Consider the following 51,219-nt stretch of genomic DNA (forward strand, 5'->3'; position numbering starts at 1 on the left):
GGAGGGAGGTGACGGGCATGGATGCCCGTCAAGCGCTGAGGCCCCATGGATGGGGCCTGCAGCGCGTACTCCCGGGAGCAAGCCCGTAGCGAGGGGACCCCGAAGCGAAGCGTAGGGGCCGGATGACGGGAGCGCAGCGTTTTTTGGTTACTTTTTGTCGCGTCTGACAAAAAGTGACTCGCCGTAAGGGCGAAAAGGTGAGTAAGCGTCGCCATCGCAAATGGACTTTTCGCTTTATCAAAACCGGCGCTTAAGCTTCTGAGCTTCTGAGCTTCTGAGCTTCTGAGCTTCTGAGCTTCTGAGCTTCTGAGCCGTGGGCACTCACATCGAGTAAACATTCATTCGCGCAGGTGGCGCTTAGTCACCTTTCCGCCCTTACGGCGGGTCACTTTTTGTCAAACGCGACAAAAAGTAACCAAAAAACGCTGGCTCCCGTCATCCGGCCCCTGCGCTGCGCTCCGGGGTTCCCTCGCTACGGGCTTGCTCCCGGGAGTACGCGCTGCAGGCCCCATCCATGGGGCCTCAGCGCTTGACGGGCATCCATGCCCGTCACCTCCCTCCGCAAGCCCTTCGCTCGGCCTCCTGAAGTCGCAATTTGCGTCGCCTGAACTACCGCGCGCTTTGAAGCAAAAGCAACGGCAAGAGCCAGAGCCAGAGCAAGAGCAACCAACAGCGGCAGCCAGGTTACTGCTGCGAGGCGATGGCCTTTTCAATAGCTGCCCGGAACTCCGGATCATCCGGTTTGGTCAGGCTGGAGAAGTTACCGATCACCTTGCCCTTGCGATCAACAACATACTTGTAGAAATTCCACTTCGGCGCACTGCTCTGGCTAGCCAGCTCGGCAAACAACGGTATCGCATCCTTGCCCCGCACCGCCTGCGTCTTGGTCATGGTGAAAGTAACACCATAATTGGCATAGCAGACCTTGGCCGTCTTCTCGCTATCGGCGTCTTCCTGCTTGAAGTCATTGGACGGCACACCCAGCATTTCCAGGCCCTGCTCGTGATACTCCTTGTAGGTCGCCTCCAGCCCCTCGAACTGTGGCGCAAAACCGCAATAGCTGGCGGTGTTCACCACCACCAGCGGCTTGCCGGCAAACCGCTCGCACAGTTCGACCTGCCCCTTGCCGCGCAACTCCGGCAAACTGCCCTGCAACAACGCAGGGCAGTCGGCAGCCCAGCTCGATGCGCTGGCAAGCAAGGCCAGCACCGGCACCGTCAACCAATGTGCACGCATGTCAGTTTTCTCCCGCATGACAATCCTTGAGCTTGCAGGGTAGCGCCTAACAAACACTCATGCCCAGTTGCATCAACGCCATACCGCCTTGGTGCCACCCCCACCACACCAGCGCCAGCAGCAACAGCGCGGCAACCGCCAGCAGGCCGCGGGCCAAATAGCGGTTCATGCGGCTTGGGCCTGCAGGCGGGCAACCGGGCGCTCGCGCACCGGCCAGTTGAGGGCCGCGGCCAGCAGGCTGAGCAGGATGGAAATCTGCCAGACCAGGTCGTAGCTGCCAGTGCGGTCATACACCACACCGCCCAGCCAGCCCCCCAGAAACGCACCCAACTGATGGAACAGGAATACGATCCCACCCAGCATCGACAGATTGCGCACGCCAAACACAGTGGCAACGGTGCCATTGGTCAACGGCACCGTGGACAACCACAACAGGCCCATCGCGATGCCGAACAGGTAGGCACTGAACTGGCTCACCGGCGCCCACAGGAACAACACGATGACCACCGCCCGCAGCAGGTACAGCGCGGTCAGCAGGCGCGGCTTGGACATGCGCCCGCCCAGCCAACCCGCGGTGAAGGTACCGACGATGTTGAACAGCCCCACCAGCGCCAACACCGTAGTACCAGTGGTCGCGGCCAGGTGCTGGTCGACCAGGTAGGCCGGCAGGTGCACACCGATGAACACGACCTGAAAACCACAGACAAAGAAGCCCAGCGCCAGTAGCCAGAAACCGGAGTGCGAGCACGCCTCGCGCAACGCCTGGCCGAGTGTTTGTTCGGCGCCATGGCTGGGTAACGGGCGGTCGCGCAGCATACCCACGAAAGGCACGATGAACGCCACCATCACCCCCAGTACCAGCAACGCTGTCGACCAGCCCAGCCACTGGATCAGGCCAAGGGTGCCTGGCAACATGGCGAACTGGCCGAACGAACCGGCAGCACTGGCGATGCCCATGGCCATGCTGCGCTTCTCGGCAGGCACCGCCCGGCCGACCACACCAAGAATGACCGAGAACGAAGTGCCGGACAGGCCGATGCCAATCAGCAAGCCCGCGCTCAGCGACAGCGACCAGGCCGAGTCGGCCATGCCCATCAGAATCAAGCCGACGGCGTAAAGAATACCCCCGATGATCACCACCCGCGCCGCCCCCAGGCGGTCGGCCAAAGCGCCAGCGAACGGTTGCGCAAGCCCCCAGATCAGGTTCTGCAAGGCGATGGCGAAGGCAAACACCTCACGGCCCCAACCAAAATCAGCGCTCATGGGCGCCAGGAACAGGCCGAAACCGTGCCGCACACCCAGGGACAGCGCCAGGATCAACGCCGCCCCTACCAATACCCACCCGCTGGTTCGCCACACCGAAGTCATTGTCGTTATCTCCAGCACATCGCAAGGTTTTTACGGGTATATACCCGCTTATAGTCGTATAAATTCAGGCCAATTGGCCCAACAAGCGCACCAGTTCATCGCGCGGCCCTACCCCCAGCCGCTCCACCAATTCCGCTTGCGCCTGTTCCCAGGCAGGGTAAGCCGCCTGTAGCAGTTGCGTACCTGACTCGGTCAACAGCACAACGCGGTTGCGCTGGTCATCACCATCGGCCAACGCCACCAGCCCTTCGGCCTCAAGTACCCGCAGGTTGCGGCCCAGAGTACTGCGCTCCAGGCCCATGGCCTCGGCCAGGGTGGTGATGCTGGGGCGGTCGAGCCGCTGCAGGTGCCGAAGCAAGGAAAACTGCGCAACATTCACCCCGAAGCCGGCAAGGGCCTCGTCGTAATGCCGGCTCACCCCACGGGCGGCTCGACGTAGATGGGTACAGATACATTCACTGGTCAGCATGGATACGTGTATATACCCGCACCGTAAGTGTTGCAACAAATTTCACGGGTGATGGGGCGCTTCAATCGGGGCTCAAGCGTCGACGGATCGGTTCGAATTCCAATGTGGCCTTGCGTGCCAGCGGGTCGGGGGCGCCTTGCTCGCTAGCCTGCCAGTAGCGCCACGGCACCTTGGCCGAACCCAGTTCGTAATCCATGCCGTCCCAGTTGTCTTCGCGAAAGCTGTAAAACGCCCAGTGCAACAGGTTGCGCTCCATCACCCTGAGCACGTCCTCCAGGTACTGGCGGCAGCCCGGCAACCGGCGCATGCAGCCAAACTCACCCACTACCAGGCGTGAGCGCGGCACGTTCATGGCATCAGCCCACTCCAGCGGTTGCTGCAGATACTGCCCTACGCGTAGTCCATCCCACTGCTGCGTTTGCCCGGCGAAGGGCGCGGGGCCGGGATAGGCGATGGGTTGCTTGCGCGACATGTTGGGCGCGCTAGTCACCAGATAGGGCTCGTACATATGCACGCTGTACAGCACCCGCGGATCGTTCAAGGGTGCAGGCCAGTATCCAAAGGCATCCGCAGCTGCGAACCAGCCAGCATCGACCATGATAGGCGTGTCGGCATCCTGCTCACGAATGGCCGCTATCAGTTGCCGATACAGCGCAGGCAGATCACGCGCACCGCCCTGTTCGCGCGCATACCACTGCTGCATCTGCCCAAGGTCGGCATGCTCGGCCAGGTCGCTCTGTTTTTCCGGCGCCGGCTCATTGATCAGGTTGTAGGCAGCAATGGCCGGGTGCCCTTTCAGTTCACGCGCCATGTCCCGCCAGAAGCCCGCAGCCTGCAACCAATAGCGCTTGTCCTGCCACAAACGGTCATCGAACTGGCCCTGATTGTTTTGCGACCAGCGCATGCCCGGGAGCGAAAGTGGCGCAATGACCACCTTGAGCCCGGCCTGATGGGCACGGTCGAGGGTAACGCGCAGCGTGGCCAGGTCGGCATCGGGCAGGCCGTCATAGGCATCGGCGTTGCCGAGAAGGAAATCACGGTCCGCCGGTTGCCATTTGTCGTAGGAAAGCCGCACCCAGGTCGCACCATAGCCGCTCAAGGCATCGAAATAGGCTTGGTCAGGCGGCAACCGGTTGAAGCTGTTGCCGCCGTGACGAGGGGTGTCCCAGAAAGCCATGAGATCGGCAGCTGTGGCGCCGGCCCCGATGACCATCAGCAAGGCAGTGAGGATGAATTGACGCATAATCAGAAACTCGCCGCTTATTAGCGAAGCCAACGAGCATAGGCCAGCTGAAAGGTATCGGCTGATCATGATTGATTTCAGGAAATTGCTGGCGATGCCTGGCACCGGCGTTGCCGGTGTTCGCGGCTAAAGCCGCTCCTACAGGTATTCGGTAAGCTCTGCGATCGCGCAAGTTTCAAACCCCCAATGCCAACCCCAGCACCACGGCCAGTTCCAGCAGTTCCAGCAATGCGCCAGCCGTATCCCCGGTAGTCCCGCCCAGGCGCCGGCACATCAGCTGCCGCAACCAGGCAAACACCACCAGCGCCAGCAACACCACCCACCCGCCCAGTAACAGGCAGAGCAGCGCACAGGCTGACAACACCCACCCGGCTGCTCGCCGAGGCAGATGCTCGGCCAGCGCCTGGCCCAGGCCACCTGGCCGCACATAAGGGGTGCAGAGAAACAAGCCCAGCATCGCTGCCCGCCCGATCAGCGGTGCCAACAGCCACTGCGCCCCAATGCCCCGTTCAACCAGCACCCACAAGGCACAGAATTTCAACAGCAGCACCAGCACCAGGGTCACCACGGCAATCGGCCCGCTGCGAGGGTCCTTCATGATGCTCAAGGTGCGCTCACGGTCGCCGAAACCTCCCAGCCAGGCATCCGCACTGTCCGCCAGCCCATCCAGGTGCAAGGCGCCGCTGAGCAGCACCCACAGCGTCAGCAGTAACGCCGCCTGCAATGCTGCGGGCGTACCTTGCAGCAGGTGGCTGGCCAGCCACAACAGCAGGCCGAACAGCAGCCCGACCAGCGGGTAGTACAGCAGCGAACGCCCCACCTCACGCGGTGCCGGCATACCCGGCAGGCTCACCGGCAGGCTGCTTAGAAACTGTAAGGCAATCCAGAACGGCAACATCTCAGTGCTCCTCGATCAGCTGCCCGTCGTCACCCGCCACCAGCCGCATCAATGCGCCGTGCCCGACTTCGACCTGCAGCAGTTGTTCCCTGGGCAAGCCACGAGCGCGGGCCAGCAAAAGCCGCATCACGCCGCCGTGGGTGACCAACAGCACGTGTTTGCCGGCATGCTGCAGGCGCAAACGTTCGACAGCCGCCAGCACCCGATCGGCGAACACTTCGACCGGCTCGCCATTGGGGGGCGTGAAGGCGTAAGGGTCCGCCCAGAAGAGCCCTAGGGCGTCCGCCTGGTCCTCCATGATCTGGGCAGCGCTACGGCCCTCCCAATCGCCAAAATGCAACTCCTGCAAGGCGGGCTCACGCTGTACCGGCAGCTTCAACCGTGCCCCCAGCTCATCGGCAAACCGCCCACAGCGCTGCAGCGGCGAGCTGACCAGCACCTGCCACGGGCCGGCCTCGGCCACGGCACTGCGCATTTGTGCCCAGCCCTTGTCGGTCAGGGCATCGTCCAGGCTGCCACGCAGGCCGCCCTGCTCCGTTTCCCCATGGCGCAGCAGGTCGAGGATCATTCCGGGCGGTCCGCCACTGCAGCCTCGGCAAAGGTCGCCATCTGCCCATGCAGCGCACAGGCCAAGCGCAACAGTGGCACCGCCAGGGCAGCACCACTGCCCTCGCCCAGGCGCAAGCCCAAGGCCAGCAACGGCTCGGCCTGCAGCGCAGCGAGCAAGGCCTTGTGCCCTGGCTCGGCACCTTGATGGGCGAACAGCAGCCAGGCCCGGCACTGCGGGTTAAGGCGTACCGCCACCAGCGCGGCAACGCTACAGATGAAGCCATCGACCAGTACCGCGACGCCCGCCTGTGCGCAACCGATATAGGCACCCGCCAACGCCGCAATTTCGAAACCGCCCACACAGCCCAAGGCCTGCAACGGTTGCTCGGCACTCAGACCATGCAGGCGTAGCGCCTGCTCGATGACCTCCGCCTTGTGCCGCACCCCGGCGTTGTCCAGGCCGGTGCCCGGCCCGCTCAGTTCTGCCGCCGGGCAACCCAGCAGGACGCTGGCCAAGGCAGCGGCGGCCGTGGTGTTGCCAATGCCCATCTCACCACCGATGAACAACTGCGCGCCTTGCTCTGCTGCACGCAAGGCGCTGTCGCGGCCGGCCTGCAAGGCAGCTTGAAGCTGGTGCTCGGTCAGCGCTGGCTGGCGGGCAAAGTTGGCGGTGCCAGCGCCCAGGCGCAGATGACGCACGCCAGGCAGCTCCAGTTGCAGGTCGATGGTGCCAAGGTCGACCACTTCCAGGCTGGCCTGCAGCTGCCGCGCCAGCACGCTGATCGCAGCACCGCCGCCGACGAAGTTGCGCAGCATCTGTCCGGTAACGGCCTGCGGGTAGGCCGAAATGCCTTCTTCGACCACGCCATGGTCACCGGCAAAAAGGGTGATCGCGGTGTTATCGAGGGCGGGGCGCTCTTGCCCCTGCATGCCGGCCAGCTGAATGGCCAGGCCTTCCAGCTGGCCCAGCGAGCCGGCTGGTTTGGTCAGTTGCTGCTGACGGGCGCGGGCCAGGGCCATGGCGGCGTTGTCGAGGGGTTGGCAGGGGGTTTGCCACCAGGGTTGGGTCATGGTCGATGGGCCTTTTTGGGGTTGAGAAAGGGTGGGTTGGGGGTGGGAGATGTTGGGTTGAGAGGTGTTCGCCGGGAGGTGTTCAGCGCCTGCGAGATCGAGCGCCGCCCGCGCGGCGCTTCGCGGCACAAGGCCGCTCCCACATTTGTTTCGGGCCAGTTATTCCTGTGGGATTCGCGCGCGAACGCCTTGGCGCATGGCTCGATATCGCGTCCTACAAACAAGGCGGTCGCGCGCGCCTGGCACAGGAGGGACTGGCCCGAAACAAATGTGGGAGCGGCCTTGTGCCGCGAAGCGCCGCGCGGGCGGCGCTCGATCTCACAGACACCCAAGAACTCAAGCCAAGCACCTCCCAGCCCACACACAATCTCCCCTCCACCCTCACAACCCCTCCCCTTTCAGCACCAACGGCAACCCCGCCACCGTCAACACCACCCGCTGACAGCGTTCAGCCATAGCCTGGTGCAACCACCCTGCCAGGTCGACGTAGCGCCGGGTCAACTCGCCCATCGGCACTACACCCAGACCCGTTTCGTTACTGACCAGAATCACCGTGCCCGGCAACTGCTCCAGGCAGTCCAGCAGGGCATCACGCTCGTGCGTCAAACGCTGCTCGTCTTCAAGCATCAGCAGGTTGGTCAACCACAGGGTCAGGCAATCCACCAACAGGCAGCGCCCTGGCGCCGCTTCGGCGCGTAACACCGATGCCAGCGTCAGGGGCTCTTCAATCAATCCCCACTCAGCCGGGCGACGCTGGCGATGCAGCAGCACGCGTTCATTCATTTCACCATCCAGCGGCTGGCTGGTTGCGATGTAGGTCACAGGTAAGCCGCTGGCACTGGCCAACTGCTCGGCCAGGCGGCTCTTGCCCGAGCGGGCGCCGCCGAGGATCAGGTTGCGCATGTCAGGCCACCCCGCACAGTTGGCGCAGAAGCGCGGTGTCGAGGTGTTTTTCCACCAGGTCAGCCAGGCGCTCGATGTCGCGTTCGCGCAGGGCCTCGTAATCAATCACCTGCACATCCTCCAGCCCAGCCCAGCGCAACAAGGCTGCGCACGACTGGCTACCTTCGAACAAGCCATGCAGGTAGGTGGCCAGCACCTGCCCGTCGGCACTGATGGCACCGTCGCAACGACCATCGGACAATTGCACGGCAGGCTGCTCCAGGGCCGGGCCAGTAGTGACCCCGGCATGGATCTCGTAACCGGTAACCGCCGATGCTTCAAGGCTCAGCGTCCCGGCAACGTTACGCAACTGCTTCTCGGCTTTCAGCACCGTGGCATAGTCGAGCAGGCCAAGCCCAGGGCTTGAGCCGGCGGCCCCTTCAAGACCCAGCGGGTCATGCACCTGGTGGCCGAGCATCTGCAGGCCGCCGCAAATGCCGATCAGCTTGCCGCCATAGCGCAGGTGCCGCTCGATGGCCTTGTCCCAGCCACGCTCACGCAGCTGTGCCAGATCGCCGCGCACGCTCTTGGAGCCCGGCAGGATAATCAGGTCGGCAGCCGGAATCGGCTGGCCGGGGCCGATGAACTGCAGGTCCACCTGCGGGTGCAGGCGCAGCGGGTCGAAGTCGGTGTGGTTGCTGATGCGTGGCAGCACCGGCACGATCACCTTGAGCACCCGCTCATGCTTGGCGCCCTGGCGCACATCGATGCCGTCTTCGGCTTCCAGGTGCAGGTCGGTGACATACGGCAGTACGCCGAGCACCGGTTTGCCGGTGCGCGCCTCCAGCCAGTCCAGCCCCGGTTGCAGCAGCGCAATGTCGCCGCGGAAGCGGTTGATGACAAAACCTTTGACCCGCGCCTGCTCACTGGCCGACAGCAACTCCAGCGTGCCCACCAGATGGGCGAACACGCCGCCTCGGTTGATATCGGCGACCAGGATCACCGGGCAGTCGACCGCCTCGGCGAACCCCATGTTGGCAATGTCGCCGGCACGCAGGTTGATCTCCGCAGGCGACCCGGCCCCCTCGACCATCACCACCGGCCAGGCAGCGCTCAGGCGCTGGTGCGAAGCCAGCACCGCCTGCATGGCGATGGCCTTGTAGTCGTGGTAGGCCACCGCGTTCATGCTGGTGACGGCGCGGCCATGGATGATCACCTGGGCGCCGGTGTCGCTGTTGGGCTTGAGCAGCACCGGGTTCATGTCGGTGTGCGGCGCCAGCCGGCAGGCCTGGGCCTGTACCGCCTGAGCACGGCCGATTTCACCGCCATCGGCCGTTACCGCGCTGTTCAGCGCCATGTTCTGCGGCTTGAAAGGCACCACGCCGACGCCCTGGCGCAACAGCCAGCGGCACAACGCAGTCACCAGCGTGCTCTTGCCGGCGTCGGAGGTGGTGCCTTGCACCATGAGGGTGGTCATGCCGTTTCCTTTTGATAGTCCGCCAAGGCCAGCGCCAGGCGCTGTTCGTCCGCTTCGCAAGCCGGCAGCCCCAGACGCACCGCTGCCGGGTGTTCGAACAAGCGAACCAGGATGCCGCGCCGGGCGAGAAAGTCATGCAGCTGGGCGGCGCGCCCGTTGCGCACGTACTGGAACAGGTCACAGCCACCACTGGGCGCAAGGCCAGCGCCGCGCAGCACTGCCGCGAGCCGCTGGCTGGCGGCGGCGCAGCGCTCGGTTTGCACGGATTGGGTGGCTTGATCCGCCAGGCTGGCCTGCGCCAGTACCCGGGTCGGGCCGTTCACCGTCCACGGGCCAAGCAACTCGGCCAGGCGCAGCAGCAGGCTGTGCTCGGCAACAACGAAGCCCAGGCGCACCCCGGCCAGGCCGAAGAACTTGCCGAACGAGCGCAGTACGATCAACCCCGGGCGCTCGGCGTAATCCACCACACTGTGTGCCGGGGTGTTGTCCATGAACGCTTCATCGACCAGCAGCCAGCCACCGCGGGCAGCCAGGCGTGCATGCCAGGCCAGCAGGCGCTCACGCGGCACGCGGCGACCGGTGGGGTTGTTGGGGTTGACCAGCACCAGCACATCAAGGTTGTCGAGCGTCGCCTCGACCTGCGCTTCATCCAGCTCCACCAACTGATGCCCTGCCCGTTGCCAGGCATAAGGGTGCTCGGCATAGCACGGGGCCAGCACCCCTACCCGGCCGGCTGCGCGCAACAGCGGCAAAGCCTGGATCGCGGCTTGGGAACCGGCCACTGGCAACAGTTGCCTGGCGCCATAATAGGTGCGGGCAGCGTCTTCAAGACCGTCTTCAGTCTCCGGCAGGCGCGCCCAGGCGTCCACGGGGATCGGCGGGATCGGGAATGACCAGGGCGCGATGCCGCTGGACAGGTCGAGCCACTGCTCACGAGCGATACCATATTGCCGCACCGCGCGTAGCAGGCGACCCCCGTGTTCAAGCATTGAGATAGGCCCCCAGGCAAATCACCAGCAGCCACAGCCAGACGCCGCGCTGCACCAGCCCCCAGCCGCCCTCGATCGCATCGGCATCAGCCACCGGCCCCTCCCCCAGGCGCGGCCGCTCATGCAACTCGCCGTGGTACACCGCAGGGCCGCCAAGTTCAACGCCCAGCGCGCCAGCGCCGGCAGCCATCACTGGCCCGGCATTTGGGCTGTCCCACAGCGGGCCCTGCTTGCGCCAGCAGGCCAGCGCCAGGCGAGTCTTGCCCAGCAGCGCATAAGTCAGCGCCACCAGCCTTGCGGGAATATAGTTGAGCACGTCGTCGATGCGTGCCGCGCACCAGCCGAAGCGCTCGAAACGTTCGTTGCGGTAACCCCACATGGCATCCAGGGTATTGCTCAGGCGGTAGAGCACCACGCCAGGCGCACCGGCCACCGCGAACCAGAACAGCGCGGCAAACACCGCATCGCTGCCGTTCTCCAGCACCGACTCGGTGGCCGCGCGGGCCACAGCCGGCTCGTCCAGCTCGCGGGTTTCGCGGCTGACCAGAAAGGCGACCCGGCGTCGCGCTTCTTCCAGGTCGCCTTGGCGCAAGGCATTGGCCACCGGCAGCACATGCTCGCCCAGGCTACGCAGCCCCACCGCACAGTACAGCGCCAGCACATCCACCAGCCAGCCGATATATGGCAGCCAAGACAGCACCAGCGCCACCAGGGTCAGCGGCACCACCGCCAGAAACCACGCGCTCACGCCGTGGCTGCGCCAACCGCGGCCGCCGGCATTCAGGCGGCGCTCGAGGTTACCGGCCATGTTGCCGAAGGCCACCAGCGGATGGCGGCGCTGCGGCTCACCCAGCAACGCGTCCAGCGCCACCCCGGCCACAGTCAGCAAGGCCACACTCATTGACGCTCTCCCCATTGGTTCTCAAAGAGCATTTCGCTCAAGGGCCGCGCTTCGGCCCAGTTTTCCTGTACCAGCATCGGCACCGGGTAGAACTCGGTGACCGGCCCCAGGCACAGTACCGCCACCGGCTTGGCGCCGGCGGGCATGCCCAGCAGCGCCGCCAGTTGCAGCGGATCGAACAGCGACACCCAGCCCATGCCCAGCCCTTCGCCGCGCGCTGCCAGCCACAGGTTCTGGATGGCACAGGCCAGCGAGGCCAGGTCCATTTCCGGCAGGGTGCGGCGGCCGAAGATGTGCGGCTCGCGGTTGTCCATCAACGCCGCCACCAGCAGCTCGGCACAGTCGTTGATGCCTTCCACCTTCAGTTTCATGAAGGCATCGGAACGCTCACCCAACGCGTCGGCGGTGCGCACCCGCTCCGCCTCCACCAGCGCCTGAATGCGCGTGCGCAGGTCGCGCTGGGTGATGCGGATGAAACGCCAGGGCTGCATCAGCCCCACACTGGGCGCCTGGTGCGCGGCAGCCAGCAAGCGGCCCAACAGCGCCGGCGCCACGTGGCCACCAGCGAAATGGCGCATGTCGCGGCGCTCGCCGATGGCCCGGTAGATTGCGGCGCGTTCGGCGTCGCTGAAAGCGTGTTCGCTCATGGTCGCAACAGCGCCGCCGCCGCATCCGGGTTGGAGGGGAAGTAGAAATGCACGTAAGAGGCCGTCAGCCGCCCCAGCCGGTACACGGCTTCATTGCCGCGTCCGCCGTTGGGGCTCAGGCCGCGGGCGATCGGCTCCAGCGCGGTGCTGGTCAGCGAATGGTGGTAGGTATGCCCGCGCAGGGTGCCTTCCGGTAACTCCACCGCCTGCAGGGCCAAAGCCGCCAGGCGCTTCTGCATGGTTGCCTCGCCCGCCAGCAGGCCCAGCAGTTCCGCGCGCTCGCCGGCCACATCGGTCAGGGCATCGAGCAGGTACAACATACCGCCGCATTCGGCCAGCAACGGCTTACCCTGTGCGTGGTGGGCACGGATCGCTTCGCACATCGGTGCGTTGGCAGCCAGCGCGTGATGGTGCAGCTCGGGGTAGCCGCCCGGCAGGTACAGGCTGTCTACTGCAGGCAGCACGCGGTCGTGCAACGGCGAGAAGAATTCCAGCTGGGCACCGAGGTTGCGCAGCAACTCGAGGTTGGCGCCATAGGTAAAGGCGAACGCCTCGTCCCGCGCCACGCCGATACGCACACCCGCCAACGAGGCGGCGCAGGCTTGCGGCACGGGTTCGGCAAAGCTTACCGGTGGCGGCAACGCCGCGTCGCAACTGGCGCCCAGCGCCTCGGCGGCAGCGTCCAGGCGGGCATCCAGGTCATTCAGTTCGCTGGCCTGGACCAGGCCCAGGTGACGGCTGGGCAGTTCGATACCGCGTTCGCGGGACAAACCGCCATACCAGCGCAGGCCTTCGGTCAGGCTGCCTTCCAGCAGTTGCGCGTGGCGCAGGCTGCCCACCCGGTTGGCCAGCACACCGGCAAATGGCAGGTCGGCCTGGTAACGCGCCAGGCCCAGGGCCAGTGCGCCAAAGGTCTGGGCCATGGCCGTGCCGTCGATCACCGCCAGCACCGGCACACCGAAGTGGCGCGCCAGGTCGGCGCTGGAGGGGGTGCCATCGAACAACCCCATCACGCCTTCGATCAGAATCAGGTCGGCCTCGCCAGCCGCTTCCCATAACAGCCGCCGGCTTTCCTCGGCGCCGATCATCCACAGGTCCAGCTGGTACACCGGCGCGCCGCTGGCCCGCTCGAGAATCATGGGGTCAAGAAAGTCCGGCCCACACTTGAACACCCGCACCTTGCGCCCGAGGTTGCGGTGCAGGCGAGCCAGTGCGGCAGTGACGGTGGTCTTGCCCTGGCCCGAAGCGGGTGCCGCAATCAGCACGGCGGGGCAATGGCGCGCCTGGCTCACAGTTCGACGCCCTTCTGTGCGCGGATGCCGGCCTGGAAGGCATGCTTGAGCATGCCCATCTCGGTCACGGTGTCGGCCAGTTCGATCATTTCAGGCTTGGCAGCGCGGCCGGTGACAATCACATGCTGCTTTGGCGGGCGGGCCTGGATGTCGGACAGCACCTGGTCAAGCTCGAGATAGCCGTGCTTGAGGGCGATGTTCAGTTCATCCAGCACCACAAATTGCACGCTTGGGTCCTGCAGCAACTGGCGCGATACCGCCCAGGCCGCTTCAGCGGCGGCGATGTCGCGCTGGCGGTCCTGGGTTTCCCAGGTAAAACCCTCGCCCATCACGTGGTAGCGCACCTGCTCGGGGAAGCGGCGGAAGAACAGCTCTTCTCCGGTGCTGTTGCGGCCTTTGATGAACTGCACCACACCGCACTGCATGCCATGGCCCAGGGCGCGCGCGAGCATGCCGAAGGCCGAGCTGCTCTTGCCCTTGCCATTACCGGTCAGCACCAGCAGCAGGCCGCACTCGTTGGGTGCATTGGCAATACGTTCGTCGATGATCGCCTTCTTGCGCTGCATGCGCGCCAGGTGGCGTTCGTCGCGATCTGTGGGTTCGCTCATCAGGGTTCTCCGCAGGCTGACACCACGGCAAGGCGCGGCGGCAGGGAATAGACAGGCAGACGGAGAACGCGCAGGGGCCATGGCAAGGCGCCATGGTGCACCGCGCATCACCCTCCGTGATGCCGTTGGCAGATATCAGGCCGGTCTCCGGGCTTGTGAGCGGGCCTTGGCCCTGGCCTGCGCGCCTTCCCGGGTGCTTGCACCCAGTGGCCCTGCGCGGCCGCGACTCACTTACCGTTGCGGGGGCAGCGCCGGAATCGCGCCATGCTGGCGCCCACCGGCTTCCCAGTTTCACCCTGCCCAGTCGGGGCTGGCAGGGCACCTGAAACACGCGCGAAGGTTAGAGGGTTGTACCCGGAGCGTCAATCGAAGCAGCCCCTCGTTGAATGGCCAAATCGCCAGGCTGTGCCACACTGATATCACATAGCCACTACTCGCGACTGTATGCCAACACAAACACAACAGGAGAGCTCAGCATGCGAGGCCTGATCATCAACAACGCCAACCTGCAGTTCCTCAGCCCGGCGCTGGAGCGCTGGGTCGATTGCATCGATCGCTTCAACCAGTTTGCCGGCGATGCCGAAGCCCCCTACTGGCACGGTGCCGCCGCCAATGCCGGGCTGCTGGCAGCAGCAGCCTGGCAGGCTGAACTGGCAGCCCTGCAGCAGTTTGCCGGCAAGAAGCAGCGCGACGAAGGTGAGCATGAAGGGCGTTGCGACCTGTCGATCAGCAGTGCTGACGAGGTGCTGTACCTCAGCGTCAGCCAGCGTTGGCCAAAGGTCGCCAAGCTGGACATGGCGACCGCCCTGCAAGAAACCGCGGCGCGGGCACGCCAGGTGGCCTACCCCAGCCAGTTGAAGGCCGGGGCGCTGTTCGTCAGCCCGTGGAAGGCTGGCCAGCATGCCAGCCCCGAAGAGCTGCAGGACCTGGTCGATGACCTGCAGAAGCACAGCGCCTGTGCCATCGCCTGGTATTTCCCGTATGCCTACCGCAAGTTGCATAACGACATGGGGCAGTATTTTCCGGGGGTTGCGTTGTTGCTCAAGCAGGCTTGAGTCATCGCCGGCATCAGGGGGCTTTTGATCTGGCTTTTGATCTGGCTTTTGATCTGGCTTTTGATCTGGCTTTTGATCTGGCTTTTGATCTTGATCTTGATCTTGATCTTGATCTTCGCGACTTCAGGAGGCCGAACGCAGGCCTTGCGGAGGGAGGTGACGGGCATGGATGCCCGTCAAGCGCTGAGGCCCCAGGGATGGGGCCTGCAGCGCGTACTCCCGGGAGCAAGGCCGGAGTGAGGGGACCCCGGAGCGCAGCGCAGGGGCCGGATGACGGGAGCGCAGCGTTTTTTGGTTACTTTTTGTCGCGTCTGACAAAAAGTGACTCGCCGTAAGGGCGAAAAGGTGAGTGAGCGTCGCCATCGTAAATGGAGTTTTCGCTTTATCAAAACCGGCGCTTAAGCTTCTGAGCTTCTAAGGCGTGGGCATTCACATTGAGTAGACATTCATTCGCGCAGGTGGCGCTTAGTCACCTTTCCGCCCTTACGGCGGGTCACTTTTTGTCAAACGCGACAAAAAGTAACCAAAAAACGCTGGCTCCCGTCATCCGGCCCCTGCGCTTCGCTCCGGGGTCCCCTCGCTACGGGCTTGCTCCCGGGAGTACGCGCTGCAGGCCCCATCCATGGGGCCTCAGCGCTTGACGGGCATCCATGCCCGTCACCTCCCTCCGCAAGCCCTTCGCTCGGCCTACTGAAGTCGCAATTTGTGTCGCCTGGACTATCGCGCACTTAGAAGCAAAAGCAAAAGCAACGACAACGACAACGACAACGACAACGACAACGACAACGACAATGTTCGATGTGCCACTCAGCCCCTTGGCATTACATAAGTCTGCTGGCCTGCGTTCATGATGCAAAGAAGCGCTCAGCCAGCCCTGGCGTACGGAACTGCGCCCGATAAGCAGCTTCGTCGAACGGCAGACCAGTACGCAGGTCATACACCGGCCCAGCGGCAGGCTTACCGGTTTGCCCAAGTGTCACCTTGATAAAGCGATAATGTTCTCCGGATACCTGCTCCAGCCCCTCGATACGGAAATAATTGCCCGGCAAGAACAGCGTCTCACCCTCTTTCCAGTAAATGGAGAACGCGCTGATCGGCGTTGCTCCTCGATAACGCCCAGCCGCCAATTCGAACACCACCGAGCTGTCATCGAACAACCCGGGTAAGCCGCCCGGCGCTTGAGAAAAAGGCAGGCAGGCAAATTCGGCGACTTTGTAGGGGTTCTCGGTAAATGAAGTCAGGTCGGTGTTGACCAGCACATCACCAACTCGCAAATGGCCGCTTCGGTAGTACTCGCCACTGGTACCACGCGATCCATGGCCACCCCGGTACAACGTGGCTTCGTTACTTTTGGGCAAAAGCTCCAGGCTATCGGCCAGGTCGTCGATGTAGCTGTCTTCGTCGCCGTACTGATAGCGCCCGACACGAAATACATCGTTCACCGTCGACTCGTTACTGGTGTACCACTCGATCAGTGAGTTGAAGTACTCATCGCCATAGCGATAGGAATAGTAAGGCCGGCCGCCGACCTTCACACAATCTAGCCCTCGCCCATCCACATCCGGCACTTGCCCGCTCACCAACTCTGCAATCGGCCACTTTTCCAGCAACGCCTTCTGGCGCTCAAGGGCTTGCTCGGCCAACCGGGTACTTTGCACGTCATCGATAGAGGTGTACGTGTCCCAAAATGGCGTGGCATTGTTGGGCATACCTTCCAGCGGGGCACCACCCAGCAAGCGTGGAGGCGCCAACAGCTCCCATTCACCGGCTGCATTCAGCCGCACTGGCTGCAGTTCACCAAAGGCAAAGGGGTTGTCTGCCGGAACCACCAGCCACACGCCCAGTTCGTGGCTATAGCGCACTCGGTAGACAAGGCCATTGAGGCTGATCCAGCAGCTGCCATCCGGGTTGACCCGAATACCGCGCAAGCGCCCGCTCTGTGCGATCTCGCCTGGGTGCAGCGCATTGCTTTCCTGCCCCTCGACGGCCAGGGTGGGCGTTTGTACTGGATGCCAATCCTCGAGATTGGCGCGCGCCTCGTGAGGCGGTGCCTCATACGCCAACGACGCAAAACTGGTCGAAAAGGCGACGTCTACCATGTTCAACCCTGCAAATATGCTCTCGATCATGGCAGTGCGCAGCGCGGCCCTGCGCTCCTGTTCCGTGTTGGCATGCAGAGCTTCATCCACATCGAGTGCCACCTTGTCGATGGTCGCGCCAAGCAACATCAAGGATATCGGCCAGCCCAGCGGCGCAAGGCCACCAAACACATTCAGGAATGCCGACAGGTAGCCACTGTACATGGCCTTGCGCAACCTTGCGTTATCCTGCAGCAATTGCCCATTGCGGCGCATTTCTGCAATGGCCTGGTCGGCCAGCCAGAAAAACAGATCACCGTTGAGAGCGCGCTTGAACAATGACAGGGCGACCACTGTGGCCTGGTCTGAGCGGCTGTCGGCAATACCTTGCAGATGCACCCTGAGCAACTGGTTGATCGAGCGGTCGCGGGGATTGCTGTGCGCGCCAACGACAAATGCCTCCAAATTGCTTGGCACCTGCAGCTGCGCCCGCACCCAGCTGGCCATGGCCAGCTCCGAATCAAAGCCCCTTAAAACTTCTTCGGCCCACGGCATGTAGGCCAACACCCGACCATCCTGTGCATGCAGGCTGAACAGGCTGCCCCTGTCACCTTCGACGAATACATAACGATTGATCGTCAACGGGCTGTTGCCAGCTTGCTGCAACTGCTCAAGTGTCGGCACTTGACCTTCGGCCAGGTTTGCGCAAACCAACGGGTACAAGCGCTGCCAATCAAGCCTGGTTATGCGGCCCTCACGCCAAGCCGTTGCCCCCTGCCCCAGCAGGTTGACCTTGGCCAACGCACAAAAGTGCTTGCCATTGCCCTGCCAGAAGCGCTCGACGTGTTCGCGGTAAAGCGTGGCAAAGTCCAGTGCCCATAGGTCCTTCTGAACCTGGCTGCCCAGCATCCGAACTTCGTTGCGTTCATCAAAGGCCATGCCATGTGGCCCTTGCAGATAGAAGCCACCGCGCTGGTCTAGCTCATCGCTGGCGTCCTGGAAATACAAGTCGAACCGCTCCAGTACCAGCTCCGTCAGTACCATCGACTTCTGCGGCGGCCCGCTGTGCTCCCAGCCGGTGAAGGTTCTAGGGCTGGTACTTGAGGTGTTGAACTGGTGCCACCAGACAAACCGCGGGTCCATGGCTTTGCCAGTGTGCTTGCGCACGATCTGCGCGGCATGCTGAGTCGCCAGCGCATAAAGGTCAGGGTAATCACTCAGGATATGGTCGACCAGGCCAACCAGCGGGCGGCCGGCATCCACCGCCTGCAATCCGCGAAGCACTTTTTCTTTGATGGGGTTCATGCGCCACTCCAGGCCATGGCAATCGGGCGCGCATGCTGGCGCAGCCCGGTGATTCAGGAGTGGTAGATGTATGCCACCGGCAGTGGCGATGACAAAAAGGCGCAGCAGCGATGCTGAAAACTACTGTTGCCGGGGCCGCCTCAGCTTAGGGGTTCTGCGCCAGGTGCCCTTGCGGAATCACCCGTTTGGCCTGCAGGTAGGCCTTGGCCCAGTAGCTGTTGGACAGGTAATCCAGGCGCACCGTACCGCCAGTGGAAGGCGCATGCACGAACCGCCCCTCCCCGACATAGATGCCGGCATGGCTGACCTGCGAACCGCCACTGGTGGCGAAGAACACCAGATCGCCGGACTGCAACGAGCTGGCATCCACCGTCGGCGCGCGCATGACGATCATCTCCCGCGTCGAGCGCGGCAGGCTGATACCCGCGGCGTCACGGTACACGTACTTGATCAGGCCGCTGCAATCAAAGCCGGAATCCGGGGTGTTGCCACCCCAGCGGTATGGGGTACCCACCAGACCAATGGCGCGAATCAATACGTCATCGGCTATCGGCGAAGGGCTAGGCTGGCTGTAGGTAACCTGCGGCTGTACCACAGGGGCCGGCGCAGGCGCACGGCTGGAGCAGGCAGCCAGCAAGGCTGCCAGGGAGAGAAATGCGAAGCGCGCCATCTTTACCATGGCCAGAACATCCTGTCTTAGACCGCTGCGCCGCAGCCGAAAAGAGTTGAGAATTTAGATTAGACGCTTTCTGTAAATGCGCACGGCGGCGAACTTTTTTTCAAAGCATCGCCGCCGCGCAGGGTACAGCATTTGGCCATCAGTTGCGCGCGATGTTGGTCGGCGCCATGGCCAAGGCTCGCTTGGCTTCGATGAAGGTCTTGCTCCAGTAGCGGTCACCGAGGCTGTCGATGCGCACGCCACCGCTGCGGCGGCTGCTGGAGTGGATGAACTGGTTGTCACCCAGGTAGATGCCGGCATGGCTGACGCGGCCGCGACCGTTGGTGCTGAAGAACAGCAGATCGCCTGGCTTGAGTTTGTTGCGCGCCACTTTCGGGGCATCGACGTTGATCATTTCACGCGTGGAGCGCGGCAGGGTTACGCCAGCCTCTTCGCGGAACAGGTAGCCGATGAAACCACTGCAGTCGAAGCCGGACTTTTCCGAGGTGCCGCCGAAGCGGTAGCGGGTGCCGATCAACGACATGCCACGCTCTAGAATGCTGTCAGCCAGAACCGGCAGCTGATAAGGCTTGCTGCTGGAGAAGGACTGCAGGTCATCTTCGGTGGCGAGCTCTTCCGGTTCGCCGAATACCGACGAGGACGAGGCTTTGGCCTTGATAGCCGACTGTGCGGCGATGGGGGTGTGAGCCTGGGGCTGCTGCTCTGATTGAGAAGCCGGGCCATGGGCCGCGCAGCCAAAAAGCAGGGTCACGAGTGCGAGTGGCACGAGGGGTGCGAAGCGCTTCAGCATGGGCACGACCGTGTCTGTAATCCTTTAGAAGGGGGAAACTATGCCCTCTATCATGGCCATTTGCAAATTTTATTGAAAAAGATGTGACTTTTTTGTTTTGCCGCTCTGGCCCAAGGTTTTCAGGGGGTTACCAGCCAAGCGTTTCCTTCAGGAAAGGAATGGTGAGCTTGCGTTGTGCCTGCAGCGATGCTTGGTCGAGGCGCTCGAGCAGGTCGAACAGCGCACTCATGCTGCGCGCACCGCGGGTGAGGATGAAGTGGCCGACTTCGTCGGTGAGGTGCAGGCCGCGACGTGAAGCTCGCAATTGCAGGGCACGCAGCTTGTCTTCGTCGGACAGGCCGCGCATCTGGAACACCAGGGCCAGCGTCAGCCGCGACTTCAGGTCCGGCAGCTTTATCGGCAGTTCGCGCGGCGATGCCGAGGCTGCCAGCAACAGGCGTCGGCCGCTGTCACGCAGGCGGTTGAACAGGTGGAACATGGCCTCTTCCCAGTCGGCCTTGCCGGCGATCACGTGCAGATCGTCGATGCAGACCAGTTCGTACTGGGCCAGGTAGTCGAGCAGCTCTGTGCCCCGATCGAGCAGTTGCGCCAGGGGCAGGTAGACCGCGGGCTCGCCGCGTTGCTGGAAGCGGTGGGTGGCAGCCTGCAGCAGGTGACTACGGCCAACACCCTGCTTGCCCCACAGGTAGATAAGGCTCTCGGTCCAGCCGGCGTCGGCTTCGCATAGCCGCTCGACGTAGCCCAATGCCGCAGCATTGGCGCCCGGATAGTAGTTGATGAAGGTGGCGTCATCGCGCAGGCGCACACCCAGGGGCAACTGGATCGGTGGTTTCATGCTCGCGGGCGGTCGACAGGACCGCAGGGGGCCTTTGCTGAACAATGTGCAAAGTCTATACCCGCAACGCGGGACGCACAATCTCGGCAGCAGATAGCACAAGCAAAATCAACAAGTTGCACGCTAGACGCCTGCAATGCGCACCCTTGTAGGAGCGGCCTTGCGTCGCGATGGGCTGCACAGCAGCCCCGACAATTTGTGCTGGGGCTACAATTCTGGGGCTGCTGCGCAGCCCATCGCGACGCAAGGCCGCTCCTACAAGGGACGCAGCGCAGCCCTGGGGCTCACAACTCCGGGTCAACATCCCCGGCATACATGTCCGACTCTTTGTACACGTCATGCACATGCCGCAGCAGCACCATGATCACCGCCGCCACCGGCAACGCCAGCAGCACCCCGGTAAAGCCGAACAGCTCACCACCGGCCAGGATGGCGAAGATCACCGCAACCGGGTGCAGGCCGATGCGGTCACCGACCAGCAGCGGCGTCAGCACCATGCCTTCCAGCGCCTGCCCGACCATGAACACCGCAACAATGCCCAGCATCGGGTACAGCTCGCCGCCGAACTGGAACAGCCCGGCCACCAGCGCGGCGCCGATGCCGATGATGAAGCCCATGTACGGCACGATGGCCGCCAGGCCGGCAATCATGCCGATCAACAGGCCCAGTTCCAGCCCTACCAGCATCAGCCCCACCGAATAGATGATGCCCAGGGCAACCATCACCAGCAGTTGCCCGCGCACGAATGCCCCCAGCACTTCATGGCATTCGCCTGCCAGGCCCACCACCTGGGGTTCATACTGGCGAGGCAGCAGGCTGCGCAGCTTGGCCATCATCAGGTCCCAGTCGCGTAGCAGATAGAACCCTACAACCGGGATCAGCACCATGTTCGCCACCCAGGCAATCAATGCCAGGCTCGAGGCGGTGGCTTGCGACAGCACCACGCCGACAATGTCGGTGGTCTGCCCCATGTGCTCGCTGATGGCTGCCTTTATCTTGTCGAATTTCCAGAAGCCATCGGCCAAACCCAGCCGATGCTGCACCCACGGCAGCGCCACATGCTGCAGCCAGTCGAGCATCTGCGGCGCCAGCTCGTACAACCGCACCAGCTGCTTGGCCAGCATTGGCACCAGTACCAGCAACAGGGCCATGAACAGCAGGGTGAACAGGCCGAACACCACCACTACACCCCAGGTCCGCGACAACCCCCGATCCTCCAGCCAGTCAACCAGCGGGTCGGCCAGATACGCCAGGAGAATACCGATCAGAAAAGGCGTGAGAATGTTGTGCAAGCTATACAACAGCACGGCTACGAGCAGTGCAGCGCCCAGCCAGATCCAGCGACGCATGTCAGTCAATGTCAGTGCTCCTTACCAACGGAATCGCAGGCCGTCGAATGGCCTGGGGGCGGGTTGCTGCTGGGCCGCTTGCTCCTGGCCGGTAGTGGTTGCGGGCGTAGCAGGCGCTGCGGCCGTTTGCTCAACCGGCAGCTCCTGTAGCTTGGCTAGGCCAAGCTGGGCACGCAGCTGTTCCCGGTTGGCGGTTACGGCGTAAGTCAGGGTAGTACCTTCGGCCATTTGCAGGCGTGGCCCATAGGGCTCCAGCACCCGCGCCAGCTCGGCGTAACGCTGCAGGTTCATCCCCTGCACTTGTACCTGCAACTGGCTGCTGGCGCCCGGGCGTGTGACATAGCGCGGTGCCAGGCGGCTACTGACCGCCAGCATCACCGCATCGGCCAGCGCTGCCGGGTCGGCGCCCTCGGCAGTGCCCTGCTCACGCTGGTCACCCAGCCACAGCTGCCATTTGCCCTGCCATTTGCCATCGCCTTCCTGGGCATGCACCGCCAGCAACGCATCGGCACCATAACGCTTGGCGGCCTCACGCAGCGGCGCCGGGTCAGCGCTTTCGATCTGCTTGGCATCGGCCACCAGTTGCTCCTGCAAGTCCGCCAGCGGCAAGCGCAGTGGCAAGCCACGGTGTTGGGCGGCACGCCGCAAGGGTTGCGCGCTGGCCTGGCCATCACCGACCAGGCTGCTACCTTCGAAGCTGTCGTTCAGCCACCATCCGAGAATGGAGGGGCGGTTGCTGCCCCACAGTGCCAGGCCAGCCTTGCGCAGGGCCCGCTCGGTGCTGCCGGGGTCGAACTCGACCACTACCGATTCTGGCGGGCCGGCTTCGCTGCCTACCTGGTTGATGATTTGCTGCGGGTCTTTGCGCAGTTCGGCCAGCGCCGGGCTTTGCGCCGCCTTGGGGTCGCCGGTCAGGCGCAGCACCAGGGTGTCCAGGGCTTTGCCGGTAGCGGCGGTACGGGCTTCGGCGCCCTGGCCGCTGACCGGCTCGCGCACCTGATAAAGGCCAGCGACATTTTCAGCCATGGCAGTGGCCGAAATCAGCGCCAGGCAACCGGCTGCCAGAAGTTTGAACAAACGCATGGAGGGTTCCTGTCCGTTTACCGCAATGCCTATACCTTATACACGGGGGCGCAAGGTCACCAGTCGCGGGCGGTGAAAGATTGGTTGCGGGAGATACGGGTGGGGTCTGCCAGGCCGCATACCTCTCCGGGCGGGCAGCCACAACTATTTACCCATTTTCATGCCCTGCCCGTCGGCCTGAGGATGGCCGCTGCCCGGCAACCCTGATAAAATCGCGCGCCTTCACAGACCACTGACGTTTCAGGCAGCCGCCGCTTATCCGCCGGCCTTGGCCGTCATGGTCGTTTTTAAGAATCCCTCCCTCCTAAAGGCCTGGATCAATGAGCAAGCAACCCTCCCTGAGCTACAAGGACGCCGGTGTAGACATCGACGCCGGCGAAGCACTGGTCGAACGCATCAAGGGCGTGGCAAAACGCACCGCACGCCCTGAAGTCATGGGTGGCCTGGGCGGCTTCGGCGCCCTCTGCGAGATCCCGGCCGGCTACAAGCAGCCAGTACTGGTCTCCGGTACCGACGGCGTCGGCACCAAGCTGCGCTTGGCGCTGAACCTGAACAAGCACGACAGCATCGGCCAGGACCTGGTCGCCATGTGCGTCAACGACCTGGTCGTCTGCGGTGCCGAGCCGCTGTTCTTCCTCGACTACTACGCCACCGGCAAACTGAACGTTGACGTGGCCGCCACGGTGGTCACCGGTATCGGTGCCGGTTGCGAACTGGCCGGCTGCTCGCTGGTCGGTGGTGAAACCGCCGAAATGCCTGGCATGTACGAAGGCGAAGACTACGACCTGGCCGGTTTCTGCGTCGGCGTGGTGGAAAAGGCTGAAATCATCGATGGCTCCAAGGTTGCCACCGGCGACGCGCTGATCGCCCTGCCGTCCTCGGGCCCGCACTCCAACGGCTACTCGCTGATCCGCAAGATCCTCGAGGTGTCGGCTACCGACATCGAGAACACCCAACTGGACGGCAAGCCGCTGACCGACCTGCTGATGGCGCCAACCCGCATCTACGTCAAGCCGCTGCTGCAGCTGATCAAGAACACCGGCGCAGTCAAGGCCATGGCCCACATCACCGGTGGCGGCCTGCTGGACAACATCCCGCGCGTACTGCCGAAAAACGCCCAGGCCGTGGTTGACGTGGCCAGCTGGCAGCGCCCGGTGGTATTCGACTTCCTGCAGGAAAAAGGCAACGTCGACGAGCACGAAATGCACCGCGTGCTGAACTGCGGCGTGGGCATGGTCATCTGCGTAGCCCAGGACCAGGTCGAAGCAGCCCTGAACGAACTGCGCGCCGCCGGTGAACAGCCATGGGTTATCGGCCACATCGCCGAAGCTGCCGAAGGCGCCGCCCAGGTCGAGCTGCAGAACCTCAAGGCACACTGATGCCGAGCGAGACCTGCAATGTAGTGGTACTGCTGTCGGGTTCCGGCAGCAACCTGCAAGCCCTGATCGACAGCTGCCAAGGCCCGGACAGCGCGGTGCGCATCCGTGCGGTGGTCTCCAACCGCGCCGATGCCTACGGCCTGCAACGCGCCGCAGCGGCCGGTATCGACAGCGCTGTGCTCGACCACACCCAGTTCGACGGCCGTGAAGCCTTCGATGCCGCGCTGATGGCGCGCATCGACGGCTTTGCCCCCGACCTGGTGGTGCTGGCCGGTTTCATGCGCATCCTCAGTGGCGACTTCGTGCGCCACTATCAGGGCCGCCTGCTTAACATCCACCCGTCGCTGCTGCCCAGGTACAAAGGCCTGCACACCCACCGCCGGGCCCTGGAAGCAGGCGACGCCGAACATGGCTGCAGCGTACACTTCGTGACTGAGGAACTCGATGGCGGCCCACTGGTCGTACAGGCTGTAGTACCGGTGGCGTCTGATGACACCGTCGAAAGCCTGGCCCAGCGGGTTCACCAGCAGGAACACCAGATCTATCCCTTGGCCGTGCGCTGGTTCGCTGAAGGCCGCTTGCGTCTTGGCGACCAAGGTGCATTACTGGATGACCAACCCCTGCCGGCCAGCGGTCACTTGATCCGATCCTAGGAGAATTTATGCGTCGTGCCCTGCTCTTGGCTCTCGCCGTGCTCGCCCTGCCCCTCCAGGCAGCTGACCTGAAGCCCTTCTCGGCCAGCTACACCGCCGACTGGAAGCAGCTGCCCATGAGCGGTACTGCCGAGCGCAGCCTGGTCAAAAATGCCAACGGTACCTGGGACCTTAACTTCAAGGCCTCCATGATGATCGCCAGCCTGACCGAGCAAAGCACCCTGCGCCTGGAAAACGACACCCTGCTGCCGCTGAAGTACCACTTCGAACGCGGTGGCCTGGGCAAGGCGAAGAAAGTCGACCTGAACTTCGACTGGAACACCAAGAAGGTCACCGGCAGCGACCGTGGCGATGCTATCAACCTACCGCTTAACCGCGGTGTGCTGGACAAGTCGTCCTACCAGCTTGCCCTGCAGCACGATGTGGCGGCGGGCAAGAAGAGCATGACTTACCAGGTGGTCGACGGTGACGAGATCGATACCTACGACTTCCGTGTATTGGGTACCGAAAAAGTCACCACCAAGACTGGCCAGGTCGATGCAGTGAAGGTCGAGCGCGTGCGTGACCCAAGCCAGAGCAAGCGCATTACCGAGCTGTGGTTCGCCAAGAGCTGGGACTACCTGCTGGTGCAACTGCGCCAGGTAGAGACTGATGGCAAGGAGTATGTGATCGTGCTGCAGGATGGCACGGTCGATGGCAAGCCGGTGAAGGGCAACTGAGCCGGCGTTGTCAGCAACATTCGAAGCCCCGCCCAGTGCGGGGCTTTTTTCTGCCTGCCATATGCTAACGCGGTCTCTTGTAGGAGCGGCCTTGTGTCGCGATGGGGCGCGCAGCGGCCCCGGCAATTTTGAGGTTGGGCACAAATCCCGGGGCCGCTGCGCGCCCCATCGCGACACAAGGCCGCTCCTACACTGACCGCGTTCGGCCCTTTTATGAAACTTGTTTCATCCCCGTTTTATTTACTTAGCCAGCTAACAAACCCTATAAAGGAGGTGTGCGACACAGTGTCGCAGCCCCTGAAGAAGTGGAGTTTACCGATGACTGTCCAAGTAACCGAACGCGACGAATCGAGAATGTCCCACGAAGGCCTGGCCGCTGGCGTGCGGATCTGGGATGTGCACCAACAAGGTCAGCTTGTTGGTATGTTCCACAACGAGCACGAAGCGCACCAGTACCGCGTAGAACTGGAAGACCTGGAAAACCAGCGCGCCACGCAATAACCCAGCCTTTAATAAAAAACCCCGCCAAGGCGGGGTTTTGCGTGTTCACCACATGAGGTCATCGGGGATCTTGTAGGCCGCGTACGGATCGTCTTCGTCCGCTTCCTCCACATGGGTGTTAAGCAGCAGGATACGGTTCGGGTCGCGCTCCTGGATCTTCACCGCTGCTTCACGGGGGATAACCTCGTAACCGCCGGCATGCGCCACCACGGCCAGCGCGCCATTGCTCAGCTTGCTGCGCATCAGGGCGTTGACGGCAATGCGCTTGACCTTCTTGTCGTCGACGAAGTTGTAGTAGTCCTCGGTGGTCAGCTTGGGCAGGCGGGTGGCCTCGATCAACTGCTTGATCTGCGCGGCACGGGCCTTCTGCTCGGCCTTCTCCTGCTGCTGGCGGTTCAGCTCCTGGTCGCGCTTGACCTTTTCGGCCATGGCTTCCTTGGCAATGCGCTGCTGGCTGTCGTCGACTTCGACCTGGCCTTTGTGCTCCATGCGCTTCTGTTTCTTTTCAGCTTTGTTGGTCTGCGAGACCTGTTTCTGGTTGACCAGACCGGCTTTGAGCAATTGGTCGCGAAGGGAAAGGCTCATGAATGTTCACTCACTTATGCAACAGCTCAGCCGCAGCTGGGCAGGTTCTTTTCCTGACGTTTGGCTTCACCCCAAAGGGCATCCAGCTCGTCAAGGTTACAATCTTCAATGGGGCGACCGCTGTCGCGCAATGCCTGCTCGATAAAACGGAAACGTCGCTCGAACTTGCGGTTGGCGCGGCGCAGGGCGTGTTCCGGGTCCTGCTTGAGGTGGCGTGCCAGGTTGACGGCGGCAAACAGCAGGTCGCCGACTTCATCCTCAAGCGCATCGGCATCACCGTCGGCCATGGCCTGCAGCACTTCGTCCAGCTCTTCACGGACCTTGTCGAGCACCGGCAATGCCGCCGGCCAGTCGAAACCGACCGTGGCTGCGCGCTTTTGCAGTTTGGCTGCCCGCGACAGCGCCGGCAAGGTTGCCGGCACGTCGTCGAGCAGCGACAACTGTTCGGGCTGGCTTTTTTCCGCGCGCTCTTCGGCCTTGATTTCTTCCCAGCGCGACTTGACCTGGGCCTCGCTCAGGCTGGGGGTGTCCACCGGCGCATACAGCTCGCCAGTGGGGAACACATGCGGGTGGCGGCGGATGAGTTTGCGGGTGATGCTGTCGACCACACCATCAAACTCGAAACGCCCCTCCTCCTTGGCCAGCTGGCTGTAGTAGACCACCTGGAACAGCAAGTCGCCCAGCTCACCTTGCAGGTGCTCGAAATCACCGCGCTCGATGGTGTCGGCGACTTCGTAGGCCTCTTCGAGGGTGTGCGGGACGATGCTCGCGTAGTTCTGCTGCAGGTCCCACGGGCAGCCGTACTGCGGGTCGCGCAGGCGGGCCATGAGGTGCAGCAGGTCTTCGAGGGTGTAGGTCATTCAGGCAGGTCCTTCGATGGAGCCTTCTTCGCGGGCTCGCCCGCTCCCACAGGTACTGTACAGTTTTTGAATCCTGTATCCATCCTGTGGGAGCGGGCAAGTCGGGGCGCCGAACCGCCGCGAAGCAGGCGCCGCGGTCTCAAGGGGTACGATTACGCCGCGTCTCGATGATGTTCGGCAACTGCGAGATGCGCCCCAGCAGGCGCCCCAGCGCATCCAGGCCTGGAATCTCGATGGTCAGCGACATCAGCGCGGTGTTGTCTTCCTTGTTCGAGCGGGTGTTCACCGCCAGCACGTTGATCTTCTCGTTCAGCAGTACCTGCGAAACGTCGCGTAGCAGGCCCGGGCGGTCGTAGGCGCGGATGACGATGTCGACCGGGTAGGTCTGCACCGGGATTGGCCCCCAGCTCACCTGGATCATGCGCTCCGGTTCCTTGCCCGCCAGCTGCAGCACCGAGGCGCAATCCTGGCGGTGGATGCTCACACCGCGGCCCTGGGTGATATAGCCGACAATCGCATCGCCCGGCAGCGGCTGGCAGCAGCCGGCCATCTGCGTCAGCAGGTTGCCGACACCCTGGATCTGGATGTCGCCACGTTTGCCGGTGCGCGGGCCGCTAGGCTTGCGCGGCACCAGTTCGATCTGCTCGATGCGCTCGGGCTCGAGCAACTGCTGGGCAGCGTTGACCAGGTGGGCCAGGCGCAAGTCGCCAGCACCGAGCGAGGCGAACATGTCCTCGGCGGTCTTGACGTTGGTTTTTTCGGCCAGGCGCTCGAAGTCCACCTGCGGCAGGCCCAGGCGGCTGAGTTCGCGCTCGAGCAAGGTCTTGCCGGCGGCCACGTTCTGGTCGCGCGCCTGCAGCTTGAACCAGTGGACGATCTTGGCCCGCGCCCGCGAGGTGGTGACATAACCCAGGTTGGAGTTCAACCAGTCGCGGCTGGGGTTGCCGTGCTTGCTGGTGATGATCTCGACCTGTTCGCCCGTCTGCAGGCTGTAGTTCAACGGCACGATACGGCCATTGATCTTGGCGCCGCGGCAGTTATGGCCGATCTCGGTGTGCACGCGGTAGGCGAAGTCCAGCGGCGTGGCGCCCTTGGGCAGGTCGATGGCATGGCCGTCCGGGGTAAACACATAGACCCGGTCCGGCTCGATATCGACCCGCAACTGCTCGGCCAGGCCCCCGATGTCGCCCAGTTCTTCGTGCCATTCCAGCACCTGGCGCAGCCAGGAAATCTTCTCTTCGTAATGGTTGGAGCTGGGCTTGACGTCGGTGCCCTTGTAACGCCAGTGGGCGCACACGCCAAGCTCGGCTTCCTCGTGCATGCCGTGGGTACGGATCTGCACTTCCAGCACCTTGCCCTCCGGCCCGATCACCGCGGTGTGCAGCGAGCGGTAGCCGTTCTCCTTGGGGTTGGCGATGTAGTCGTCGAACTCCTTGGGGATGTGCCGCCACAGGGTGTGGACGATACCCAGCGCGGTGTAGCAGTCGCGGATCTCCGGCACCAGCACACGCACGGCGCGCACATCGTAGATCTGGCTGAACTCCAGGCCTTTGCGCTGCATCTTGCGCCAGATCGAATAGATATGTTTCGCCCGGCCGCTGATGTCGGCCTTCACGCCAGTAGCCAGCAGCTCGTTCTGCAGCTGGTTCATCACGTCGCTGATGAAGCGCTCGCGGTCCAGCCGGCGCTCATGCAACAGCTTGGCGATCTGTTTGTACTGGTCAGGCTCGAGGTAGCGGAAGGACAGGTCTTCCAGCTCCCACTTGATGTGGCCGATGCCCAGGCGGTGCGCCAATGGCGCGTAGATATCAGCCACCTCACGGGCGACCCGCAGGCGCTTTTCTTCATCGGCCGCTTTTACCGCCCTGATCGCACAGGTACGCTCAGCCAGCTTGATCAGCGCCACGCGCACGTCGTCGACCATGGCCACGAGCATCTTGCGCAGGTTCTCGACCTGCGCCTGCGAGCCCAGCACCAGCGACTGCCGCGGGCTGAGGCTGGCACTGATGGCGGCCATGCGCAGCACGCCGTCGATCAGCTTCGACACCACCGGGCCAAAACGCTGGCTGATTTCGGCCAGGGTCACCTTGCCTTCGCGCACCGAGCGGTAGATGACCGCTGCCACCAGCGAATCCTGGTCGAGCTTGAGGTCGGCGAGGATTTCGGCGATCTCCAGCCCTGCCTGGAAGCTGGACGTACCGTCCGCCCAGGAATGCTTGGCCGGGTTACCCTTTTTCTCTACCTCATGGGCAAACTCGCAGGCCTCTTTAAGCGCTGCGCGATCCAGTGCCGAATCGACGCTTACCACATGGTCCAACCATGCTTCGAGATTGATACTGCCGTCAGTGTTGACCGGCTGGTGCACTCTCACCTGTACCATCTTTGTTTTACCTTTCCATACAGCACACCACGCGGGTGCGCTGGCGATCACCGTGTGGCCACCCTTCCGTGGCGGCCGCACCAAGGGGCCAGTCAGCTAGCCCGCTTCGAATAACGCCATGGCCTCGACATGTGCCGTTTGAGGAAACATGTCGAGAATCCCGGCCCTTTTTAACCGGTACCCCTGGCCGACCAGCACCTGCGCGTCTCGCGCCAGCGTGGCCGGGTTGCACGATACATAGACCAGCCTGCTGGCCTTGAGGCGGGCGATGCCTTGCACCACCTCGTAAGCACCGTCGCGCGGTGGATCCAAGAGTACCGCAGAAAAGCCCTCGGCGGCCCATCCGGTGCCTGCCAAAGGCTGCGATAAATCGGCCTGAAAAAACCGTGCATTATGCACATTGTTGTTTCGGGCATTGGCCGCAGCGCGATCGACCATGGCCTGCACACCTTCTACGGCCACCACTTCGCGGGCCTGGCGGGCCAGCGGCAGGGCAAAGTTGCCCAGACCGCAAAACAGGTCCAGCACGCGCTCGTCGGCCTGCGGTGCGAGCCAGGCCAACGCCTGCTCGATCATTGCGGTGTTGACCTGGGCATTGACCTGCACGAAGTCGCCCGGGCGCCAGGCCAGTTCCAGCTGCCACGGTGCCAGGGCAAAACCCAGTTGCGCGGCCGGCTCCAGCGGCGCTGGCGCACCTTCGCCTTGCAGCCACAGCTGGGCATTGGCCTGCTCGCAGAAGGCCTGCAGCCTGGCCAGGTCATCTGCCGGCAGCGGCGCCACATGGCGCACCAGCACTGCTTCGGCAGTGCCGCTGAACAGTTCCACATGGCCCAGCGCCTGCGGTTTGCTCAACGAGCGCAGCACGGTCGGCAAGTGACGCAGAATCGACTGCAAGGGCTGTACCAGCACGGCGCAATCGTCGATGGCGATGATGTCCTGGCTGGCTTCGGCGCGGAAGCCGACTTCCAGCTGGCGTGCCTTGATATCCCAGCGCACGGCCACACGGGCCCGGCGCCGGTAGCCGAATTCCGGCCCGCTGAGGGGGGCTGCCCATTCTTCAGGTTGAACGCCAGCCACCCGTTGCAGTTGCTCGGCCAGGGTGCGCTGCTTCAGCGCCAGTTGCGCATCGTGTGGCAGGTGCTGCAAGTTGCAGCCACCGCAGCGGTCATAGTGGCGGCACGGCGCTTCACGGCGCTCGGGGCTGGCTTGCAGCACCCGCTCCAGGCGGGCTTCGACCACTTTGCCGCGGGCATTGAGCACGCGTGCCTCCACGGCTTCACCCGCCAGGGCGCCACTGACGAACCAAGTGCGCCCTTCAAGGAAGGCGATGCCACGGCCGTCACCGGCCAGGCGCTCGATATCCAGGCGCTGCTTCTTGCCCACTGGGACCTGGGGGCTGCGGTTACCGCCGGCTGGCTGGAAGCGCAGGCCGCTGTTGGATTTTTTCTTGGACATTTAGCTCGGGTCAAACAGGCCGGTGGACAGGTAACGGTCGCCGCGGTCGCAGATAATTGCGACCATCGTGGCATTCTCCACCTCGCGGGACAGGCGCAGCATGGCTGCGACCGCACCACCGGAAGACACGCCGCAGAAAATGCCCTCTTCGCGGGCAAGGCGGCGGGTGGTGTCTTCGGCTTCCTGCTGCGACATGTCGACCACGCGGTCGACGCGGGTGGCGTCGAAGATTTTCGGCAGGTATTCCTCGGGCCAGCGGCGGATACCCGGAATGGCCGAGCCTTCCATCGGTTGCAGGCCGATGATCTGTACCGCCGGGTTTTGTTCCTTGAGGTACTGCGAGCAGCCCATGATGGTACCGGTGGTGCCCATGGAGCTGACGAAATGGGTGATGCTGCCCTGGGTCTGCTGCCAGATCTCCGGGCCGGTGCTGTTGTAGTGGGCGATCGGGTTGTCGCCGTTGGCGAACTGGTCCAGCACCAGGCCACGGCCTTCGGCCTGCAGCTTCTCGGCCAGGTCACGGGCGCCTTCCATGCCCTCTTCCTTGGTCACCAGGATCAGCTCGGCACCGTAGGCGGTCATGGCCGCCTTGCGTTCGGCGGTGGAGTTGTCGGGCATGATCAGGATCATCTTGTAGCCTTTGATCGCCGCCGCCATCGCCAGGGCGATGCCGGTGTTGCCGGAGGTGGCTTCGATCAGCGTGTCGCCGGGCTTGATCTGGCCACGCAGTTCAGCGCGGGTGATCATCGACAGTGCCGGGCGGTCCTTCACCGAGCCGGCGGGATTGTTACCTTCGAGCTTGAGCAGGAGGGTATTGCTGGTTTCGCCAGCGATGCGCTGCAGGCGAACCAGAGGCGTATTGCCGACGCAATCGGCGATGGTTGGGTACTGCAAGGTCATGGCGTATTTCACAATCCGGACGGCAGGGGCGCCTATCATACCGGCAAACCCTTCGCGGCCATATCACGCAATCTGTAGTGGATATAGCTACAAGCTATATAGCAGTTTGTGTCTGCGTGCAGGGTCCGTGTAGGAGCGGCCTTGTGTCGCGATGGGCCGCGCAGCGGCCCCGGCAATATAGGCGGCGAAGCTGAAACCCTGGGGCCGCTGCGCGCCCCATCGCGACACAAGGCCGCTCCTACAGGGACCGCGCTGGCTTCAGTGCTGCAGAAGGGGCCGGCACATGTACAGGCAGCCTCATCCACAACCGCAGCCCGCGCTTGCCATTCTGCGCCCACAAGGTACCGCCCTGGCGCTGAATGGCACTGCGGGCAATGCTCAGCCCCAGCCCAAAACCACCATCCCCCGGCCGCGAGCCGTCCAGCCGCGAGAACGGCGCAAAGATTCGCTCCAGGTCCTCTTCGGCCACCCCTCCCCCTTCATCTTCCAGCCACAGCCACCAGTAACTGCCCTCACGTTGCCCACCCAACCGCACCACACCCTCGGCGGGCGAGTGACGAATGGCATTGCGCAACATGTTCTCCAGCGCCTGGGCCAGGTGGTTGAGGTTCCCCTGCACCCAGCAATCATTCGGCACTTCGCAACGCAACCGCGTGGGCGACCAGCCGCTCTCGTAGCTGGCATTCTCGGCCAGCAGCTCCCACAAGGCCTGAACCTCGATCGGTTCCAGGTTCATCGGCGCGCGCTCGGCATCCTGCCAAGCCAGTTGCAGGGTGTCTTCGACCAGCTGCTGCATGCCGTCCACTTCGCGGGTCAGCCGCTCGCGCAAGCGTTGCAGGTCGGTTTCACCGTCGCAGGCCACCCGCAGGCGGCTCAGTGGCGTGCGCATTTCGTGGGACAGGTCGCGCAGCAACTGCTGCTGCATGGCCACCGTGCCCTGCAGCCGCTCGGCCATCTGGTCGAAGGCGCGGGCCAGTTCACCCAGTTCATCATGCCGGGCGATGGTGCGCGAATCCAGGCGTGCCGACAGTTGGTCGGCACGCCAGGCATTGGCCTGCTCGCGAAGCTGATTCAGCGGCACGATCAGCATGCGGTACAGACCTACGCACAACAGCAAGGTGAACAGGCCGGGGATGATGCCGTTGGTGACGATGCGCCACAGCAAGCGGTGCTGGTCGGGGTTGAAGCGCTGCGGCAGTTCGATCACCAGCATGCCCTGCTCCGGTGCCCCCGGAAACGGTATGCGTACCCACGGCTGGTCGACACTGCGCCGGCTCATCGGCCAGTCGACCCCGCGCAGGCGGGTTAGCCGCTGCATGATCTGCGGGTCGAGGGTGGCGCTGTCGAGCGGCCTCAGGTTGATGTCGAGCACGCCCACCCAGCCACGTTCACGCTGGTGCATCGCCGCCACCCACTGGTCCAGCCCTACCCGCCCGCCACTGCGCCAGGCCTGCTCGGCCTCACTGGCATAGCCACGCAACGCTTGGCGGGCGGGCTCCGAAAGGAAGGCGTTCTGGGTTTCCATGTGGCGGCCCCAGGTGTAGCTGAGGCCGATCATCAGCAGGCAGAAGCCCACCAGCAGGATGGCCAGCTTCCAGAACAGCGAGTGGCGGTCGAGCATGGCTACTCAGCCTCGCTGGCACTGAGCACGTAGCCCTTGCCCCACACCGTGCGGATCTGCCGCTCGTGATAGCCGATACCCTTTAGCTTGCGGCGGATCTGGCTGACGTGCATGTCCAGGCTGCGGTCATGCCGTGAATAGCCACGCTGCAACACGTGCTGGTAAAGGAACGGTTTACTCAACACGTCATCCAGGTTGCGGTTGAGAATCTCGAGCAAGCGGTACTCGCTGGGGGTCAGCCCGGCCAGTTGGCCATCCAGGCGCACGTCACACAGCCCTTCGTCGAACTGCAGCCCGCCAGCACCGGCCTGTTCCAGCGGGGCTTGATGGCGGCGCTCAAGCGCCACACGGCGCAGGATGGCCTCGATGCGCACCTGCAACTCGGCCATGCTGAACGGTTTGGGCAGGTAGTCGTCGGCACCGCGCTGAAAACCGCTGATGCGGTCTGCTTCGGCGCCCAGCGCCGACATCAGGATCACCGGCGTGGCGCTGCGCTTGCGCAACTGCGCCAGGGCGTCCAGGCCGTTCAGCCCGGGCAGCAGGATATCCATGAGCACCACATCGAACACCTGGCGCCCAGCCGTTTCCAGGCCCTCCAGGCCATTGCGGCACCAGGTTACCTGAAAGCCGCCGCGCTGCAGCTCTTCGTGCAGGTAGGCACCCAGTACCGGATCATCTTCGATGGCGAGGATATTGGAGTTGTGAATAACTACAGGATTCATTGGCAACTGCCATGCATTCTCAATTGCGCAATTATTGAGCATCAAGAGGCCACCAGGCAACCGCCCTGCGACCAATGCCCCGGCATCGGCGCAAAACACGTACTAAAGAGGTGCAATGGTGCGGCAGGCGGAGTAACTTCGCGGCTTGGCCGTCAGCGCTTGACGGCATCCAGGCACATCACAGGAGGCGAGTGTGCTCGATCGCTTGGGAATCCGCAGCCGGGTCCTGCTGCTGGCGCTGTTGCCGGCTGGCCTGATGGCCCTGGTGCTGGGCAGTTACTTTACCTGGCTGCAGCAGAACGACCTGCGCACCCAGTTGCTGCAGCGCGGCAAGATGATCGCCGAACAGCTGGCGCCGCTGGCTGCGCCCGCCATGGCCCGGCTGGCGCCTGCACAACTGGAGCGCATTGCCGCGCAAACCCTGGAGCAAAGCGATGTGCGCGCGGTCGCCTTCCTGGCCCCGGACCGCACGCGCCTGGCCCATGCCGGCCCGAGCATGCTCAACCAGCCACCCAGCGGCGGCAGCGGCACCCAGTTGCTGCAACGCAGCGGCAATGATGCTACCCGTTACCTGATGCCGGTGTTCGGTCACCATCGTGACCTGGCCACCGATGCTGTGCCGGCTGAAGCCGAACGCCTGCTGGGCTGGGTCGAGATCGAGCTGTCGCACGATGGCACCCTGCTGCGCGGCTACCGCAACCTGTTCACCAGCCTGTTGCTGATCCTCGCCTGCCTGGTGCTCAGCGGCCTGCTGGCAATGCGCATGAGCCGCACCATCAACGGCCCCATCGAGCGCATCAAGCATGCAGTCAACCAGCTCAAGGACGGCCACCTCGAAGCACGCCTGCCGACCATGGGCAGCCATGAGCTTGACGAACTGGCGCGCGGCATCAACCGCATGGCCGAAACCCTGCAGAACGCCCACGAAGAGCTGCAGCACAGCATCGACCAAGCCACCGAAGACGTGCGCCAGAACCTGGAAACCATCGAAATCCAGAACATCGAGCTGGACATGGCGCGCAAGGAAGCACTGGAGGCCAGCCGTATCAAGTCGGAATTCCTGGCCAACATGAGCCACGAGATCCGCACCCCGCTCAACGGCATCCTCGGCTTTACCCACTTGCTGCAGAAAAGCGAGATGACGCCGCGCCAGCTGGACTACCTGAGCACCATCGAGAAGTCTGCCGACAACCTGCTGGGGATCATCAACGAGATCCTCGACTTCTCCAAGATCGAGGCCGGCAAGCTGGTCCTCGACAGCATCCCGTTCAACCTGCGCGACCTGATCCAGGATACCCTGACCATTCTTGCCCCGGCCGCCCATGCCAAGCAGCTGGAACTGCTCAGCCTGGTCTACCGCGACACGCCGTCTTCGCTGATCGGTGACCCGCTGCGGCTCAAGCAGATCCTCACCAACCTGGTCAGCAATGCCATCAAGTTCACCCGCGAAGGCACCATCGTCGTGCGCGCCATGCTCGACGACGAGCATGAGGACTTCGCCCAGTTGCGCATCAGCGTGCAGGACACCGGCATCGGGCTGTCACCGCAAGATGTGCGCACGCTGTTCCAAGCCTTCAGCCAGGCCGACAACTCGCTGGCTCGCCAGCCTGGCGGCACCGGCCTGGGGCTGGTGATTTCCAAGCGCCTGATCGAACAGATGGGCGGCGAAATCGGCGTCGACAGCACCCCGGGCGAAGGTTCGCAGTTCTGGATCAGCCTGAACCTGCCCAAGGCCCACGATGATATCGAGGAGCTGCCGCTGCAACCGTTGCTAGGCCGCCGCGCCGCCATTGTCGATGGCCACGAACTGGCCCGCCAGGCGCTGGAGCATCAGCTGGAGGATTGCGGCCTGAGTGTCAGCGTGTTCGCCTCCTTCGACCAGTTGTTGCAAGGCGTACAAGCGGCCAGCCAGGCCGGCCAGCCGTTTGAGCTGGCCGTGCTCGGCGCCAACCTGGGCAACCTGTCGCCCGAGCAACTGGGCCATTATCACCAGCAGCTGGAACGCTACCATTGCCAGTGCGTGGTGCTGTGCCCGACCACCGAGCAGGCCCTGTACCACCCCTACCTGCCCAATGGCCATGGCCAGCTGCTGTCCAAGCCCACCTGCACGCGCAAATTGCGGCGCCTGTTACTGGAGCTGGTGCAACCACGCCGCCCGCTGAGCGAGGTCAACAGCCTCAATGGCCAGCGTCAGCCGAAAATCCTGTGTGTCGACGACAACGCCGCCAATTTGCTGCTGGTGCAGACCCTGCTCGAAGACCTGGGTGCCGAGGTGCTGGCCGTCGACAATGGTTATGCGGCCGTACAGGCCGTGCAGGAAGAACCGTTCGACCTGGTGCTGATGGACGTTCAAATGCCCGGCATGGATGGCCGCGCCTGCACCGAACAGATCCGCCTGTGGGAAAACACCCAAAGCGGCAACCCGCTGCCGATCGTTGCCCTCACCGCCCATGCCATGGCCAATGAGAAACGCGCGTTGCTGCACGGCGGCATGGACGACTACCTGACCAAGCCGATCAGCGAGCGGCAACTGGCCCAGGTGGTGATGAAATGGACCGGCCTCAGTCTCGGCGCACCGCAGCAGGCGCAAGCCGAGCAACTGGGCAACAGTGATGAACTGAAGGTACTCGACCCCGAGGAAGGCCTGCGGCTGGCCGCCGGCAAGGCCGACCTTGCCGCCGACATGCTGAGCATGCTGCTGGCCTCGCTGGATGCCGACCGCGATGCGATACGCGCTGCTCGCGAGGCTGACGACCGCAACGGCCTGATCGAACAGGTACACCGCCTGAACGGCGCCTCACGCTATTGCGGCGTACCGCAGCTGCGGGCGGCGTGCCAGCGCAGCGAGACCTTGCTCAAGCAGGAGAACCCGCAGGCGCAGCAGGCGCTGGACGAACTGGATGCGGCGATCATCCGCCTGGCTGAACAGGCGCGGTTGAGTGCCTGATGGGGTCCGGTTTGACACATGTGGTGCCTGTCAGATCGAGCGCCGAAGTGTTCGCCTCGACACATTCAGCGCCTATGAGATCGAGCGCCGCCCGCGCGGCGCTTCGCGGCTAAAGCCGCTCCTACGTTTGTTTCGGGCCAATTATGCCTGTGACATTTGCGCGCGAATGCCTTGGCGCATGCCTCGATATCGCGTGGTACAAACAAGGGGTTCGCGCGCGCATGGCACAGGAGGGACTGGCCCGAAACAAACGTAGGAGCGGCTTTAGCCGCGAAGCGCCGCGCGGGCGGCGCTCGATCTCACAGACGCCACAAAACCCAAGGCATACACTGCAAAGGAAGCCCCCAATGCGCGCCCTATTGTTCAGCAGCCAGCACTACGATCAGGAAAGCTTCACCCGGGCCGCCAGCGGCACCCGCCTGGACCTGCATTTCCAGGCCGCCCGCCTGACCGTCGAAACCGCCGCCCTGGCCGATGGCTTTGAGGTGGTTTGCGCCTTCATCAATGACGAACTCGACGCCGCAGTGCTGCATCGCCTGGCCAGCGGCGGCACACGCCTGATTGCCCTGCGCTCAGCCGGTTACAACCACGTCGACCTGGCCGCAGCCCAGCGCCTGGGCCTGGCCGTGGTCCGCGTGCCGGCCTACTCGCCGCACGCCGTGGCCGAGCACGCCGTGGCGCTGATCCTGGCCCTCAACCGTCGCCTGCACCGTGCCTACAACCGCACCCGCGAAGGGGACTTCACCCTGCACGGCCTGACTGGCTTCGACCTGCACGGCAAAACCGTCGGGGTAGTCGGCACCGGCCAGATCGGCGCTGCCTTCGCCCGGATCATGGCCGGTTTCGGCTGCCAGCTGCTGGCCTACGACCCCTACCCCAACCCCGAGCTGCTGGCCCTGGGCGCACGCTACCTGCCGCTGCCCGAGCTGCTGCGCGAGGCCCGCATCATCAGCCTGCACTGCCCGCTGACCGAGCACACCCGGCACCTGATCAATGCACAGAGCCTGGCCCAGTTGCAGCCCGGTGCCATGCTGATCAACACCGGCCGCGGCGCACTGGTCGATACCCCGGCGCTGATCGACGCGCTGAAAAGCGGCCAGCTTGGCTACCTGGGCCTGGACGTCTACGAAGAAGAAGCCCAGCTGTTCTTCGAGGACCGCTCCGACCTGCCCCTGCAGGACGATGTGCTAGCCCGCCTGCTGACCTTCCCCAACGTGATCATCACCGCGCACCAGGCCTTCCTTACCCGAGAGGCGCTGGACGCCATTGCCGCGACCACGCTGGACAACATCAACCGCTGGGCGGCAGGCAATCCACAGAATCTGGTGATGGGTTAGTGCTAGGATACGCGGCATTTCTGGAGGACCCATGGTCGAGCACGATTTCCGCTACACCCTTTTCAACCCGCAACACACCCTGATCGAGTGCCGTGCCTTGGTGCCGGGCCGTTACCAGGTCACTGGCAATGGCGGCTCCATGCACAAAGGCGACACCCTGCTGGTTACCCTCAAGGGCAGCAAAGACTTGTCCATGCGCCTGACCGTGGAAAGTGTGCGCCACCTGATCAACCCGCGTGGCCAGTGGGTTGCCGTGGCCAGCGGCCCGGTGTTCAACGAGCTGGAAATCCTCACCTGGCAGGTCGAGTGCGACAGCTGCGACGCCGTGCTGGACTTCGAGTTTGCAGTAGACGCCAAGCTCGGCAAACAAGCCCGCCAGCCTGCTGCCAGCGCGCGTATCGCCGAGCTGGGCTGGGCCAGCCGTGGCGACAAGCACCTGTGCCCGCGTTGCCAGGAGAGCGCCGAGTGAAAAATCTGCTGACCGGCGCGCTGATTGCCGCCGGCCTGCTCGGCTGTGCCGCCGAACCTTCGAAGCTGCAGCAAGAACGCAGCTATGTACTGGAGTGGATTGGCGAACGCCCGTTGATCGACTACAGCCACCTGACCCTGACCCTGGCCAGCGACGGCCGCGCCTATGGCAATGGCGGCTGCAACCACTGGTTTGCGCCGTACACGCTGGACGGCGAACACCTGAGCTTCGGCAAGGTCGGCAAGACCCGCAAGCTGTGTGCGCCAGCGTTGATGGAGCAGGAAAAACGCTTCCTGCAGGCGCTGGAAACGGTGCAGCGCTGGGATGTCTCGCCGGTGGAGCAGATGCGCTTCTGGCCGGCCGAGGGCAAACCGCTGCGCTTCTGGCCTGAAGAAGGCTGAAGAATGCCGGGGCCGCTTTGCGGCCCATCGCGACACAAGGCCGCTCCTACAGAGGTACGCGATCACCTGTAGGAGCGGCCTTTTGTCGCGATGGGCTGCGAAGCAGCCCCAAAATATGTCAGGCGCCTTTCAGGGCCTTGATCTTCGCCTGCAGCCCTTCCAGGGTCTGCTCACCCAGCAACTGTTCGCGCACCTTGCCCTTGTCATCGATGATGTAGGTCACCGGCAACGCCTCGCTGCGCGGCAGGTCGTAGCGCTCTGCAGGGTCCTGGGCCAATACGGTAAAACCGATGCCCAGGGTTTCAGAAGCCTGTTTCAGGTCCTGGCCCTGCAAGCCATCGAAGTTCACCCCCACCACCTTGATGCCCTCGGCTGCCCACTGCTTGGCCGCGGTGTTCAGTTCCGGGATTTCGGTACGGCACGGCCCGCACCATTCGGCCCAGTAATTGAGCACCAGCCAGTGCCCGTCGATCTGTTCGGCCTTAACCGTATTACCGTGCTGGTCCACGCCATAATCGGCACCGCAACCACCGAGCAACAGGCTCGCGGTGATGGCCAGTACTGCTGCCAGACGCCTTGCCATGGGTCAATCCTTCTCGAGTTTTAAAGCAAATTGGTCAGTCGCTGCGGTTAGAATAGCCGCCACAACCAGCTGGATGCGACCCGACATGACCGACCTCACGCTCTATCATAACCCGCGCTGCTCAAAATCCCGCGGCGCGCTGGAACTGCTCGAAGCCCGCGGCCTGGCACCGACCATCGTGCGCTACCTTGAAACCCCGCCCGACGCCACCACCCTCAAGGCCCTGCTCGGCAAGCTGGGCATCAGCGCACGGCAGCTGCTGCGCACGGGTGAGGACGAATACAAAGCACTGAACCTGGCCGACTCGGCCTTGACCGATGCACAACTGATCGATGCCATGGCCCTGCACCCCAAGCTGATCGAGCGGCCGATTCTGGTGGTCGGTGACAAGGCCGTGATCGGTCGCCCGCCAGAAAACGTGCTGGAGATCCTGCCGTGAGCCAGCCCTACATTCTGGTGCTGTATTACAGCCGCCATGGTTCGACCAGCGAGATGGCCCGGCACATCGCCCGCGGCATCGAGCTGGCCGGCATGGAAGCACGCCTGCGCACGGTGCCGGCAATCTCCACGGAATGCGAGGCAGTAGCCCCGGGCATTCCGGCCAGCGGCGCGCTGTACGCCACCCTCGACGACCTGCGCCACTGCGCCGGCCTGGTGCTGGGCAGCCCGACCCGCTTCGGCAACATGGCGGCGCCGCTGAAGTACTTCCTCGATGGCACCAGCAGCCTGTGGCTGGGCGGTGAACTGGTCGGCAAGCCAGCGGGCGTGTTCACCTCTACCGCCAGCCTGCACGGCGGCCAGGAAACCACCCTGCTGTCGATGATGCTGCCGCTGATGCACCACGGCATGCTGGTGATGGGCCTGCCCTACAGCGAGTCGGCACTGCTCGAGACCCGCGGCGGCGGCACCCCATATGGCGCCAGCCACCACGCCGGCGCTGATGGCAAGCGTGAACTCGACCAGCACGAGATCGCCCTGTGCCGCGCCCTTGGCCAACGCCTGGCGACCACGGCCAAGGCCCTGGAGGCCGCGCGTGGCTAGAAAGCCCAAGGTGTTGCCGCCACTGGCTTGGCTGGCACCGCGCTTGCGCCTGACGCGGGCGCTGAGCCTGGCGTTTTTCTTTGGCCTGATTGCCCTGCTGGTGGTGAACAACCTGTGGTTCGCCAACCTGCATGGGGCGCGGGTCGAGGTGATCCTGGCGATCGAACTGGTGCCGCTGTTTTTGCTGCTGCCGGGCATGCTGCTGGGCAGCGCCCGGGCGCATGCCTGGACCTGCTTTGTGGTGAATATCTATTTCATCAAGGGCGTGCTGGCAGCGTTCGACCCGGCGCGGGCGGTGTTTGGCTGGGTTGAAGTGCTGGTCAGCCTGGGGCTGTTCATTGCCGCGCTACTGTATGTGCGCTGGAAGTTCCAGCATGAGCGGCGCATGGCGGGCGAAGGGGCGTGAATTTTGGGGCCGCTTTGCGGCCCTTTCGCGTCACAAGGCCGCTCCTACAGGGGACCGCATATTCCTGTAGGAGCGGCCTTGTGTCGCGATTGGGCCGCACAGCGGCCCCAGCAATCTCAATGGTTGACGGTATGCGCCAGCATCACCGACAACTGGCACAAAGGCCGCCCGCTCTCTTCGTGCCATTGGTTGAACGCCTGCTGCACCAACGCCAAATCCCGCTGGCTGGTCGGCTGCTTGTCGATCACCTTCTGCGCAATCAATGCTGCCGCCATGTCATCGGTCGGGATAAACGTGTCCTTGCCAACCATGCGCAAAAACCGTGGCGCCGACAACCCGCCGAGCTGGTTGCCATGCTTGGCCAGGTACTTCCACAGCCCGACAATGTCGGTCACCGGCCAGTCGGCGACGAACGCGCCAAAGCTGCCATGCGCCTTGGCGATATCCAGCACCATCTGCGCATTGCGCGGCACGCTCTTGAGCTTGCCCAGGTGGCGGATGATGCGCTCATCCTGCATCAGCCGCTCGAGGTGCTCGGCGCCCATCAGCACCACCTTCTCAGGGTCGAAGCCGAAGAACACCTGCTCGAACGCCGGCCACTTGGCATCCACCAGGCTGTGCTTGAGCCCGGCGCGGAACACGCGCAGGGCCAGGGTCGACAGGTAGCGGTCGTCGCTGATGTCGCGCAACTGTGCCGGCGTACGCGGCTGCGGCAAAAAGGCCTCCAGGGCCTGGGCCGAGCCAAAGCGGTTCAGGCAATACTCATGCAGCCACGGGTAATCGCGCATAGGCTCAGATGTTCACCACGTCGAGGAAGCGTGGGGTAGCGCTCTCGTCGATCTTCAGGCTGGTGAAGTCGAACAGGTTGCGGTCGGCCAACTGCGACGGCGCCACGTTCTGCATGGCGCGGAAAATGCTCTCGGTACGGCCCGGGTGCTTGCGCTCCCACTCCACCAGCATGTCCTTGACCACCTGGCGTTGCAGGTTTTCCTGCGAGCCGCACAGGTTGCACGGGATGATCGGGAATTGCTTCATGTCCGAGTAGGCCTGGATGTCCTTCTCGTGGCAGTAGGCAAGTGGGCGGATCACCACGTTGCGGCCATCGTCGGCGCGCAGCTTCGGCGGCATGCCCTTGAGCGCGCCGTTGAAGAACATGTTGAGGAAGAAGGTTTCAACGATGTCGTCGCGGTGGTGCCCCAGTGCCATCTTGGTCGCCCCGATCTCGTCGGCAAAGGTGTACAGGGTGCCGCGGCGCAGGCGCGAGCACAGCGAGCACGTGGTCTTGCCCTCCGGCACCAGCTCCTTGACCACCGAGTAGGTGTCCTTCTCGACGATGTGGTACTCGACACCCAGTTCCTTGAGGTAGGCCGGCAGCACATGCTCGGGGAAGCCCGGCTGTTTCTGATCCATGTTCACCGCGACGATCTCGAACTTGATCGGTGCCACCTTCTGCAGGTGCAACAGAACGTCGAGCATGGTGTAGCTGTCCTTGCCGCCGGACAGGCAGACCATGACCTTGTCGCCATCCTCGATCATGTTGTAGTCGGTGATGGCTTCGCCGGCGAGACGACGCAGGCGTTTTTGCAGTTTGTTCTGGTTGACCGAGAGGGTGCCCATAGCGCTTGGATCCGCGAGGTGTGACAAAAGGCGGCTATTTTACGCACAAACGCGCCGCTGCTGTAGGCATTCCGATAAAGACTTCAATGTAATCAGCAACGCGACCGACAGCGCAATTTGCTCTAAAAAGCACGGTTTATGCCGGTAACGGCTTCCTATACTGCGACATAAGGCCACATTACCGCTTGCTTTGGTGTTCGGGCCTCGGGCCGCTTGCGCTCCATCTGGGGGGCGTTTGGCAACATTGAGAGGAGTGACGGCATGATTCATCACGTTGTGGGGCTTTTTACCCATCCCGACCAGGAATGGCGGGAAATCCGTGGCGAAGAAGAAACCATCAGCCACATGTACCTGACACACACGCTGATCCTGGCGGCGATCCCCGCCATTTCCGCGTTTATCGGCACCACCCAGGTGGGCTGGGTGATCGGTGACCGGCCAGCCGTAATGTTGACCATGGAAAGCGCCATCTGGATGAGCATCATGTCGTACTTGGCGATGCTCGCCGGGGTGGCGGTAATGGGCGCGTTCATCCACTGGATGGCCCGCACCTACGATGCCAACCCGTCCATGGCGCAGTGCATCGCGTTTGCCACCTATACCGCCACCCCGTTGTTCATCGGTGGCCTGGCGGCGCTGTACCCGCACTTGTGGCTGGGCATGCTCATTGGCACTGCCGCCATCTGCTACACGGTGTACCTGTTGTATGTCGGCTTGCCGACCTTCATGAACATACCGTCCGACGAAGGCTTCCTGTTCTCCAGCTCGGTACTGGCGGTGGGCCTTGTGGTACTCGTGGCGATCATGGCCGCCACGGTGATTATCTGGGGACTGGGCGTGGGGCCCGTCTATACCAACTAAAAAAGACTCAACCAACACTGGGGCATCAACCAGGGGCCGCCGTAAGGCGGCCTCTGGCTGTGCGCTGACCGGTGGCTCGGCAGGCTGCCTGTGGTTGCGGCATAATACCCGGTCAGGAGAACCATCCCGCCATGCCCGAGCTGCTCAAACAACGCGTCGAAACCTGTTACCAGCAAGCCGAAACCTTTTTCAAACGCCCCTTCCCACGCCCGGAAGTCAGCTTCAAGCTGCGCGGGCAAAAAGCCGGGGTCGCCCATCTGCACGAGAACCTGCTGCGCTTCAACTTGCAGCTGTACCGCGAAAACCAGGAAGACTTCCTTCGCCAGACCGTGGCCCATGAAGTGGCGCACCTGGTGGCCCACCAATTGTTCGGCGACCGCATCCAGGCCCATGGTGAGGAGTGGCAGTTGATCATGCGTGGGGTGTACGAATTGCCGCCCAACCGCTGCCACAGCTATGAGGTGCAACGGCGCGTAGTGACCCGCTACATCTACCGCTGCCCGTGCCCGCAAGGCGACTTCCCGTTTACAGCGCAGCGGCACAAGCTGGTGCGCCAGGGGCGGCGCTACCTGTGCAAGCGGTGCCGGGAGATATTGGTGTACAGCGGTGAGACGCGGGTCGAATAATTTGGGTTTGCCTGCACCGGCCCTTTCGCGGGTAAACCCGCTCCTACAGGACCTTGTAGGAGCGGGTTTACCCGCGAAGGGGCCGGAACAGGCAATGCAAAGATCCCAGGCATAAGAAAGGCGACCCTAGGGTCGCCTTCTTCGTACCTGCCTGCGCCTTACTTCTCGACGAAGGCACGCTCGATCAGGTAGTCACCCGGCTCGCGCATACGGGCAGAGACTTTCAGGCCGAAGCTGTCCAGCACTTCGCTGGTCTCGTCGAGCATGCTCGGGCTGCCGCAGATCATTGCACGGTCATCCTGCGGGTTGATCGGTGGCAGGCCGATGTCGCTGAACAGCTTGCCGCTGCGCATCAGGTCGGTCAGGCGGCCCTGGTTCTCGAACGGCTCGCGGGTCACGGTCGGGTAGTAGATCAGTTTGTCGCGCACCGACTCACCGAAGAACTCGTTCTGCGGCAGATGCTCAGTGATGAACTCACGGTAGGCCACTTCGTTCACGTAGCGCACGCCGTGCACCAGGATCACTTTTTCGAAGCGCTCGTAGGTTTCCGGGTCCTGAATGACGCTCATGAACGGCGCCAGGCCAGTGCCGGTGCTCAGCAGGTACAGGTGCTTGCCTGGGTTCAGGTCGTCCAATACCAAGGTGCCGGTAGGCTTCTTGCTGATGATGATTTCATCGCCTTCCTTCAGGTGCTGCAGCTGCGAGGTCAGCGGGCCGTCCGGCACCTTGATGCTGAAGAACTCCAGGTGCTCTTCCCAGTTCGGCGAAGCGATGGAGTAGGCACGCATGAGCGGACGGCCGCTTTCCTGCTGCAGGCCGATCATCACGAACTGACCGTTCTCGAAGCGCAGGCCCGGGTCGCGGGTGCACTTGAAGCTGAACAGGGTGTCGTTCCAGTGGTGCACACTGAGGACACGTTCGTGGTTCATGTTGCTCATTGATGGGGCTCCTGAAGAAAAACGCAGCGCGTGCAACACGCACAGTTGCGCGATAGTTTAGGGGCAGCGACAATATCTGTTAACTGGATTATCAAGATATGTGTTATCGGTTATATCGATATGCGATTTACACTTCGTCAGCTGCAAGTCTTCGTCGCCGTCGCCCAGCATCAAAGCGTCTCACGGGCCGCCAGCCTGCTGGCGTTGTCGCAGTCGGCCGCCAGCACTTCGATCACTGAACTGGAGCGGCAATCGAGCTGCCAGCTGTTCGACCGTGCCGGCAAGCGCCTGGCCCTTAACGCCCTGGGCCATCAACTGCTGCCACAAGCCGTAGCCCTGCTCGACCAGGCCAAGGAAATCGAAGACCTGCTCAACGGCAAGTCCGGTTTCGGCTCGCTGGCGGTCGGCGCCACGCTGACTATCGGCAACTACCTGGCCACCCTACTGATCGGCAGCTTCATGCAGACCCACCCGGAAAGCCAGGTAAAGCTGCATGTGCAGAACACTGCGCATATCGTGCAACAGGTGGCCCATTACGAAATTGATCTGGGTCTAATCGAAGGTGACTGCAACCACCCCGACCTGGAAGTGCAGCCGTGGGTCGAGGACGAACTGGTGGTGTTCTGCGCGCCCCAGCATCCGCTGGCCAAGCTGGGCCGTGCCGATATCGAAAGCCTGTCGCAAGAGGCGTGGATCCTGCGTGAACAAGGTTCGGGCACACGCCTGACCTTCGACCAGGCCATGCGCCATCACCGTGCCAACCTGAACATCCGCCTGGAGCTGGAACACACCGAAGCAATCAAGCGCGCGGTAGAGTCGGGCCTGGGTATTGGCTGCATTTCACGCCTGGCCCTGCGCGACGCGTTCCGCCGTGGCAGCCTGGTACCGGTGGAAACCCCGGAGCTGGACCTGATGCGCCAGTTCTACTTCATCTGGCACAAGCAGAAGTACCAGACCTCGGCCATGCGCGAATTTCTCGAGTTGTGCCGCAGCTTCACTGCAGGCTTTACCCGCAGTGATGAAATCGTGCTGCCGCCGATCGCTTAAAGCAGGATCACGCCCCACACCAGCGCCACCATGGTCAATGCCACCAGTTGCGCGGCGCTGCCCATGTCCTTGGCGTTTTTCGACAGCGGGTGACGCTCCAGCGAAATGCGGTCGATGGCCGCCTCCACTGCCGAATTGAACAGCTCTACAATCAGCCCCAGCAGGCACACAGCGATCATGATCGCCCGCTCTGCGCGGCTGACCGGCAGCCAGAAGGCAATCGGGATCAACAGCACGTTGAGCAGTACCAGTTGACGGAATGCAGCCTCGCCCTTGAAGGCGGCGCGCAGGCCATCCAGCGAATAGCCAGCGGCGTTGAAGATACGTTTGAGGCCGGTCTGGCCCTTGAATGGCGATGTCATGTGAGTCACTTCACAACAGAAAGGCCAGCAGACTAGACCGGCGCGGGTCAAAAAAGCGTGAAGCCACGCGCAGTCAGTTGCTGGCAACCGATTCAAGTTGTTGCAGCAGCAGCGCGGCCTGGGTGCGGGTACGCACGCCCAGCTTGCGGAAAATCGCGGTCACGTGAGCCTTGATGGTTGCTTCCGACACGCTCAGTTCATAGGCAATCTGCTTGTTCAGCAAGCCTTCGCAGACCATGGTCAGCACCCGGAACTGCTGTGGCGTGAGGCTGGCCAGGCCCTCGCTGGCGGCCTTGGCTTCGGCCGAGACATCAACCTTTTCAAACGCCTGCGGTGGCCACCAGACCTCGCCGTCGAGCACTTTGCGCACGGCATCCTGGATCACCTCCAGGGGGCTGGACTTGGGTATGAAGCCACTGGCGCCAAATTCGCGGGACTTGACCACCACGGCAGCCTCTTCCTGCGCCGAAACCATCACCACGGGGATCTGCGGGTATTGCCCGCGCAGCAGCACCAGCCCGGAAAAGCCGTAGGCACCCGGCATGTTCAGGTCCAGCAACACCAGGTCCCAGTCGGCTTTTTCGCTCAGGCGGGTTTCCAGTTCGGCAATGCTTGCGACTTCGACCAGGCGTACATCCGGGCCCAGGCCGAGGGTAACGGCCTGGCGCAGGGCGCCACGGAACAGTGGGTGGTCATCGGCAATCAGGATTTCGTAAGTGGCCATCGATCTAAGGATCCTGTTCTATGCCAGGCACTCGGGGGTAAGGGAAGCGCCCGGCGGGGAATCGGCGCCAAGGATGCCGAGCACGGTCAAGGGTGGTCAAGCCAATCGCCCTGCCGTCTCGCCCACCCTGGCTGCCAGCCCCGTCATTATGAACCAAAGCTGGGCTCGTGCCCCTTGGACTATAGGAAGGTATGCAAACGTTGGTGGGTGTCGTCCTGCTCATCCAGCGGCAGGCGCCGCTTGCCGCTCAGGTAATGCAGGCTGAACACATCCAGATAGGCATCCAGCGCCTGCGAAGCCAGGCTGTCGCCAGCCAGGTCCAGGCACATGGCCGCGACTTCTGCCGTGCAGAAGTGATCGTCGCGCTTGGAGCGGCGCAGGCGGTAGCGCGACATCTGCTCGGCTTGCAGGCTCAATACCGGGAAGCGGTCCAGGTACGGGCTTTTGCGGAACATCTTGCGCGCTTCGGTCCAGGTCGCATCCAGCAGGATGAACAGCGGGCGCTTGCCCGGCTCGCGCACCACTTCGCTGACCACCCGCTCCTGGGCAACGAACTCGCCCGGAAAAACAATGTAGGGCTGCCAGTGCGGGTCGTCGAGCAGCGCCAGCAGGCGCTCGTCAACCGAGGTACGCAGCCAGCCGAAGGCGGACGTGTCCTCGATCAGGTCGGCAATCAGCCAGCCGGTGTTGGTCGGCTTCAGCGGCTCGGTGTCGTGCATGAGCAGGCACACGCCCGAATCTGCCTGTACCCGGGGTTTCCAGGCACACAGGCAGTGGGTGGCAATGACCCGACAATCGGCGCAGCGCTCGGCACGCGAGCCGCGGGCGATGAAAGGCTTGATGCTGCGGGCCAGCCGTTCGGCGCGCAGGCGCGCTACCGCATGGCTCATGCCGTCAGGCCTCTGGACAGGTTGGAAATGGGCACAAGGATGACTCTGGGAAAACAAGGGCGCCAGTCTACCAGAACAGGGGGCGATTGCTGTGCAGGCGGCGGGCAGGTCCTTATAATCGGGTATTGCCGTGCCCGGTTCACACGCCCGCACGACTTTTACGGAACGCCGTCGACGCGCGCATGTCAAAGCGCCAGTCATCGAACCAGGAGAGATTCATGCTGCGCCTTATCGCCCCCGCCCTGAGCCTGATGCTCGCCCTGCCGCTGGCAGCCCAGGCGGCTTCCAAGCAGGATTACGACCTGAACAAGATGCTGGAGAAAGTCGCCAAAGAGAGCAGCGTCGGTACCCCGCGCGCGATCAACGAGGACATCCTCGACCAGGGTTACACCGTGGAAGGCAAGGCGCTGGTCAACCACCTGAGCGTGCGCCAGAGCCACGCCGAACGCATGCAGGCCAACCCTGAGCAGGTGCGTAGCCAGCTCGGTGACAGCGTGTGCCGCAACAATGGCTTCCGCAACCTTATGTCCAAGGGTGCAGTGATGGTCTACCGCTTCACGGTGTACAAGACCAACCAGCCAGTCATGGACCAGGCGTTCGACAATGCCAGTTGTGTAGCCGGCAACAAGAAGAAGTAAGCACTGCGTCTCACCCTAGGCTTTCTCGTCTTCACAGGCGCGCCAATGCCCTTCAGCGGCTTCGGCGCGCATCTCGGCCAGTAGCGCCTGCAAGTAGCGCGACTGGCACTCCAGCCCCGCCAGCCTGCGTTGGCATTCGGCTTCCAGGCTCAGGTGGTGCACCTGGGCTGCATTTTCCAGCTGCTGGTAAAGCGGCCAGTCCACTTCGATGATCAAGCGATGCATACCGCCACCTCCTGCATCGACACGTTTCGCTTTACCAGTTAACCAAACCCGCATCGCCAGTGGCCGCATGCCGACGGGCGGCGCTGGCAAACAGCCCGGCACAATCGGTCGCAACGGTCTAGATTGAGGTCAGAGGTATTGGTGCAGAAGGAGACGTTGCATGCCTTACCCATCGAATGAACTGCTGTTCAGCCATTTTCGCGACAACAACATCGACCTCAGCCACATCGACGCACAATTGCAACTGGTGGCGCCAGACAGCCCCAATCTGCCGCTCTACCGCGACATGATGCTGACCATCCTGCGCATGGCCCACGACGACAGCGACCGCTGGAGCGCCAAGATCACCCTGCAGGCCTTGCGTGAACTGGACCACTCGTTCCGTACCCTGCAGCGCTACAAGGGCAGACGCAAGGTGACCGTGTTCGGCTCGGCGCGCACCCCGCTGGAACACCCGATGTACGCATTGGCCCGCGAACTGGGCGCCACCCTGGCGCGGTCCGACCTGATGGTCATCACTGGCGCGGGGGGTGGCATCATGGCCGCAGCGCATGAAGGTGCCGGCAGCGCACATAGCCTGGGCTTCAACATCACCCTGCCCTTCGAACAACATGCCAACCCCACCGTGGACGGCACCGACAAACTGTTGCCGTTCCATTTCTTCTTCATCCGCAAGCTGTTCTTCGTCAAGGAAGCCGACGCCCTGGTGCTGTGCCCGGGTGGCTTCGGCACCCTCGATGAAGCGCTGGAAGTGCTGACCCTGATCCAGACCGGCAAGAGCCCACTGGTACCCGTGGTACTGCTGGACTCACCTGGCGGCAGCTTCTGGCGTGACTGCCTGGACTTCATCAGCCGCCAGCTGGAAGAGAATCGCTACATCCTGCCCAGCGACCTGAAGCTGGTGCGCCTGGTGCACAGTGCTGACGAGGCGGTGGAGGAAATCAACCAGTTCTACAGCAACTACCATTCCAGCCGCTGGCTGAAGAGCCAGTTCGTGATCCGCATGCACCACGCCCTGAGCGAGGCGGCGCTGTATGACATTCAGGAAGGCTTTGCCGATTTGCGCTTGAGTGGCAAATATCACCAGCAACCGGACAGCAGTGCCGAACATGAGGTGGGTAATTACAGCCACCTGACCCGCTTGTCATTCGCCTTCAATGGCCGAGACCAAGGGCGCCTGCGCGAGCTGGTGGATTTTATAAACCTGCCAGAGAACTGGGCCAAACCGCAGCCCATGCATACCACCCAACGGGCCAGGGAGGCGTTGAAGGCCAGCTGAGAGTGCTTGCCCAAAGCCGCTCCTACAGTGATCGTGTGAGCCTGAAGCCAACGCGGTACTTGTAGGAGCGGGTTCACCCGCGAAGATGCCAACGCGGTGCATGGCACCGGCTTCGCCGGTGTTCGCGGCTGAAGCCGCTCCTACATCGATCATGTGAGCCTGAAGCCAGCGCGGTACTTGTAGGAGCGGGTTCACCCGCGAAGAAGCCAGCGCGGTGCATGGCACCGGCTTCGCCGGTGTTCGCGGCTG

The 51,219-nt window shown here is 63.3% G+C and carries 53 protein-coding genes and 1 riboswitch; of the genes, 17 read left to right on the forward strand and 36 right to left on the reverse strand.

What is annotated here, in order from left to right:
* Positions 1-684: 684 nt before the first annotated feature.
* The 15 genes from ACIP02_RS24555 to cobO form a co-directional block, all read right to left on the reverse strand.
* Complete coding sequence (locus ACIP02_RS24555; protein ID WP_400621843.1) at positions 685-1,236, reverse strand: glutathione peroxidase; 552 nt, start codon at positions 1,234-1,236, stop codon at positions 685-687.
* Between the two features lie 46 nt (positions 1,237-1,282).
* Positions 1,283-1,405: a hypothetical protein gene (locus tag ACIP02_RS24560; RefSeq protein ID WP_268934213.1), complete on the reverse strand. Its 123-nt coding sequence runs from the start codon at positions 1,403-1,405 to the stop codon at positions 1,283-1,285.
* Positions 1,402-2,604, reverse strand: coding sequence for an MFS transporter (locus tag ACIP02_RS24565; RefSeq protein WP_400621846.1), 1,203 nt, complete (start codon positions 2,602-2,604; stop codon positions 1,402-1,404). Before ACIP02_RS24565 ends, ACIP02_RS24560 begins: the two co-directional genes overlap by 4 nt.
* Before the next feature lie 64 nt (positions 2,605-2,668).
* Positions 2,669-3,073 carry a MarR family winged helix-turn-helix transcriptional regulator gene (locus ACIP02_RS24570; RefSeq protein WP_201207822.1) on the reverse strand — a complete coding sequence of 135 codons (405 nt, stop codon included), beginning with the start codon at positions 3,071-3,073 and terminating at the stop codon, positions 2,669-2,671.
* 61 nt (positions 3,074-3,134) lie between these two features.
* Complete coding sequence (locus tag ACIP02_RS24575; protein WP_400622032.1) at positions 3,135-4,250, reverse strand: glycoside hydrolase family 5 protein; 1,116 nt, start codon at positions 4,248-4,250, stop codon at positions 3,135-3,137.
* Positions 4,251-4,491: 241 nt separating this feature from the next.
* Positions 4,492-5,214 (reverse strand): adenosylcobinamide-GDP ribazoletransferase, encoded by a 723-nt coding sequence (locus ACIP02_RS24580; RefSeq protein ID WP_400621850.1) that lies wholly within the window; start codon positions 5,212-5,214, stop codon positions 4,492-4,494.
* 1 nt (position 5,215) lies between these two features.
* A complete protein-coding gene (locus tag ACIP02_RS24585; RefSeq protein ID WP_400621853.1) occupies positions 5,216-5,782 on the reverse strand; it encodes a histidine phosphatase family protein in 567 nt (188 codons plus the stop codon).
* Positions 5,779-6,834 carry a nicotinate-nucleotide--dimethylbenzimidazole phosphoribosyltransferase gene (gene cobT / locus ACIP02_RS24590; protein WP_400621856.1) on the reverse strand — a complete coding sequence of 352 codons (1,056 nt, stop codon included), beginning with the start codon at positions 6,832-6,834 and terminating at the stop codon, positions 5,779-5,781. Before cobT ends, ACIP02_RS24585 begins: the two co-directional genes overlap by 4 nt.
* 381 nt (positions 6,835-7,215) lie before the next feature.
* Positions 7,216-7,737 (reverse strand): bifunctional adenosylcobinamide kinase/adenosylcobinamide-phosphate guanylyltransferase, encoded by a 522-nt coding sequence (cobU, locus tag ACIP02_RS24595; protein WP_400621859.1) that lies wholly within the window; start codon positions 7,735-7,737, stop codon positions 7,216-7,218.
* A gap of 1 nt (position 7,738) precedes the next feature.
* The gene (locus ACIP02_RS24600; RefSeq protein ID WP_400621862.1) at positions 7,739-9,193 is read right to left on the reverse strand and encodes a cobyric acid synthase; all 1,455 of its coding nucleotides are present in this window, start codon (positions 9,191-9,193) and stop codon (positions 7,739-7,741) included.
* Positions 9,190-10,182 (reverse strand): threonine-phosphate decarboxylase CobD, encoded by a 993-nt coding sequence (cobD, locus tag ACIP02_RS24605; protein WP_400621865.1) that lies wholly within the window; start codon positions 10,180-10,182, stop codon positions 9,190-9,192. The genes ACIP02_RS24600 and cobD overlap by 4 nt, the downstream gene beginning before the upstream one ends.
* Positions 10,175-11,083, reverse strand: a complete 909-nt coding sequence (cbiB, locus tag ACIP02_RS24610) for an adenosylcobinamide-phosphate synthase CbiB (protein ID WP_400621868.1) — start codon at positions 11,081-11,083, stop codon at positions 10,175-10,177. The genes cobD and cbiB overlap by 8 nt, the downstream gene beginning before the upstream one ends.
* Positions 11,080-11,730 (reverse strand): 5,6-dimethylbenzimidazole synthase, encoded by a 651-nt coding sequence (bluB, locus tag ACIP02_RS24615; RefSeq protein WP_400621870.1) that lies wholly within the window; start codon positions 11,728-11,730, stop codon positions 11,080-11,082. The genes cbiB and bluB overlap by 4 nt, the downstream gene beginning before the upstream one ends.
* Entirely contained in the window at positions 11,727-13,022 is a 1,296-nt protein-coding gene (locus ACIP02_RS24620) for a cobyrinate a,c-diamide synthase (RefSeq protein ID WP_400621872.1), read from the reverse strand. The genes bluB and ACIP02_RS24620 overlap by 4 nt, the downstream gene beginning before the upstream one ends.
* Positions 13,019-13,630: a cob(I)yrinic acid a,c-diamide adenosyltransferase gene (gene cobO / locus ACIP02_RS24625; RefSeq protein WP_400621874.1), complete on the reverse strand. Its 612-nt coding sequence runs from the start codon at positions 13,628-13,630 to the stop codon at positions 13,019-13,021. Before cobO ends, ACIP02_RS24620 begins: the two co-directional genes overlap by 4 nt.
* Positions 13,631-13,750: 120 nt before the next feature.
* Positions 13,751-13,971, reverse strand: a riboswitch (cobalamin riboswitch).
* A gap of 135 nt (positions 13,972-14,106) precedes the next feature.
* Between cobO and ACIP02_RS24630 the strand changes: the two genes are divergently transcribed.
* A complete protein-coding gene (locus ACIP02_RS24630; protein ID WP_400621877.1) occupies positions 14,107-14,685 on the forward strand; it encodes a hypothetical protein in 579 nt (192 codons plus the stop codon).
* Positions 14,686-15,530: 845 nt separating this feature from the next.
* Here ACIP02_RS24630 and ACIP02_RS24635 read toward each other — a convergent pair.
* From ACIP02_RS24635 to ACIP02_RS24660, 6 genes are all read right to left on the reverse strand, one after another.
* A complete protein-coding gene (locus ACIP02_RS24635) occupies positions 15,531-18,068 on the reverse strand; it encodes a dermonecrotic toxin domain-containing protein (RefSeq protein ID WP_400621880.1) in 2,538 nt (845 codons plus the stop codon).
* 145 nt (positions 18,069-18,213) lie between these two features.
* Positions 18,214-18,747, reverse strand: a complete 534-nt coding sequence (locus ACIP02_RS24640) for a C40 family peptidase (RefSeq protein ID WP_400621883.1) — start codon at positions 18,745-18,747, stop codon at positions 18,214-18,216.
* A gap of 139 nt (positions 18,748-18,886) precedes the next feature.
* Complete coding sequence (locus ACIP02_RS24645; protein WP_400621886.1) at positions 18,887-19,537, reverse strand: C40 family peptidase; 651 nt, start codon at positions 19,535-19,537, stop codon at positions 18,887-18,889.
* A 127-nt stretch (positions 19,538-19,664) separates the two neighbouring features.
* Positions 19,665-20,372 carry a DnaA regulatory inactivator Hda gene (gene hda, locus ACIP02_RS24650; RefSeq protein WP_400621889.1) on the reverse strand — a complete coding sequence of 236 codons (708 nt, stop codon included), beginning with the start codon at positions 20,370-20,372 and terminating at the stop codon, positions 19,665-19,667.
* 284 nt (positions 20,373-20,656) lie between these two features.
* Complete coding sequence (locus tag ACIP02_RS24655) at positions 20,657-21,730, reverse strand: AI-2E family transporter (RefSeq protein ID WP_400621892.1); 1,074 nt, start codon at positions 21,728-21,730, stop codon at positions 20,657-20,659.
* A 12-nt stretch (positions 21,731-21,742) separates the two neighbouring features.
* On the reverse strand, positions 21,743-22,804 hold the full coding sequence (locus ACIP02_RS24660) for a DUF2066 domain-containing protein (RefSeq protein WP_400621894.1): 1,062 nt from the start codon (positions 22,802-22,804) through the stop codon (positions 21,743-21,745).
* Positions 22,805-23,124: 320 nt separating this feature from the next.
* Between ACIP02_RS24660 and purM the strand changes: the two genes are divergently transcribed.
* The 4 genes from purM to ACIP02_RS24680 all read left to right on the forward strand — a co-directional run bounded on the left by purM (position 23,125) and on the right by ACIP02_RS24680 (position 26,056).
* A complete protein-coding gene (gene purM, locus ACIP02_RS24665; protein ID WP_016485267.1) occupies positions 23,125-24,183 on the forward strand; it encodes a phosphoribosylformylglycinamidine cyclo-ligase in 1,059 nt (352 codons plus the stop codon).
* On the forward strand, positions 24,183-24,836 hold the full coding sequence (purN, locus tag ACIP02_RS24670; RefSeq protein ID WP_400621898.1) for a phosphoribosylglycinamide formyltransferase: 654 nt from the start codon (positions 24,183-24,185) through the stop codon (positions 24,834-24,836). Before purM ends, purN begins: the two co-directional genes overlap by 1 nt.
* Positions 24,837-24,844: 8 nt before the next feature.
* Positions 24,845-25,555: a DUF3108 domain-containing protein gene (locus ACIP02_RS24675; RefSeq protein WP_400621901.1), complete on the forward strand. Its 711-nt coding sequence runs from the start codon at positions 24,845-24,847 to the stop codon at positions 25,553-25,555.
* A 318-nt stretch (positions 25,556-25,873) separates the two neighbouring features.
* Positions 25,874-26,056 carry a hypothetical protein gene (locus ACIP02_RS24680; protein WP_400621904.1) on the forward strand — a complete coding sequence of 61 codons (183 nt, stop codon included), beginning with the start codon at positions 25,874-25,876 and terminating at the stop codon, positions 26,054-26,056.
* 45 nt (positions 26,057-26,101) lie between these two features.
* Here ACIP02_RS24680 and ACIP02_RS24685 read toward each other — a convergent pair whose 3' ends face one another.
* The 7 genes from ACIP02_RS24685 to ACIP02_RS24715 all read right to left on the reverse strand — a co-directional run bounded on the left by ACIP02_RS24685 (position 26,102) and on the right by ACIP02_RS24715 (position 34,579).
* Positions 26,102-26,641 (reverse strand): DUF2058 domain-containing protein, encoded by a 540-nt coding sequence (locus tag ACIP02_RS24685; protein ID WP_400621907.1) that lies wholly within the window; start codon positions 26,639-26,641, stop codon positions 26,102-26,104.
* A 26-nt stretch (positions 26,642-26,667) separates the two neighbouring features.
* Positions 26,668-27,501 carry a nucleoside triphosphate pyrophosphohydrolase gene (mazG, locus tag ACIP02_RS24690; RefSeq protein ID WP_400621910.1) on the reverse strand — a complete coding sequence of 278 codons (834 nt, stop codon included), beginning with the start codon at positions 27,499-27,501 and terminating at the stop codon, positions 26,668-26,670.
* A gap of 139 nt (positions 27,502-27,640) precedes the next feature.
* The gene (gene relA, locus ACIP02_RS24695) at positions 27,641-29,881 is read right to left on the reverse strand and encodes a GTP diphosphokinase (protein ID WP_400621913.1); all 2,241 of its coding nucleotides are present in this window, start codon (positions 29,879-29,881) and stop codon (positions 27,641-27,643) included.
* A 96-nt stretch (positions 29,882-29,977) separates the two neighbouring features.
* Positions 29,978-31,336, reverse strand: a complete 1,359-nt coding sequence (rlmD, locus tag ACIP02_RS24700; RefSeq protein WP_400621916.1) for a 23S rRNA (uracil(1939)-C(5))-methyltransferase RlmD — start codon at positions 31,334-31,336, stop codon at positions 29,978-29,980.
* Positions 31,337-32,236 carry a cysteine synthase CysM gene (cysM, locus tag ACIP02_RS24705; protein WP_201205394.1) on the reverse strand — a complete coding sequence of 300 codons (900 nt, stop codon included), beginning with the start codon at positions 32,234-32,236 and terminating at the stop codon, positions 31,337-31,339.
* A gap of 238 nt (positions 32,237-32,474) precedes the next feature.
* A complete protein-coding gene (locus ACIP02_RS24710) occupies positions 32,475-33,857 on the reverse strand; it encodes a histidine kinase sensor domain-containing protein (protein WP_400621919.1) in 1,383 nt (460 codons plus the stop codon).
* A 2-nt stretch (positions 33,858-33,859) separates the two neighbouring features.
* Positions 33,860-34,579 (reverse strand): response regulator transcription factor, encoded by a 720-nt coding sequence (locus ACIP02_RS24715; protein WP_400621922.1) that lies wholly within the window; start codon positions 34,577-34,579, stop codon positions 33,860-33,862.
* A 193-nt stretch (positions 34,580-34,772) separates the two neighbouring features.
* On the opposite strand from ACIP02_RS24715, the gene ACIP02_RS24720 reads away from it, so the two are divergent.
* The 4 genes from ACIP02_RS24720 (at position 34,773) to ACIP02_RS24735 (ending at position 39,733) form a co-directional block, all read left to right on the forward strand.
* The gene (locus ACIP02_RS24720; protein WP_400621925.1) at positions 34,773-37,526 is read left to right on the forward strand and encodes a response regulator; all 2,754 of its coding nucleotides are present in this window, start codon (positions 34,773-34,775) and stop codon (positions 37,524-37,526) included.
* A 347-nt stretch (positions 37,527-37,873) separates the two neighbouring features.
* Positions 37,874-38,863 (forward strand): 2-hydroxyacid dehydrogenase, encoded by a 990-nt coding sequence (locus tag ACIP02_RS24725; RefSeq protein WP_400621928.1) that lies wholly within the window; start codon positions 37,874-37,876, stop codon positions 38,861-38,863.
* 31 nt (positions 38,864-38,894) lie between these two features.
* Complete coding sequence (locus ACIP02_RS24730; protein ID WP_060501873.1) at positions 38,895-39,332, forward strand: hypothetical protein; 438 nt, start codon at positions 38,895-38,897, stop codon at positions 39,330-39,332.
* Positions 39,329-39,733 carry an META domain-containing protein gene (locus tag ACIP02_RS24735; protein WP_400621931.1) on the forward strand — a complete coding sequence of 135 codons (405 nt, stop codon included), beginning with the start codon at positions 39,329-39,331 and terminating at the stop codon, positions 39,731-39,733. Before ACIP02_RS24730 ends, ACIP02_RS24735 begins: the two co-directional genes overlap by 4 nt.
* 118 nt (positions 39,734-39,851) lie before the next feature.
* Here the strand turns inward: ACIP02_RS24735 and ACIP02_RS24740 are convergent, their stop codons facing one another.
* The gene (locus ACIP02_RS24740; RefSeq protein ID WP_201207513.1) at positions 39,852-40,316 is read right to left on the reverse strand and encodes a TlpA disulfide reductase family protein; all 465 of its coding nucleotides are present in this window, start codon (positions 40,314-40,316) and stop codon (positions 39,852-39,854) included.
* Between the two features lie 85 nt (positions 40,317-40,401).
* Between ACIP02_RS24740 and arsC the strand changes: the two genes are divergently transcribed.
* Genes arsC through ACIP02_RS24755 form a run of 3 tightly spaced genes read left to right on the forward strand, consistent with a single transcriptional unit; the run spans position 40,402 to position 41,763 of the window.
* Complete coding sequence (gene arsC / locus ACIP02_RS24745) at positions 40,402-40,755, forward strand: arsenate reductase (glutaredoxin) (RefSeq protein ID WP_400621934.1); 354 nt, start codon at positions 40,402-40,404, stop codon at positions 40,753-40,755.
* Positions 40,752-41,357: an NAD(P)H:quinone oxidoreductase gene (gene wrbA, locus ACIP02_RS24750; protein ID WP_400621937.1), complete on the forward strand. Its 606-nt coding sequence runs from the start codon at positions 40,752-40,754 to the stop codon at positions 41,355-41,357. Before arsC ends, wrbA begins: the two co-directional genes overlap by 4 nt.
* Complete coding sequence (locus tag ACIP02_RS24755; RefSeq protein WP_400621940.1) at positions 41,350-41,763, forward strand: DUF2069 domain-containing protein; 414 nt, start codon at positions 41,350-41,352, stop codon at positions 41,761-41,763. The genes wrbA and ACIP02_RS24755 overlap by 8 nt, the downstream gene beginning before the upstream one ends.
* A 116-nt stretch (positions 41,764-41,879) precedes the next feature.
* Here ACIP02_RS24755 and ACIP02_RS24760 read toward each other — a convergent pair whose 3' ends face one another.
* Both ACIP02_RS24760 and ttcA read right to left on the reverse strand, forming a co-directional pair.
* Positions 41,880-42,551: a DNA-3-methyladenine glycosylase I gene (locus ACIP02_RS24760; RefSeq protein WP_400621943.1), complete on the reverse strand. Its 672-nt coding sequence runs from the start codon at positions 42,549-42,551 to the stop codon at positions 41,880-41,882.
* 4 nt (positions 42,552-42,555) lie between these two features.
* Positions 42,556-43,380 carry a tRNA 2-thiocytidine(32) synthetase TtcA gene (gene ttcA / locus ACIP02_RS24765; RefSeq protein WP_201207511.1) on the reverse strand — a complete coding sequence of 275 codons (825 nt, stop codon included), beginning with the start codon at positions 43,378-43,380 and terminating at the stop codon, positions 42,556-42,558.
* Between the two features lie 261 nt (positions 43,381-43,641).
* Here ttcA and ACIP02_RS24770 point away from each other — a divergent pair, with 261 nt between their 5' ends.
* Together ACIP02_RS24770 and ACIP02_RS24775 are read left to right on the forward strand one after the other, a co-directional pair.
* Entirely contained in the window at positions 43,642-44,241 is a 600-nt protein-coding gene (locus ACIP02_RS24770) for a Yip1 family protein (protein WP_012270925.1), read from the forward strand.
* A gap of 131 nt (positions 44,242-44,372) precedes the next feature.
* Positions 44,373-44,867 (forward strand): SprT family zinc-dependent metalloprotease, encoded by a 495-nt coding sequence (locus ACIP02_RS24775; protein ID WP_400621947.1) that lies wholly within the window; start codon positions 44,373-44,375, stop codon positions 44,865-44,867.
* A 158-nt stretch (positions 44,868-45,025) separates the two neighbouring features.
* Here ACIP02_RS24775 and fpr read toward each other — a convergent pair whose 3' ends face one another.
* Positions 45,026-45,805 (reverse strand): ferredoxin-NADP reductase, encoded by a 780-nt coding sequence (gene fpr, locus ACIP02_RS24780; protein ID WP_016501130.1) that lies wholly within the window; start codon positions 45,803-45,805, stop codon positions 45,026-45,028.
* A gap of 120 nt (positions 45,806-45,925) precedes the next feature.
* On the opposite strand from fpr, the gene finR reads away from it, so the two are divergent.
* Entirely contained in the window at positions 45,926-46,852 is a 927-nt protein-coding gene (gene finR, locus ACIP02_RS24785) for a LysR family transcriptional regulator FinR (RefSeq protein WP_400621951.1), read from the forward strand.
* Here finR and ACIP02_RS24790 read toward each other — a convergent pair.
* From ACIP02_RS24790 to ACIP02_RS24800, 3 genes are all read right to left on the reverse strand, one after another.
* Complete coding sequence (locus ACIP02_RS24790) at positions 46,849-47,214, reverse strand: diacylglycerol kinase (RefSeq protein WP_010952700.1); 366 nt, start codon at positions 47,212-47,214, stop codon at positions 46,849-46,851. The two genes, finR and ACIP02_RS24790, sit on opposite strands and share 4 nt — an antisense overlap.
* A gap of 73 nt (positions 47,215-47,287) precedes the next feature.
* Complete coding sequence (gene erdR, locus ACIP02_RS24795) at positions 47,288-47,938, reverse strand: response regulator transcription factor ErdR (protein WP_012270921.1); 651 nt, start codon at positions 47,936-47,938, stop codon at positions 47,288-47,290.
* A 179-nt stretch (positions 47,939-48,117) separates the two neighbouring features.
* Positions 48,118-48,828, reverse strand: coding sequence for a tRNA-uridine aminocarboxypropyltransferase (locus ACIP02_RS24800; protein ID WP_400621955.1), 711 nt, complete (start codon positions 48,826-48,828; stop codon positions 48,118-48,120).
* A gap of 218 nt (positions 48,829-49,046) precedes the next feature.
* Here ACIP02_RS24800 and ACIP02_RS24805 point away from each other — a divergent pair, with 218 nt between their 5' ends.
* The gene (locus tag ACIP02_RS24805; RefSeq protein WP_400621958.1) at positions 49,047-49,466 is read left to right on the forward strand and encodes a quorum-sensing-regulated virulence factor family protein; all 420 of its coding nucleotides are present in this window, start codon (positions 49,047-49,049) and stop codon (positions 49,464-49,466) included.
* A gap of 15 nt (positions 49,467-49,481) precedes the next feature.
* Here the strand turns inward: ACIP02_RS24805 and ACIP02_RS24810 are convergent, their stop codons facing one another.
* Positions 49,482-49,691: a hypothetical protein gene (locus ACIP02_RS24810; RefSeq protein ID WP_400621961.1), complete on the reverse strand. Its 210-nt coding sequence runs from the start codon at positions 49,689-49,691 to the stop codon at positions 49,482-49,484.
* Positions 49,692-49,851: 160 nt separating this feature from the next.
* On the opposite strand from ACIP02_RS24810, the gene ACIP02_RS24815 reads away from it, so the two are divergent.
* On the forward strand, positions 49,852-50,970 hold the full coding sequence (locus ACIP02_RS24815; protein WP_400621964.1) for an LOG family protein: 1,119 nt from the start codon (positions 49,852-49,854) through the stop codon (positions 50,968-50,970).
* The last annotated feature ends 249 nt before the right edge of the window (positions 50,971-51,219 follow it).

The organism is Pseudomonas sp. NPDC089408 (assembly GCF_044749445.1).
In the GTDB taxonomy this organism is placed as follows: Bacteria; Pseudomonadota; Gammaproteobacteria; order Pseudomonadales; family Pseudomonadaceae; genus Aquipseudomonas.

Excerpts from the sequence above, each read along its gene's own strand:
- ACIP02_RS24600 (WP_400621862.1), bottom strand. The coding sequence starts at position 9,193 with ATGACCACCCTCATGGTGCAAGGCACCACCTCCGACGCCGGCAAGAGC.
- fpr (WP_016501130.1), bottom strand. The coding sequence starts at position 45,805 with ATGAGCAACATGAACCACGAACGTGTCCTCAGTGTGCACCACTGGAAC.
- ACIP02_RS24660 (WP_400621894.1), bottom strand. The coding sequence starts at position 22,804 with ATGCGTTTGTTCAAACTTCTGGCAGCCGGTTGCCTGGCGCTGATTTCG.
- ACIP02_RS24565 (WP_400621846.1), bottom strand. The coding sequence starts at position 2,604 with ATGACTTCGGTGTGGCGAACCAGCGGGTGGGTATTGGTAGGGGCGGCG.
- ACIP02_RS24815 (WP_400621964.1), top strand. The coding sequence starts at position 49,852 with ATGCCTTACCCATCGAATGAACTGCTGTTCAGCCATTTTCGCGACAAC.
- cobU (WP_400621859.1), bottom strand. The coding sequence starts at position 7,737 with ATGCGCAACCTGATCCTCGGCGGCGCCCGCTCGGGCAAGAGCCGCCTG.
- ACIP02_RS24800 (WP_400621955.1), bottom strand. The coding sequence starts at position 48,828 with ATGAGCCATGCGGTAGCGCGCCTGCGCGCCGAACGGCTGGCCCGCAGC.
- ACIP02_RS24570 (WP_201207822.1), bottom strand. The coding sequence starts at position 3,073 with ATGCTGACCAGTGAATGTATCTGTACCCATCTACGTCGAGCCGCCCGT.
- ACIP02_RS24675 (WP_400621901.1), top strand. The coding sequence starts at position 24,845 with ATGCGTCGTGCCCTGCTCTTGGCTCTCGCCGTGCTCGCCCTGCCCCTC.
- relA (WP_400621913.1), bottom strand. The coding sequence starts at position 29,881 with ATGGTACAGGTGAGAGTGCACCAGCCGGTCAACACTGACGGCAGTATC.
- mazG (WP_400621910.1), bottom strand. The coding sequence starts at position 27,501 with ATGACCTACACCCTCGAAGACCTGCTGCACCTCATGGCCCGCCTGCGC.
- ACIP02_RS24710 (WP_400621919.1), bottom strand. The coding sequence starts at position 33,857 with ATGCTCGACCGCCACTCGCTGTTCTGGAAGCTGGCCATCCTGCTGGTG.
- erdR (WP_012270921.1), bottom strand. The coding sequence starts at position 47,938 with ATGGCCACTTACGAAATCCTGATTGCCGATGACCACCCACTGTTCCGT.
- bluB (WP_400621870.1), bottom strand. The coding sequence starts at position 11,730 with ATGAGCGAACACGCTTTCAGCGACGCCGAACGCGCCGCAATCTACCGG.
- ACIP02_RS24725 (WP_400621928.1), top strand. The coding sequence starts at position 37,874 with ATGCGCGCCCTATTGTTCAGCAGCCAGCACTACGATCAGGAAAGCTTC.
- ACIP02_RS24580 (WP_400621850.1), bottom strand. The coding sequence starts at position 5,214 with ATGTTGCCGTTCTGGATTGCCTTACAGTTTCTAAGCAGCCTGCCGGTG.
- cobT (WP_400621856.1), bottom strand. The coding sequence starts at position 6,834 with ATGACCCAACCCTGGTGGCAAACCCCCTGCCAACCCCTCGACAACGCC.
- ACIP02_RS24810 (WP_400621961.1), bottom strand. The coding sequence starts at position 49,691 with ATGCATCGCTTGATCATCGAAGTGGACTGGCCGCTTTACCAGCAGCTG.
- cobO (WP_400621874.1), bottom strand. The coding sequence starts at position 13,630 with ATGAGCGAACCCACAGATCGCGACGAACGCCACCTGGCGCGCATGCAG.
- cysM (WP_201205394.1), bottom strand. The coding sequence starts at position 32,236 with ATGACCTTGCAGTACCCAACCATCGCCGATTGCGTCGGCAATACGCCT.
- finR (WP_400621951.1), top strand. The coding sequence starts at position 45,926 with ATGCGATTTACACTTCGTCAGCTGCAAGTCTTCGTCGCCGTCGCCCAG.
- ACIP02_RS24760 (WP_400621943.1), bottom strand. The coding sequence starts at position 42,551 with ATGCGCGATTACCCGTGGCTGCATGAGTATTGCCTGAACCGCTTTGGC.
- ACIP02_RS24575 (WP_400622032.1), bottom strand. The coding sequence starts at position 4,250 with ATGGCTTTCTGGGACACCCCTCGTCACGGCGGCAACAGCTTCAACCGG.
- ACIP02_RS24630 (WP_400621877.1), top strand. The coding sequence starts at position 14,107 with ATGCGAGGCCTGATCATCAACAACGCCAACCTGCAGTTCCTCAGCCCG.
- ACIP02_RS24740 (WP_201207513.1), bottom strand. The coding sequence starts at position 40,316 with ATGGCAAGGCGTCTGGCAGCAGTACTGGCCATCACCGCGAGCCTGTTG.
- ACIP02_RS24775 (WP_400621947.1), top strand. The coding sequence starts at position 44,373 with ATGCCCGAGCTGCTCAAACAACGCGTCGAAACCTGTTACCAGCAAGCC.
- ACIP02_RS24790 (WP_010952700.1), bottom strand. The coding sequence starts at position 47,214 with ATGACATCGCCATTCAAGGGCCAGACCGGCCTCAAACGTATCTTCAAC.
- ttcA (WP_201207511.1), bottom strand. The coding sequence starts at position 43,380 with ATGGGCACCCTCTCGGTCAACCAGAACAAACTGCAAAAACGCCTGCGT.
- ACIP02_RS24635 (WP_400621880.1), bottom strand. The coding sequence starts at position 18,068 with ATGAACCCCATCAAAGAAAAAGTGCTTCGCGGATTGCAGGCGGTGGAT.
- arsC (WP_400621934.1), top strand. The coding sequence starts at position 40,402 with ATGACCGACCTCACGCTCTATCATAACCCGCGCTGCTCAAAATCCCGC.
- ACIP02_RS24560 (WP_268934213.1), bottom strand. The coding sequence starts at position 1,405 with ATGAACCGCTATTTGGCCCGCGGCCTGCTGGCGGTTGCCGCGCTGTTG.
- hda (WP_400621889.1), bottom strand. The coding sequence starts at position 20,372 with ATGAAACCACCGATCCAGTTGCCCCTGGGTGTGCGCCTGCGCGATGAC.
- ACIP02_RS24555 (WP_400621843.1), bottom strand. The coding sequence starts at position 1,236 with ATGCGTGCACATTGGTTGACGGTGCCGGTGCTGGCCTTGCTTGCCAGC.
- purN (WP_400621898.1), top strand. The coding sequence starts at position 24,183 with ATGCCGAGCGAGACCTGCAATGTAGTGGTACTGCTGTCGGGTTCCGGC.
- cbiB (WP_400621868.1), bottom strand. The coding sequence starts at position 11,083 with ATGAGTGTGGCCTTGCTGACTGTGGCCGGGGTGGCGCTGGACGCGTTG.
- ACIP02_RS24730 (WP_060501873.1), top strand. The coding sequence starts at position 38,895 with ATGGTCGAGCACGATTTCCGCTACACCCTTTTCAACCCGCAACACACC.
- ACIP02_RS24640 (WP_400621883.1), bottom strand. The coding sequence starts at position 18,747 with ATGGTAAAGATGGCGCGCTTCGCATTTCTCTCCCTGGCAGCCTTGCTG.
- ACIP02_RS24715 (WP_400621922.1), bottom strand. The coding sequence starts at position 34,579 with ATGAATCCTGTAGTTATTCACAACTCCAATATCCTCGCCATCGAAGAT.
- ACIP02_RS24585 (WP_400621853.1), bottom strand. The coding sequence starts at position 5,782 with ATGATCCTCGACCTGCTGCGCCATGGGGAAACGGAGCAGGGCGGCCTG.
- ACIP02_RS24770 (WP_012270925.1), top strand. The coding sequence starts at position 43,642 with ATGATTCATCACGTTGTGGGGCTTTTTACCCATCCCGACCAGGAATGG.
- ACIP02_RS24805 (WP_400621958.1), top strand. The coding sequence starts at position 49,047 with ATGCTGCGCCTTATCGCCCCCGCCCTGAGCCTGATGCTCGCCCTGCCG.
- ACIP02_RS24685 (WP_400621907.1), bottom strand. The coding sequence starts at position 26,641 with ATGAGCCTTTCCCTTCGCGACCAATTGCTCAAAGCCGGTCTGGTCAAC.
- rlmD (WP_400621916.1), bottom strand. The coding sequence starts at position 31,336 with ATGTCCAAGAAAAAATCCAACAGCGGCCTGCGCTTCCAGCCAGCCGGC.
- purM (WP_016485267.1), top strand. The coding sequence starts at position 23,125 with ATGAGCAAGCAACCCTCCCTGAGCTACAAGGACGCCGGTGTAGACATC.
- cobD (WP_400621865.1), bottom strand. The coding sequence starts at position 10,182 with ATGCTTGAACACGGGGGTCGCCTGCTACGCGCGGTGCGGCAATATGGT.
- ACIP02_RS24645 (WP_400621886.1), bottom strand. The coding sequence starts at position 19,537 with ATGCTGAAGCGCTTCGCACCCCTCGTGCCACTCGCACTCGTGACCCTG.
- ACIP02_RS24680 (WP_400621904.1), top strand. The coding sequence starts at position 25,874 with ATGACTGTCCAAGTAACCGAACGCGACGAATCGAGAATGTCCCACGAA.